Origin of the sequence: Pseudomonas kitaguniensis (assembly GCF_049199985.1) — a bacterium.
GTDB lineage: Bacteria > Pseudomonadota > Gammaproteobacteria > Pseudomonadales > Pseudomonadaceae > Aquipseudomonas > Aquipseudomonas kitaguniensis.
Genome location: NZ_JBLZPT010000016.1, coordinates 56997 through 114667 on the forward strand (window position 1 = coordinate 56997; position 57671 = coordinate 114667).

The window sequence follows — 57671 nt, forward strand, 5'->3', positions numbered from 1 at the left end:
CCATGTGGCGCTGCAAGTCGGCGATGGCTGGTTGCGCCTGCTCGATGATTACGTGCTCAAGGCCATGCTTGATCAGTTAGGCGCGCACACCGAAACCCTCGAAGCACCGTTCCAACCGGAACACGGCGCCTACGGCGGCGGCCATCACCATTCGCGCCATGGCGACGAAGACTTCAATTACCCGCCCAAGCTGCACCAGTTCGGCGTGCGCCTATGAACCCAGCGTGGGCGCTGCTGCGCCTGGCCAGCCCGCAATTGCCGATCGGCGGTTACAGCTACTCCCAAGGCCTGGAAATGGCCGTGGAAAATGGCCGTGTGACCGATGCCGCAAGCGCCCGCCGCTGGATCAGCGACCAGTTGTTGCTCAACCTGGCGCGCTTCGAAGCACCGTTGCTGCTCGCGCATTGCCAGGCCGCCGCCGAGCAGGATTGGCCGCGTCTTGCGCAGTTGTGCGAGCAACACCGCGCCAGCCGCGAGACCCGCGAGCTGTATCACGAGAGCCGGCAGACGGGTTATTCGCTGCAGCAACTGCTGAATGGTTTACCGGAGATGGACGCGGCCGCGCGTGCATTTTTGCAGCAATGCGCCGAACCGCACCTGGCCTTGGGCTGGGCGCTGGCAGCCCGCGCCTGGCACATCAGCGCCGATGACGCGCTCGCCGCCTGGCTATGGAGTTGGCTGGAAAACCAGCTCGCCGTGCTGATGAAAACCCTGCCCCTGGGCCAGCAAGCCGCCCAGCGCCTGACCAGTGAACTGTTGCCGCTGCTGCAACAAGCCCAACAGGACGCCCGTTGCATCGAACCTGATTCCTTGGGCAGTGCCGCGTTTGGCCTGGCCTTGGCGTGCATGGCCCACGAGCGCCAGTACAGCCGCTTGTTCCGTTCCTAAACGCTTTTTATTGGGGGCCTTATATCTTGGAGAAGCACATGAACACACAACCTTTGCGTGTCGGCATCGGTGGCCCGGTGGGCTCCGGCAAGACGGCGCTGACCCTGGCCCTGTGCCTGGCCCTGCGCGACCGCTACAACCTGGCCGTGGTGACCAACGACATTTATACCCGCGAAGACGCAGACTTTCTGGTGCGCAACCAGGCCCTGGCGCCTGAACGCATCATCGGCGTTGAAACCGGCGGCTGCCCGCACACGGCGATTCGCGAAGACGCCTCGATCAACCTGGAAGCGGTGGACCAACTCAACCGGCGCTTTCCCGGCCTGGACTTGATATTGGTCGAGTCCGGCGGCGACAACCTGTCGGCGACCTTCAGCCCTGAGCTGTCGGACCTGACCATCTACGTGATCGATGTGTCCGCGGGCGACAAGCTGCCGCGCAAGGGCGGGCCCGGTATTTGCAAATCCGACCTGCTGGTGATCAACAAGATCGACCTGGCGCCGCTGGTAGGTGCTTCGCTGGAACTGATGAACAGCGACACCCAGCGCATGCGCAACGGTAAACCCTTTGTATTCAGCAACCAGAAAACCGGCGTCGGCCTGGATGAAATCGTCGCCTTTATCGAACGTCAGGGCTTGCTGACCGCTGCCTGATCTCACCTTAAAAAGGAGCCTGCTCATGGGCCTGAAAAAACTCTTTGCCACCGCCGCCCTGCTGCTCGCCCCCGCCCTCGCCTTCGCTCACCCCGGGCATGGCGATAACGGGCTGATGGCCGGTATCGGCCACCCATTGGGCGGCATCGATCACTTGCTCGCCATGCTCGCCGTGGGCCTGTGGGCGGCCCAGCAAAAAGGCGCGGCGCGTTGGGCGCTGCCGTGCACGTTTGTCGGCACCATGCTGATTGGCGGCCTGCTCGGCTTTGAAGGTTTGGCGTTGCCGGCACTGGAAAGCGGTATTGCCGCGTCGGTCCTCGCGCTGGGCCTGGCGGTAGCGCTGGCGGTGCGACCACCGCTGTTCGTGGCCGTGGGGGCGACGGCATTGTTTGCGCTGTTCCACGGCGTGGCGCATGGCCTTGAGCTGCCGGCCATGTCCAGCCCTTGGGCGTATGCCGCAGGCTTCGTCGGTGCGACGGCAATGCTGCATGCTGCCGGTTATGCCGTGGTGCGCTTCCTGCCAACCGCAGCCGCACCGCTGGTGCGAGTTGCCGGTGCAGCATCAGCGGCAACCGGAGCCTGGTTGCTTGCAGGGTAAAAGCTGCAAGCCACAAGCTGCAAGCTGCAAGTGCAAGTGCAAGTGCAAGCTACAAGCTGCAAGCTGCAAGTAGAAGCCGATCTGCTTTTACTTGCGGCTTGTAGCTTGCAGCTTGTAGCTGCCCCTCTGCTACCATGCGCGCCTACGCCCCTGCCGTGACGACGCCAGCCGATGCCCATCGCTCCAGACTCCGCCTCCCAGCCTTCGTTGAATGCCGTGCTCACGCACTTCCACCAGCTGATCGTGCCACTGTGGCAAGGCCCGGGCTGGAATGCCGAACTGGCGCTGCCGTATGAGGCGCTGGACGCCGACCACCGGCCATTGCCCCCGCAACGCTACCGCGCCATGGCGTGCGCCCGGCAGTTGTACCTGTTCGCCAGCCTGATCGGCGAGCCCGGCGCGGGCTTTGCCGAAGAACGTGCCGCCGCGCTGTTCCGCTCCTTGCAACAGCACTTTCATGACGCCGAGCACGGCGGCTGGTTCTACAGCATCGACCCGGCCGGCCAGCCGTTGGACCCGCGCAAAGACCTTTACACCCACGCCTTCATCATCTTCGCCTGCGCCCACTACTGGGCCAAAGTGCGTGCGCCGCAAGTGGAGTCGGTGCTGAATGCGGCCCTGGCGGTGGTCGCCGAACGTTTCGCCAGCGGCGATGGCTTGTACGAAGCGGTATTGGAGCGACACTGGTCGTGCCTCAACTCCGGCCCGCTGCAAAACCCGTTGATGCATTTGGCCGAAGGCTTCCTCGCCACCTTGGCTGCGCGTGACGACGCCAACGTAGAAGCGGCCTTGCTGGGATTGGCGACGGCCATGCAGCAACGCTTCATCGACCCTCAACACGGCGTGATGATGGAAAAACCGCTGGGGGCTGTGGATAACTGGTTTGAACCTGGGCACCAGTTCGAGTGGTTCTTTCTGCTCGAATCTTCGGCGGTGCTGCGCGGCACACCGCTGCATGCCTCTTTGACGCGGGCATTTGCCTACGCAGAGCTTAAGGGTGTGGATAACCAGAGCGGTGCGGTCAGCGGCATGCTCGCCCTGGACGGCAGCGTGCGCGATGGCACTCAACGGATTTGGGCACAGGCCGAATACTTGCGCGCACTGACCTTGCGCCCCGGCAGTGAGGCGGTGTTGCAGCGCCAATTGCTCGCGCTGCAACAGCACTTTTTACATGCCAAAGGCTGGCATGAATGCCTGGACGCCAGCGGTGCCGTAAGCCGCCGCGACATGCCGTCGACTACGCCGTATCACTTGGCAACCTGCTACCAGGGTTTGATCCAGCATCTGAGCTGACTGCCAGGGCCTATTCGCGAGCAAGCCCGCTCCCACACTTGACCGCGTTCAACCTTTGGAATGCGAGCATGTGTGGGAGCGGGCTTGCTCGCGAAAGCTTCACGCAATCCACTTGCGATCCCCGGTAAAGCTGATCGTCAACCAGCGTGCCGCGTCCGGGGTGCCGAGCGCTGTGGATATTTCTTCGCGCAGCGCGTCGAGGGTGGCGACGTTAGCCACCGGGTAATTCGCCGGCAACACCACATGAATCTCGATAAACCGCGCCCGCCCGTGCTTTTGCACGTAGGTCATGTAGTCGTCGAAACCATGCCTGGCCTGCGCCGCCTCCATGACCTCGCGCACCGTGTCGTCCAGGTGGTCCGGGGCGATGCCCAGCACCTCGCGCAACGCCGGGCGCAGGATCTTGAACGCCGGCGCCAGCATGCTCAGGGCCAACACAATCAGGATCAGCGGGTCGACATACACCGCCCACTCGTCATAGCCCTGGGACTTGAGCAACAGCGCGGCGAGAAAACTGATCAGCAAGCCCACCGAGAGCATCGCGTCCACCAGCCAACTGATATTGTCGAACTGGATCAGCGATGATTTGAGCCTGCGGTTGCGGTAGCGCACGTAGAAAAAGTAGGCGAATTCGACAACGGTAAACACCGCCGCATAGACAATCACCAGCCCCAACTCGATCTCACGCCCGCCATTGATGATGCCGAACACGCCGTTGAGAAACGCGTAGAGAGCGATCAACAGCAAAAAGCTGCCCTCGATCAGCAGCACCATCGGCTCCAGGTGCCAATAGCCGAACTGGAAGCGCTGGTTGCTTTTTTTAGCGATCAGCTTGGCCGTGATCAGCATCAACACCTTGATGGCGGTGGCGATCAGCGAGAAAAAGCCGTCGAATAGAATCGATTGGGCGCCAGACATCACACCCGTGACAATCCCGGCGATCGCGACGGCGAACATCAGGATGGTCGATTGTTTGAGCAGTGCCTGCTCACCCCGGTTACTCACATTTCCTCCTGTTAACACCTAAAGCCATACAGTGCGCATGGGCTTCAGCCGGGAGTGTACCTTATGTCGTGTTTTGGCAGATATGCCGCCATCGGCAGCAAGCCACCTCCCACATTGACCGCACTCTCATGTTGGAACCCGGTCAAGTGTGGGAGCGGGCTTGCTCGCGATGCAGGCCACTCGGTCTAACGCCTTACTTGGCGCCACGCTCAATCGCAAACCCGGCCCAGGTCTGGCTCACCGGCATCAGCTCCAGGCGGTTGATGTTGACGTGCGCCGGGGTGTTCATCACCCAGAAGATGGTGTCGGCAATGTCTTGCGGCTGGATCGGCTCGGCGCCGGCGTAGGTTGCGTCGTAGCGCGACTGGTCACCGCCGAAACGCACCAGCGAGAACTCGCTCTCACACAGGCCTGGCTCAAGGTTGGTCACACGTACGCCGGTGCCTTGCAGGTCGCAGCGCAGGTTCAACGAGAACTGCTTAACGAATGCCTTGGAGCCGCCATACACGTGGCTGCCCGGGTACGGGTAGCTGCCGGCGATGGAACCGAGGTTGACGATACCGGCGCCACGCCCGTGGGCGATCAGGCGCGGCAGCAGCAAGCTGGTGGTGGTCAGCAGGCCTTTGATGTTGGTGTCGACCATGGTTTCCCAATCGTCGAGGCTGCACTTGGGGGCAGGGTCGGTGCCCACAGCCAGGCCGGCATTGTTGATCAGCCCGCGCAACGTGGCGAAGGCTGGCGGCAGGTTGGCGATGGCGTCTTCCATGCCCTTGCGGTCACGTACGTCGACGACCAGGCCGTGCACTTCGGTTTGCCTGGAAAGCTCTTCGACCAAGGCATTCAAGCGGTCGGCACGACGGCCGGTGAGCACCAGTTTCCAGCCGGCGTCGGCAAAACGACGGGCACAGGCTTCGCCGAAGCCTGAAGTTGCGCCAGTAATAAACAGCGTGTCGGACATGGTGTTCTCCTTGCGGGCATCGAGAAAAAATCAGCCAGCAGAATGCCCTTACGCGCTCGTTGCGGCAACCGCTAAGCGCACCACCTCGCGAATGCCTGATCAGTTTTTAACCAATACGCGAAACGCCTTATGAAACGTGGCCTGCAGCCATATACGCGCAGGTTATCCACAACTGCGCCCACAGTCTTTGGGGGCAAGTGCAAAAAGCTTCAGGCCGCTTTATACAAGGCCTGCAGGCGGTTTTAGAAAGTTTTTTGCTTGACCTGGGCCGGGGCGTATGTACGCGTGTGCACTGAAGGTCATTTAGAACGATGGCTCCAGGCCAGTCATTCCGGCCTCTGTGGAGGTCTTTCCAGAGTTTAGTCACAGACTTATCCACAGGCTGACTTTACATAAATCGGTCATATACCTGTGTCTTTAAACAGGTTGACAAACCCCTCGACAGGTCGCGAAAAAGCCGCTGATCATAAAACAACCACCGCGCTACAAGCCCCGTAATCAAAGGCTTTCAGCCAGCTACTCCCACGTTACCCACAGCCGGTTCCACAGCGAATGGGGACAAGTCAAAACTGTGACAAAACAGGCATTTGCGGCGGCTATATGTCGCGCTTTAGAGGGTGTGCGGATTTGTTTTCCACAATTTCCGGAACAGCACAAAAACAAATGTGGGAGGGGGCTTGCCCCCGATAGCTACTTGTCAGTCAGAACATCTGAAACTGACACACCGCTATCGGGGGCAAGCCCCCTCCCACAGAACTTTGCATGATCTTTTAGATCAGTGCCCGCCGAGGTAGGCGTTGCGCACTTCCTCGTTCACCAGCAGTTCCTTGCCGGTGCCGGTCAGGCGAATCTCGCCGTTGACCATCACATACGCCCGGTCCGACAAGCGCAGTGCATGGTTGGCGTTCTGCTCCACCAGAAAGATGGTCATCCCGGTGGCCGCCAACTCGCGCAGGGTGGCGAAAATCTGCTTCACCACAATCGGCGCCAGGCCCAGGCTCGGTTCGTCCAGCAGCAACAGTTTGGGGCGACTCATCAGCGCGCGCGCGATGGCGAGCATTTGCTGCTCACCGCCCGACATGGTCATCGCGCGCTGGGTGCGCCGCTCCTTGAGCCGTGGGAACAGCTCGAACATGCGCTGCATGTCCTCGGCGGCAAACTTGTCGCCAATCGGGATGGTGCCCATCAGCAGGTTTTCCTCGACGGTCATGTCGGGGAACACCCGCCGCCCTTCCGGCGACTGCGCAATGCCGTTGGAGGCGATGTAGTGCGACGACTTGTGGGTAATGTCGACGCCGTTGTAAAGAATGTGCCCCGACTCGGCCCGTGGCTGACCAAAGATCGACATCAGCAGCGTGGATTTACCCGCGCCGTTGGAGCCGATCAGGCTGACGGTTTCGCCTTCGTTGATGTGCAGCGAGACTTTTTTAAGCGCCTGGATCGGGCCGTAAAACACGTCCAGGTCTTTCAGTTCGAGGATAGGCCCGTTCATACCAGCTCCTCTTCATCGGCGCCCAGGTAGGCGGCGATCACTTTCGGGTCGTTGCGGATCGCGTCCGGGCCGCCTTCGGCGATCACGTTGCCGTGGTCAAGCACCACGATATGGTCGGAAATACTCATCACCATGCCCATGTCGTGTTCGATCAGCACCACCGTGAGGTCATGCTCATCGCGCAGCAGGCGAATCATCGCGCTGAGGGCTTCGGTTTCCTGAGGGTTGAGCCCCGCTGCCGGTTCGTCCAGGCAGATGATCTGCGGCCGCGTGCACATGGCGCGGGCGATTTCCAGGCGGCGCTGTTGGCCATAGGAAAGCTCACCGGCCAGGCGGTTGGCGCAGTCCACCAGGTCGACCACTTCCAACCAGTAAAACGCGTGGTCGAGGGCGTCGCTTTCGGCCTTGCGGTAGCCCTTGGTATTGAGGATGCCGGCCAGCATGTTGCGGTTGACCCACATGTGCTGGGCCACCAGCAGGTTTTCCAGCACCGACATTTCCTTGAACAGGCGAATGTTCTGGAATGTACGCGCCAGGCCTGCGCGGTTGACCAGGTGGGTGCCACCGAACATCTTGTAGTACACGCGGCTGAAGAAGCTTTTCGGCGACACGAAATCGACGGCCTTAAAGCGCTCGCCGAGCAACTGGATCACGTTGGTCTGCTTGCCACGTACGTTGAGTTCGATTTTGCCGCCGCTGGCTTTGTAAAAGCCGGTGAGGCAGTTGAACACGGTGGTTTTGCCGGCGCCGTTGGGGCCGATCAGGGCGAAAATCGAGTTGCGCTCGACCTTGAGGCTCACGTCGCTCAAGGCCTTGATGCCACCAAAATGCATCATCAGGTGTTCCACCGACAGCACGATTTCTTTGCTCATGGCGCCACCCCCTTGCGTGGTGTCACACCGGTGCGGCTGATGCGGATCAAGCCGCGTGGGCGCCAGATCATCATCACCACCATCAGCACGCCAAACAGCAGCACGCGGTATTCAGAGAAGCTGCGCAGCAGCTCCGGTGCGACGGTCAATACGAACGCCGCGATCACCACGCCCACCGTCGAGCCCATGCCGCCCAACACCACGATGGCGAGGATCAGCGCCGACTCGAAGAAGGTAAATGACGACGGGTTGACGAAACCCTGGTAACTGGCGAAAAACACCCCGGCCAAACCGGCCGTGGAGGCACCGATGGTGAACGCCGACAGTTTTACCAGTACGTGGTTGAGGCCCATCGAACGGCAGGCGATCTCGTCTTCACGCAAGGCTTCCCAGGCGCGGCCGACCGGCATGCGGGTCAGGCGATGCTTGATGTACAGCACAGCCAGCACCACGAGGAACAGCACGATGTAGATGAACATGAACTTGATGTTGGGGTTGTAATCGAGGCCGAAGAACTCGTGAAACGGAATGCCGCCGTCCTTCGCTTTGCGCCCGAATTCCAGGCCGAGGAAGGTCGGCGAAGGCACCGGCATGCCGTTCGGGCCGCCGGTAAACGACAGCCAGTTGTTCAGCACCAAGCGGATGATTTCACCAAAGCCCAGGGTCACGATGGCCAGGTAGTCACCGTGCATTCGCAGTACCGGGAAGCCAAGTATGCAGCCCGCCAGCGCCGCCGCGATGGCGGCCAACGGCAACACCGTCCAGAACCCAAGGCCGAGGTATTGGTAACCCAGCGCAAGGCCGTAGGCGCCAATCGCATAGAACGCCACGTAACCGAGGTCGAGCAAACCGGCCAGGCCCACCACAATGTTCAGGCCCAAGCCGAGCAACACGTAGATCAGCCCGAGGATCACCACGGTTAACAGGTACTTGTTGGCGAAGATCGGGAACACGATAGCAATCACGATCAGCGCCGGGATGATCCAGCGCAGGCGCGATTTGTAGTCCGGCGCCAGCACGTGCACGCCCGAGCCACTGCTTTCAAAGCCCTGCAGCACTTTCAGGCCCTTGGGGGTTTGCAGGAACAGGCTCATGGCGAAGCGGCCGACCATCACAATCGCAACCAGGGCAGCCACACGCGCAGGTTGCAGGTTAAAGCTGTAACCGTCGAGCACCACGCCGACAATTGGCCCGAATACGATCAGCGCTATCAGCCCGGCTAAGACCGTATCGACCACACTCTTCTTGATATCAATAGGTTTGGCAGCAGACATGTTTACACCTTAGCCACGAGCGGGCGACCCAGCAGGCCCTGAGGACGGAAAATCAGAATCACCACCAGCAGCGAGAAACTGAACACGTCTTTGTAGTCAGAGTTGATCATCCCCGCGAACAACGACTCGGAGATACCCAGGATAATCCCGCCCAACATGGCCCCAGGCAGGGAACCGATGCCGCCGAGTACCGCTGCGGTAAACGCCTTGATGCCGATGATGAAGCCTGCGTAAAAGTCGAACGTGCCGTAATTGAGGGTGATCAGCACACCGGCCAGCGCGGCCATGGCGGCGCCGATGACAAACACGTAGGAGATCACGCGGTCGGTGTTGATACCGAGGATCGACGCCATCTTGCGGTCTTGCTGGGTCGCGCGGCACATGCGGCCGAGCTTGGTGTACTTGATGATGTAGGTCAGCAGCCCCATGCCGAGAAACGCGGCCACCAGAATAAACACCTTGGTGTAGGTCAACTGCACGAAGCCGCTGCCAATATCGACACGCCAGGCGCCCGCCAGCAGGGTTGGAATACCTTGTTGCTTGGCGCCTTGGGCGATTTGCGCGTAGTTCTGCAGGATCAGCGAAATACCGATGGCGCTGATCAGCGGTGCCAATCGGGTGGAGTTGCGCAGCGGTTTGTAGGCGACACGTTCAATGACCCAGCCGTAAACGCCGGTGACAACCACCGTGAACACCAGGGTGCCGAGAATGAGCAGCGGGAAGGATTCGATGCCGAAGTAAGCCAGCAGTGCCAGACTGATCGCCGCCAGGTAAGCGGAAATCATATAAACCTCGCCGTGGGCGAAGTTGATCATGCCAATGATGCCATAGACCATTGTATAGCCGATGGCGATCAGGCCATAGACCGACCCGAGGGTCAGGCCATTGACCAGTTGCTGCAGGAAAATACCATCCATAACGCAATCTCACGCGGTGAGAGCCTGCACACCCGTGGGTGTGCGGCCCTTCTGGAGGAAAAAACAGAGATCGATCACAGCGCCACTCACACAGGGGTTATGTGGCGCTCAGGCTTACTTCTGCTTTTCCAGCTGGTGGTATTTGCCGTCTTTGTCCCACTGGTAAACCACGTAGTCGGAGATTTTCAGGTCACCCTTGGAATCCCAGGCTTTTTCACCCATCACGGTTTTCACCGGGTTAGCCTTGAGCCACTTGGCGGCGTCTTCGCCTTTGTTGTTCTTGGCGCCGTTGAAGCCGGCCGCAAGTGCCTGAACCGAGGCGTAGGCGTACAAGGTGTAGCCTTCAGGCTCGTAGCCGCTCTTCTTGAATTCTTCCACGACGGTTTTGCTGTCTGGCAGCAGGCGCGGGTCGGCGCCGAAAGTCATGTACACGCCATCCACGTACTGTTTGCCACCGGCGGTCGCGACCAGTTCGTCGGTAACCACGCCGTCATCCGACATGAACTTGACGTCTTTCAGGCCAGCTTCACGCAGTTGGCGAACCAACGGGCCGGCTTCCGGGTGCAGGCCGCCGAAGTAAACCACGTCAGCCCCTACGGAGCGGATCTTGGTGACCAGGGCGCTGAAGTCTTTCTCGCCACGGGTCAGGCCTTCTTCCAGCACCGGCTTGACGCCGCGCTTGGTCAACTGGGCTGAGGTGGCGTCAGCCAAGCCTTTGCCGTAGGTGTCTTTGTCGTTGATTACCGCAATTTTTTTGCCTTTGAGCACGTCGACGATGTAGTCACCGGCGACGATGCCTTGCTGGTCATCACGCCCGCACATGCGGAACACCGCCGACAGGCCGCGCTCGGTGACTGTCGGGTTGGTGGAGCCCGGGGTGATCATGATCACGCCCGCGTCGCTGTACACTTCAGAGGCTGGAATGGTGTTCGAGGAGCAGAAGTGGCCGACCACGCCGATCACCTTCTCCTGGTCGACCAGGCGGTTGGCCACGGCCACCGCTTGCTTGGGCTCACAGGCGTCATCGCCGGCGACCAGCTTGATCTGCTCGCCGTTGATGCCGCCTGCCTTGTTGATCACATCGGCTGCCGCTTGGGCACCTTTCATGTACTGCTCACCGAAAGCCGCGTTGGCGCCGGTCATCGGCCCCGCAACGCCAATCTTCACATCAGCTTGAACAAACGTAGAAACACCCAACGCCGCGGCAACGGCGAGGGCCAGAAAACCTTTCTTGTAAAACGTCTGGGACATGAGTGGTGCTCCGATATTTTTGATTATTGGCACAACGACTTGTGTTCAACCCTTCACTCAAAGCTCAGAGCAAGGCGCGTGCCATTACGTTTTTATTCTTCAAAAAGACACGGTGTCATTATTATTCAGGGCTCGGCACCTCCTTTTGGCTGCACGTGCAACCGCCTGGCTCGCGCAGGTGCAACCCAAGACTTAAAAAGGTATAACCCTGACAGGTCGCACCCGCGACCAGACGAATAAACGACAGCTCCTGCACGTGTAACAACGGGCGTAACGGAACTGCACATTTACAGTGCGTGATTGCTACAACTCGCACCAATACAGATGAGTAGCCTGCTAAGAAAAACCCGCCTTTCGCTGATCAGATAACGATCCGCAGGCATTGCCCGGCGTGATACAGCGAAAACCCAGCTTCATACAGGCAACTGCGCAGGCCTGGGCTGGCCAGCGGCTGCATCGGTGCAAAGGGAATCGGCAACGCCTGGGCATTCTGGTCACACACATAATCAGCGAATGCCTTGCCCACCACGCTGCCGGTGGTCACGCCACGCCCGTTATAGCCTGTAACCGCCAACAGGCCCGGTGCCGGTTCAAACAGGCGCATCAGGTGATCCGGGGTAAAGGCGATGCAGCCGGTCCAGGTGTATTCCCATTGCACCGCTTTGAGGTAGGGGAAGTAATGCTGCTGCACCCTATCGGCCCACGCCTTGAGGAACCACGCCGGTTTTTGGTTACCGTTGCCCAAACTGCCGAGCAACAGGCGGCCATCGGCATCGCGGCGGATGCTGCTGAGTACTTGGCGCGTGTCCCATGAGCCCTGCCCGCCGGGAAGCACCTGTTGGGCGGCGTCGCCGGTCAGCGGCGCCGAGGCGACCTGATAGTAATAACCGGGGAAAAAATTGCGCCGCAGTTCGGTCCATTCGCCTTCGGTGTAGGCGTTTGAGGCGATCACCACGTGCGCCGCCTGCACCGAACCTTGCGCGGTTTGCACCGACCAGAGTGAACCCTGGCGTTCAAGCTGGGTGACCGGGGAATGGTCGAACAGTTGCCCGCCAAGACCGGCGGCAGCACTCGCCAAACCACAGGTGTAGGCCATCGGGTTCAAGGTGCCGGCGCGCCGGTCGAGCAAGGCGGCGGCGATCTTTTGGGTGCCGGTGGCTTGCTCGCAGGCTTGGCCGGTGAGCAATTCAACCGGCGCGCCACGGCGCTTCCATTGTGCTTCACGGCTGCGTAAATCCGCCTCGCCACGCGCGTTGTGCGCCATGTGCAAGGTGCCCTCGCGGCGCAATTGGCAATCGATGCTGTATTTGTCGATCAGGCTGAACACCAAAGACGGTGCCGCACCCAGCATGCGGTTGAGCTGGCTGCCGACCACTTCGCCGAAACCGGCCTCGATCTCGTCCGGGGGAATCCACAGGCCCGCGTTAACCAGCCCGACGTTGCGCCCCGAACCGCCATGCCCGGTGCGATGCGCTTCAAGCACGGCGACGCTTTTGCCCTGCTCAAGCAAATGAATCGCCGCCGAGAGGCCGGTGATGCCGGCGCCGATCACGCACACATCAACCTTCACCTCGCCGTTAAGCGCAGCACGGTCCGGGCGGCCGGGGGTGAGTTGTTCCCACAAACATGCTTCGCGTAAGCGCATTGCCAGACTCCGCAGAGGACCCAACAAACAACTGTTATTGTTAATGACCAACCCGATCAACTGTGGGAGGGGGCTGGCTCCCGATGGCGGTGTGTCAGTTGTATCTCTGTTGACTGGCACACCGCAATCGGGAGCAAGCCCCCTCTCACATTGACCTCAGTAACCTCAGCAACCTCAGTCGAAGGTAATGCCCTGCGCCAAGGGTAATTCCAGCGAGTAGTTCACGGTATTGGTCTGGCGACGCATGTACCCGCGCCACGCGTCCGAACCCGACTCGCGCCCGCCACCGGTCTCTTTCTCACCGCCGAACGCACCACCGATTTCCGCGCCGCTCGGGCCGATGTTGACGTTGGCGATGCCGCAGTCACTGCCCACCGCCGACATGAACTGCTCCGCCTCGCGCACATCCGTGGTGAAGATGCACGACGACAGGCCTTGCGGCACGGCATTGTTCAGGCGCAGCGCTTCGCTGAAGTCGGTGTAGCCGATCACATACAAAATCGGCGCGAAGGTTTCCGTGCACACCACCTCGCTTTGCTCGGGCATTTCCACAATCGCTGGCGATACGTAGTAGGCGTTCGGGAATTTATCTGCCAACTGACGCTTGCCGCCGAACACCTTGCCACCTTCGCTCAACGCTTGTTCCAGGGCGTCCTGCATAGTCTCGAAGCCGTGCTTGTCGATCAGCGGGCCGACCAGATTGCCTTCCAGCGGGTGGCCAATGCGCACTTTGGCGTACGCAGCTTTCAGCCGGGTGAGGATTTCATCCTTGACCGACGCGTGCGCGATCAACCGGCGCAGGCTGGTGCAACGCTGGCCGGCGGTGCCGACGGCGCTGAACAGGATGGCGCGCACGGCCATGTCCAAATCAGCGCTGGGGCCGAGGATCATCGCGTTGTTGCCGCCCAGCTCCAGAATGCTGCGGGCAAAACGTGCGGCCACTTTGGGCGCCACTTCGCGGCCCATGCGGGTGCTGCCGGTGGCGCTGATCAGGGCCACACGCGGGTCATCTACGAGTGCTGCGCCAGCGTCACGGCCGCCGATGACCACTTGGCTGAGGTACTCGGGCGCGTCCTTGAAGTTTTTCAACACACGCTCGAACAGCGCCTGGCAGGCCAGCGCGGTGAGTGGGGTTTTTTCCGACGGTTTCCAGATGACCGCGTTGCCGCAGACCAGCGCCAGCGTGGTGTTCCACGCCCACACCGCGACCGGAAAGTTGAACGCGCTGATCACGCCGACCACGCCCAGTGGGTGCCAGGTTTCACGCATATGGTGGCCAGGGCGTTCGGAGGCGATGGTCAAGCCGTACAACTGACGGGACAGGCCGACGGCGAAGTCGCAGATGTCGATCATTTCCTGCACTTCACCCAAGCCTTCCTGAGTGATCTTGCCGGCTTCCCACGACACCAATTCGCCCAGGTCGGCCTTATATTCGCGTAGCACGTCGCCGAGCTGACGCACCAACTCGCCGCGTCGCGGAGCCGGCACCTTGCGCCAAGCGTCGAATGCATGCTCGGCGCGACTGACCTGCTGCTCCACCTCGGCGGCACCTTCCCAGTGCACGTTGCCGATCACGCTGCCATCAATCGGCGAATGCACAGGGTGTTTACCCGACTGGTACAGCGCCGGGTCAATCCCGAGACGGTCAAGCAATGCGGCAACCATGGGTCACTCCTTCAATCTATACAGAAAAAATTGCGCCGCGGCCCACACGACGATCCGTGGGTTTATTTTTAGCTGGCAGAAGACGTGCCAACAAACGACGATTAGGCGAGATATCATTCCGTTTATTCATGCAAAGAATAAAAAGAGGCATGCCGTGCTCAACCGAAGACATTTGCCCTCAATCACCGCCCTGCAGTGTTTCGAGGCCGCCAGCCGCCACCTGAGCTTCACACGCGCCGCCGAGGAACTGAACCTCACGCAAAGCGCCGTGAGCAAGCAAGTGGCGCAGTTGGAAGAATTGCTACAACACCTGCTGTTTCGCCGGGTGCGCCGCCGCTTGCAGATGACCCCGGCGGGCGATTTGTACCTGGTGGAAGTGCGCAAAATTCTTACGCAGGTCGAGATGTCCACGCATTACCTGCGCTCCTATGGCGGCGAGACCGAAGTGCTGCGCGTGTCCACGCCCTACACCTTCGGCGCACGCTGGCTGGTGCCGCGCCTCAAGGGCTGGCGCTTGCGGCACCCGCACATCCACCTCGACCTGTGCAATGAACAGGCACCCGATGAGCTGCTGCAAGGCAAGGCCGACATGGCCTTCTACTTCGGCCAGGGCTCACGGCCTGGCACCGAAAGCCTGAAACTGTTCAGCGAAGAACTGGTGCCGGTGTGTGCGCCCGAGAGCCTGCCCGCGCAGCCGTTCAGCGACCCCACGCAATTGAGCGAACTGGTGCTGCTGCAAAACGCCTCACGACCACAGGGTTGGCATGACTGGTTCGCCAGCCAGGGTTTGCACACCGAGCACAGCTACCATGGGCCGCGATTCGACACCGTCTATATGTGCATCCGTGCGGCGCAAGTGGGCTGCGGCGTGGCGTTGCTGCCAAGGTTTCTGGTGGAAGAGGAACTGGCCGAGGGTAAGCTGGTGATTCCCTGGCAGCATGCGTTGCCGAGCCAGGATGCGTATTACCTGGCCTACCCCGAGCATTCGGCGGAAGTGCCCAAGGTGCGCGATTTTGTGAGGTGGATGATGGAGCAGGTTATTGAGTGACTGAACTACCGTCATCGGGAGCAAGCCCCCTCCCACAGTTTGAATGTGTTCACAAACCAAAATGTGAGAGGGGGCTTGCTCCCACAGTTTGAATGTGTTCACAAACCAAAATGTGGGAGGGAGCTGCTCCCACAGTTTGAATGTGTTCACAAACCAAAATGTGGGAGGGGGCTTGCTCCCACAGTTTGAATGTGTTCACAAACCAAAATGTGGGAGGGGGCTTGCTCCCGATGGCTTCAGTGGCTGCAGCAAAAATCCCAAAATAAAAAATCGCTGGCAAAACCCCACAGGTCTATGCGCCACTAGCGCCATTCCTTAATTGTGCGTAAAGGTCGGCGCCCATCGCCGACCCGTCTGGAGATTCCCGTTATGAGCGAGAGTGTGTTTGCCGATCGCATCGTGCAGAACCTGCTCGACACCGACTTCTACAAGCTGACCATGATGCAGGCGGTGCTGCACAACTACCCGAACGTGGAAGTTGAATGGGAGTTTCGTTGCCGCAACAGTGAGGACCTGCGCCCGTACCTGGCGGAGATCCGCTACCAGATCGAGCGCCTTGCCGAGCTGAGCCTGAGCCCGGACCAACTGAATTTCCTCGAACGCATCAGCTTTATGAAGCCGGATTTTCTGCGCTTCCTCGGGCTGTTTCGCTTCAACCTGCGTTATGTGCAAACCGGCATCGAAAACGGCGAGCTGTTTATCCGCCTGCGCGGGCCGTGGCTGCATGTGATCCTGTTTGAAGTGCCGATGCTGGCCATCGTCAGCGAAGTGCGTAACCGCTACCGCTACCAAACCGTGATCCTTGAACAAGCTCGCGAGCAGTTGTATCGCAAGTTTGACTGGCTGACCGCAAACGCCAGTAGCGATGAGCTCTCGGAGCTGCAAGTGGCCGATTTCGGCACGCGCCGGCGCTTCTCGTACCGGGTTCAGGAAGAGGTGGTGAGCGTGCTCAAGCACGACTTCCCCGGGCGCTTTGTCGGCACCAGCAACGTGCACCTGGCCCGCGAGTTCGATATGAAGCCGCTGGGTACCATGGCGCATGAATGGATCATGGCCCACCAGCAACTTGGCCCGCGCCTGATCGACAGCCAAATCGCCGCCCTCGATTGCTGGGTGCGCGAATACCGTGGCCTGCTGGGCATCGCCCTGACCGATTGCATCACCACCGACGCCTTTTTGGGCGACTTCGATTTGTACTTCGCCAAGCTGTTCGACGGCCTGCGCCACGACTCCGGTGACCCGATACAGTGGGCCGAAAAAGCCATCGCGCACTACCACAAGCTGGGCATCGAGCCGATGAGCAAGACCTTGGTGTTCTCCGACAGCCTGTCGCTGCCCAAGGCCCTGGAGATTTTCCGCGCGCTGCGTGGTCGGATCAATGTGAGTTTCGGCATCGGCACCAACCTGACCTGTGACATTCCAGGTGTTGAACCGATGAGCATCGTGCTTAAAATGACGGCCTGCAATGGCCAGCCGGTGGCGAAAATCTCCGATGAGGCGGGCAAGACCCATTGCACCGACCCGAATTTCGTCGCCTATTTGCGCCACGTTTTTAAAGTACCTGCCCTTTCCAGCAAGGAGTGAATCATGCAAGCCGTACAGCGTGAGATTGCGCAGCAGCTCAAGGTGCAAGCACCGTTCAACGACCAGGCGGACCTTGAGGCTGAGGTTGCTCGCCGCGTGGCCTTTATTCAGGACTGCCTGCGTAATTCCGGGCTCAAGACCTTGGTGCTGGGCATCAGCGGCGGCGTCGACTCGCTGACCGCAGGCCTGCTGGCGCAACGTGCAATGCAAGAATTGCGCGCCAGTACCGGCGATGAGGCCTACCGTTTTATCGCCGTGCGTTTGCCCTATCAAACCCAGCTCGATGAAATTGATGCCCAGGCGTCGGTGGATTTTATCGAGCCGGACGAGCGCCACACCGTGAACATCGGCCCAGCGGTGAAAGCCCTGGCCAATGAAGTGTCGGCGTTTGAGGGCAAGGCGGCGGTGTCGCGTGATTTTGTGCTGGGCAATACCAAGGCGCGCATGCGCATGGTGGCGCAGTACACCATCGCAGGGGCTGCCGGTGGTTTGGTGGTTGGCACTGACCATGCGGCGGAAGCCGTGATGGGCTTTTTCACCAAGTTCGGTGATGGCGCCTGTGACCTTGCGCCCTTGAGCGGTTTGGTGAAAAACCAGGTGCGCTCGATTGCCCGACACTTTGGTGCGCCGGAATCGCTGGTAGAAAAAGTGCCGACAGCGGACCTGGAAGACCTGTCACCGGGCAAGCCCGACGAAGCCTCGCATGGCGTGACCTACGCCGAGATCGATGCCTTCTTGCACGGTCAGCCAGTGCGCGAGGAAGCGTTCAGGATTATTTGTGAGACTTACCGCAAGACCGAGCACAAGCGACTGATGCCGTTCGCCCCCTGAGCTGAGCAAGGTGACGGGTAGATTGCTATCGGGAGCAAGCCCCCTCCCACATTTGGCCCGGCTCCCCTGCAGGAATGCGGTCAAAATGTGGGAGCAAGCCCCCCCCCCAACAGGTGGCCCGGTTCCCCTGCAGGAATGCGGTCAAAATGTGGGAGCAAGCCCCTCCCACAGGTGGCCCGGTTCCCCTGCAGGAATACGGTCAAAATGTGGGAGCGGGCTTGCTCGCGATGAACGATAACGCGGTCTTACTTAACGGTCACCGTGCCTTTCATCATCGAGATGTGCCCCGGGAACGAGCAGAAGAACGCGTAATCCGTACCGGCAACCAGCTTCGACACATCAAAGGTCACGGAATCTTTCTCACCCGCGCCAATGATTTTAGTGTGCGCAATGATGCGGCTGTCGCCGTCTTTCAGGTAGCTTTTGTCGATACCCGCAGCCATACCGTCGCTGGCGATGCCAGGCATGTCGGCGGCGCTGCTCAGCACCCAGTTATGGCCCATGACGTTCTTCGGCAAGCTGCCGGAATGAGTCAACTCAACGGTGAACGTCTTGCAGCTTTTGTCGATTTCAATGGCCTTGGTGTTAAAGGACATTTGGTCGGTGGAGTCGACGGTGACCGTGCACTCTGCGGCAAGCAACTGGCCGCTCGCCAGAGTCAGCAGGGAAACAGCAACGAGTTTGGCAAACATGTGAATCTCCAAGGCAGGGTTTAAAATAACGTAGTGTGATGAGGTTGCCTCAAGCAGGCTTGAATTCTTATGATCTGTATCAACAGATTGTATACAACTTTAGGCTATCAGACTGATCAACACAATCTACCAGCCAACCTTCGGCGACCCGCTTATGATCAGCGCGTCACCCACCGGAGCGTCTGCCATGCACCTTAACCATCTGTTCAACGGCCTGCTGGCTGCCTACGCGTGCGGTAAGTGAGGCCCAAGTGCGTTGCTAAGCTGCTACCATAGCGACCCAAGGCAGCTGCGCGCCGCCCACCCTCACCTTCGACCCTAGAGGATCGCCCATGGCCAAACCTAATTACTCCTTCGCCAAACGTCAGAGAGACTTGGCCAAGGAACAGAAGAAAGAGGAAAAACTGCAACGCAAAAAAGCCGCTGTGGATGAAGAAACCGGCGCACTGAACCCGGATGCAGAAGGTAAAGGTGAAGTGGCATCTGACGACACCGAAACACCGAAAACCCCGGCCGAATAATTTGAGGGTTCCTACGCCCTGTGGGAATGCCGCCGCGCACGCGTCGCGTCACGGCGCACAGTAAGGCTCGAAGCCTGCGCATTAGTGGCGCAGAGCGTCACAGCAGGCATTCCCACGCAGCGCGTGGGAACGATCCTTGCGTTACTCCAGTGGCATCACCGTTACCCGCACTTCCGGGTCGTGGTTGCCGCCTCCCAGAATCACCCCGCGCAATGGCGAAACATCCGAGAAGTCCCGGCCCCAGGCCAGGGTGATGTGTTCGAGTGCGGGCTGCACATTGTTGGTCGGGTCAAAATCCACCCAGCCCGACACCGGGCAATACACCGAGACCCACGCGTGGGACGCATCGGCACCGATCAGCCGTGGCTGGCCGGGCGGTGGCTGGGTTAGCAAGTAACCACTGATATAGCGTGCCGCCAGGCCGCGCGAACGCACACACGCGAGCATCAGGTGGGCGAAGTCCTGGCACACGCCGCGTCGGCGCTCCAGCACTTCCACCAGGGGCGTGGCGACTTGGGTGGCTTCGGCATCGAAGGTGAATTCGCTGAAAATTTTCTGCATCAATGCCTGTACGCCCAGCAACAGCGGCGCGCCGGGTGGAAAACAACTTTCGGAGAATTCGACGAAGATTTGTTTCAGGTGCACGTAGGGCGATTCGAAGCGATAGCGGCACGCTTCGATCAGCTCTGCCGAGAGTGGCTGGCTACTGTAGGCGAGGCTGTCGCGCGTCTGGTCCCAAGGCGGTGACTGGCGAAAATCCAGGGCAGTCCGCGCCAGCACTTCGACGGTCAGCCCGGCGTTTACCAACAATTCATCATGCGGCCGCTCGAACGCCAGGCGGGTGATCGGGTTGCCGAACACATCCAGTTCATCACGCCGCGAAGACGGCTGCGGGCTGATCTCCAACTGCTGCGACGTGCACCGCTGCCAGGCGCAGGGCCTTGGCCACAGGTGCGCCAGTTGCTGCGCCAGCGACACCGGGCTGTCGTAGTGGTAATGGGTGTCGTGGAAAATCTGGTAACGCGCACTCATCACAGCGACACCGTTTGCTGGCTGACATCATCCACATGGGCAAAGTGGCGCAACGCCAGGCGATCCGAAACTTGCCCACTCTCATTGGCGACCGCTTGCAGCAGGTCAGCCAGGCCATCCAGCGCGGCACGCACGCTGGGCTCGCCAAACAGCGAGTTCTCCAGGCAGCTCAGGTCGAAGCGCGCCAAACGCTCCACCAACGGTGCCAGGCCGGTTTCCCGCGGCACAGCAAAGTCATCGTTGAGGCGACGCAGGGTGCGGCTCACCAGTTTCAACTGGAACAGCACCGCGTGCGGGTTCTGCTCATCCAGCAACAACAAGTCGAGCACTGGAATCAACTGCGGCACGGCCAGGTAACGCGAGCGATAGGTGATGCTGCTGTTGCCCAGCTCAAGCAACCACTCAAGCCCGGCCTGATCAAACACGGCCACGCCACGCAGGAACGCCGCGAGGCTGCTGCTGAGAAACTGCAGGCGCTCGATACGCCGGCCCATCATCAAAAAGCGCCAGCCTTCGTCACGGGTCATGTCGTCGAGGGCAAACCCGGACAGCGCAGCCAGGGACATCACCAAGCGGTTGAGAAAATCCAGCAGCTCGCCGAAGTCGGCGGTTTCGCGTTCCAGCTCCAGGGCTTCGCGTTGCAGCTCGACCAACGCCTGCCAGTTTTCGCGGGATAACTTGCCACGTACCTGCGACGCCGCCCATTGCAAACGTTGCAGGTTGGCGCGCAGGCTCGACGGCCAGTCATCCCCCAGCAAGGCGGCGAGCAGGCGCTCGGGTAACTCGCCTTCCTCGGGCAGCAAGCGCAGGTTTTCACCCAGTTCGACAGCGGCCTGCAACGCCAGCGGGTCGTCACCGTCGACATACCGCGCCAGCACGATGCGCAGCCAGCGCGCGCTGTCATCGCAGCGCTCGCAGTAACGGCCAAACCAAAACAGGTTCTCGACCACGCGCGACGGCAGGTACGGGTCGCGGCGCACCAGGTCATGCGCGCCAATCGGCCGCTGCGCGCGCCACTGCTCACCGGCGGCTGCGCGCTCGCCGAGCACCCACGTGTCTTTGCTGGCGCCGCCGCGTTGCATCGACACCACTTCGGCATCCGCCTCGGCCGCCACGCGGGTCAAGCCGCCGGGCAGCACGCGGTAGCCCTGGTCACTGGCCACCGCGTACACCCGCATGCCGATGGCGCGGTGTTGCAAATGGTCATCGACGGTGTGCCACACCGGCGCCTGCGACAATTGCGCCAGCTCTTGGGCAACATACGCATAAGGCCGCGCGCGCATGCGCTCGGCCAGCGCCTGACGCTGTTCATGGTTCAAGTCACGGCCGAATACCGGCGTAAAACTTTGCGACGAAAAGGCCGGTTTGATCAGCAACTCAGGCAGCTTTTCCAAGGCCTCGGCCAGCACCGGCGCCTCGCCACACCACCAGGTTGCGATCGACGGCAGAATCAAATCTTCGCCGAACAGGAACTGGTTGATCTTCGGCAAAAAGCCGAGTAACCCGGGCGACTCCAGCACGCCACTGCCTAAGGCATTCGCCACCAGCACATTGCCTTGGCGCACCGCATCGAGCAGGCCCGGCACGCCGAGGGCAGAGTCGGTGCGCAGCTCCAGCGGGTCGCAAAAATCGTCGTCCAGGCGTCGCATGATCGCGTGCACGCGGCGCAAACCACTGAGGGTTTTGAGGAACACGGTGCTGTCGCGCACGGTCAGGTCGCCGCCTTCGACCAACGGGTAACCGAGCTGGCGCGCGAGGTACAGGTGTTCAAAATAGCTTTCGTTGAAACGCCCCGGCGTGAGCAGCACGATCAGCGGCGGCTGGTCGTCGCCGGGCGCCTGACGGGCAAGGGTTTCCTGCAGCGTGCGGAAGAACCCGGTGAGGTGCTGCACCTGCAAATCGCGGTACAAATCCGGGAACGCGCGCGACACGATGGTGCGGTTTTCCAGCGCATAACCGGCGCCCGACGGCGCCTGAGTACGGTCGGCGGTGACCCACCAGCGGCCATCCGGCGTGCGCGCAAGGTCCACCGCATACAGGTGCAGAAACGCACCGTCAGGCGGCTGAATACCCTGGCATGGCCACAAAAAATTGTTATGCCCGAACACCAATTCAGCTGGCAGCAAACCCGCTTTGATCAAGCGCTGTGGGCCATACAGGTCGGCCAATACCGCGTTCAGCAGGCGCGCACGCTGGGCGATGCCCGCCGACAGGTGCTGCCACTCTTCAAAGGCCAGCACGTGCGGCAGCAAATCCAGCTCCCACGGGCGGTCGGCGCCTTTGGGGTCGGCGTAGACGTTGTAGGTCACGCCGTTTTCCTGAATCTGCCGGGTCAGCAGCGCCTGGCGTTGGGCCAACTGCGCGGGTGTGCTGCGTTGCAGGTGATCAAGCAAGCGCTGCCAATGAGCACGCACCGCGCCGCTGTCGTCCAGCAATTCGTGATAAGTGCCCGCGGTCAGCGGGTATTGGTCGAGCAAGTCGGGCATGGAACGCTCGGCGGGGGCAAAGGGGCTCAGTGTAATTCAAATTCACTGCAATCTAGTGTGGGAGAAGGCTTGCCTACTCCCACATTTTGGATTGTGTTTAGTCATTTTTATTGGGGAAACGCCGCAAATCCAGGGTCATCGGCAATTCATCGTTAATGACCACCGTGGGAACGCTGAGCTTGCCGGGTGTGTGGCCGACACGGAAAAACCGCGCCATGCGCCGACTTTCGGCTTCATTGGCGTTCACCGGCAGGCTGTCGTAATTGCGCCCGCCCGGATGGGCCACGTGGTATTGGCAGCCGCCCAGCGAGCGTTGCATCCAGGTATCAAGCACATCGAACACCAACGGCGCGTGCACCTCGATCGTCGGCTGCAGGCAATTCGCCGGTTGCCAGGCGCGGTAACGCACGCCGGCGACAAACTCGCCCACCCGGCCGGTGGCGTGCAGCGGCACCGGGATGCCGTTGCAGGTCAGCAGATAACGCTGCGGCGGCAGCCCGCTGAGTTTCACCTGCAAGCGCTCCAGCGACGAATCCACATAGCGCACCGTGCCGCCCACCGCGCCCTCCTCGCCCAGTACGTGCCAAGGCTCCAGCGCTTGGCGCAGCTCCAGTTCGATACCGCTGACCGCGTAATCGCCGACTTTGGGGAAGCGGAACTCCAAGTGCGCGGCAAACCATTCGGCGCGCAGCGGGTAGCCGGCGGCGTTGAGTTCGGCGATCACATCGGCAAAATCCTGCTCGATAAAGTGCGGCAACAAAAAGCGGTCGTGCAGCTCGGTGCCCCAGCGCGCCAGTTTCGGCGGCGCGTACGGCTCCCGCCAAAAGCGTGCGACCAAGGCGCGCAGCAGCAATTGCTGGGTCAGGCTCATGCGCGCATGCGGCGGCATTTCAAACGCGCGCAGTTCCAGCAGGCCCAAGCGACCGGTCGCACCGTCGGGCGAGTAGAGCTTGTCGACGCAGAATTCGGCGCGGTGTGTGTTGCCCGTCACGTCGATCAGCAAGTTGCGCAACAAGCGGTCCACCAACCACGGCGGGCACTCTTCGCCCGGCGCGGGCATTTGCGCGAAGGCAATCTCCAGCTCATACAGCGCGTCGTTACGCGCTTCGTCCACGCGCGGCGCCTGCGAAGTGGGGCCGATAAACAGCCCGGAAAACAGGTACGAGAGTGACGGGTGGTTATGCCAATAGCTGATCAAACTGCGCAGCAGGTCGGGCCGCCGCAAGAACGGTGAGTCCTTGGGTGTGGCGCCGCCCAGCACAAAATGGTTACCGCCGCCGGTGCCGGTGTGGCGGCCGTCAATCATGAATTTTTCAGTGGTCAGGCGGGTTTGCCGCGCTTCTTCGTAGAGGAATTCGGTGCGTTCCACCAACTCGTCCCACGTGGCGGACGGCTGCACGTTAACCTCGATCACACCGGGGTCTGGCGTCACCCGAAAATTGCTCAGGCGCGTGTCGGCTGGCGGCTCGTAGCCTTCCAGCAGCAACGGGCAGTGCAGTTCTTCGGCGGTCGCTTCGATGGCGGCGACCAGTTCGAGGTAGTCCTCGACGCGTTCCAGCGGCGGCATAAACACGTACAGCCGCCCTTCGCGAGCTTCGGCGCACAACGCGGTGCGCGTCAGCCAGTCAGCGGACTCGTCCAGCGTTGGCGTGCGCTCATCGCTCGGCGCGGGTTCGCCATGGCTTTGCAGTTGCGCGGTGCCCGGCAGTGACGGCTGGTCCTGGTTCGGGTCGGTGGGGTGCACAAACGGGTACTCCGCCGCCGTCACCCACGGCTGCGAGGCCAACGGCAGGCGATAGCCCAGCGGCGAGTCGCCCGGCACCAAGCGGCAGTGGTTATCGCGCAAGTACCAGCGGCCACTCTGCCAGCGGTCATTGGCGGCGGTGCGCGCCAGCGGCAGCACTTGGCCGATGACTTTATCCAGGCCTTGGCCGAACACTTTGCGCAGGCGTTCGCGCTCCAGCTCATCGCTCAAGCGCGGGTCTTGGGCGCTGACGTTCAGTGGCAGTGCGCCTTCGCGCCACAGGTAGTAAAAGTTGTCTTCGAAGGCCGGAAATACCAAGCGCGCCGGCAGCTTCAAGCGCTCGGCAACGCTGGCCAAAAAGCGCCCAGCCAACTCGCCGTCGGCGCCGTAATCCTGTTGTTCATCAGCGATCAGCGCGCTGTTGTGCCAGATCGGCACGCCGTCGCGGCGCCAGTAGCAGTTCAGCGACCAGCGCGGCAGTTGCTCGCCGGGGTACCACTTGCCCTGGCCGAAGTGCACCAGGCCTTGGGGCGCGTAGTGCTGGCGCATGCGCTGGAACAGCTCGGCGGACAGGCGCCGTTTGTCTGGCCCCAGCGCGGCGGTATTCCATTCGGCACCGTCGGGGTCATCAATCGAAACGAAGGTCGGCTCGCCGCCCATGGTCAGGCGCACGTCATCGTTGAGCAGGTCGCCGTCAATCTGCCGACCCAAGGCCTGAATCGCCAGCCACTGGTCTTCGGTGTAGGGCTTGGTCACCCGTGGCGCTTCCCAAATGCGCTCAACCGACATTTCGTGGGTAAATTGGCACCCGCACGGCTCCACCAGCCCACTGATCGGGGCGGCAGACGAGGGATCGGGGCTACACGCCAACGGGATATGCCCTTCACCGGCGAACAGACCGGACGTGGCGTCCAGGCCGATCCAACCCGCGCCGGGCAAATACACCTCGCACCAGGCGTGCAGGTCGGTGAAATCCACCTCGGTGCCGGACGGGCCGTCGAGGGCTTTGACGTCGGCGGTCAACTGGATCAGGTAGCCGGACACAAAACGCGCCGCCAACCCCAGGTTGCGCAGCAGTTGCACCAACAACCACGCCGAATCACGGCAGGAGCCCGAGGCGTTTTCCAGGGTGAATTCCGGGGTTTGCACGCCCGGTTCCATGCGGATCAGGTAACCAATATCAGCCGCCAAGCGCTGGTTGAGGCCCACCAGAAAGTCCACCGCCGGCAACGGCGTGCGATCAATACCGGCCAGATAGGCGGCAAACTTCGGCGTCAGCGGCAGGGTTTCGAGATACGGCGCCAGCTCGCGCTGCTCATCGGCGGCGTAGCTGAACGGGATGTTTTCGGCATAGGGCTCAAGGAAAAAATCGAACGGGTTGAACACCGCCATCTCGGCGACCAGGTCGACCTCAATGCGCAGTTGGTCGGTCTTTTCGGGGAACACCAGGCGCGCCAGGTAATTGCCCTGTGGGTCTTGCTGCCAATTGATGAAGTGCTGCTCGGGCAGCACTTTCAGCGCGTAAGACAAAATTCGCGTACGGCTGTGGGCCGCCGGGCGCAAACGCACGATCTGTGGGCCGAGTTCGACAGCGCGGTCGTAGCGGTAATGCGTAACGTGGTGCAACGCGACATGAATCGACACGGCGGCCTCCTGCGAGCCAGGGCATGAAAACAACGCGCGCAAGACTTATGCCAGAGCGGCGGTCATTGTGCTTTAAGGTAAGTCACGCTGCAGTACAGCACCAAAACGGCACCCTGGCTGCGGCAATGGTGCAAGCCTTGCACATATTTGTGGCGCACGTGTGAGGCCGGGTGGTGAATCTACTCAGTCAACCGGCTTTGTGCGCGGCGATTATGGCCTGGCGCAGGTGGCGTACTTCGAGCAGTTTGCGGCGCATTTCGCGGTGGCGTTTGCTGTTGAGCAGTAGCAGCGCCAGCAGCGGAAACAGCAAGGTCACGGCATACACCAGAGGGCTTGCGCCTTGGGTGACGGTGGGCACTACGCCCATAACACACAGGACCAATAGCGCTACCAACGGCCTCACCCAGTTCGGATACCCGCGCGCGATCATGAAATTGCACTGCACGACGACCAGCGTGAGTGCGAGCCCACCGAAAAACGAATACTTGGCGCTGTCAGCCAACGGGAGGTGTTGAAAGTAACTGTCGAAAAACAGCGGCAGCGCCGTTGCCAGGGTAAACACCGACGAAAGGATCGCCCCGATGAACACCGGGAAATACATCGATAGAAAACTGCGAATGCCGGGCAGCTCATTCATTGGGGGTGATCTTCCTTGAAATGGGGTTGATTGAACTGACGCCGCACGAGCAAGCCTCAGGTGGGCGAACCACAGTGTAAAAGGCCCCGATCTCAAGCACGATGCAGTCAACTGTGGGAGCGGGCTTGCTCGCGATTGCGGTGTGTCAGTTGAAAAATACTTATCTGACACAGTGCAATCGCGAGCAAGCCCGCTCCCACAGAAAGCAAGCCTGCTATGTACTCCAGACCCGCCGCGCGACAGCGCCTCCCACAGGTTGTGGCAAAGGCAATGCCTGGAAAGCCAAACGCCAGCACGAGGCTGGCGTTTGGCATGTTCAGGCGACGATCAACGCGGCACCACAGGCTTGCGAGCTGGCTTCTTGCCTTTGCCCTTGGCCGCGTCGGTGCGTTCCTTGGCGGCCTGCTTGTTGCGCACCATTGCGGCGGCCTTGGCTTGCTCGCGTTTGTCCCACGGGTTGCTGCCGTCGCTGCCGCGCGGTGGCAAACCGGTGTGCTGGGTGAGGATTTTGGTGGTGGTTTCCTTGGCGACCTTGTGGCTGCCGGCCGGCGTCGAATTTTTGCGACGCGCGCTCTGGTAGCTGTCGGTGGCTGGCTGGTGCAGCGGAATCAACTGCTCCTTGCCCGACCCGATCAGGTCGGCGCGGCCCATGCGGGTCAATGCTTCGCGCAGCATCGGCCAGCCTTTCGGGTCGTGGTAGCGCAGGAACGCCTTGTGCAAACGGCGCTGCTCTTCGCTCTTGACGATGGTGACCGCGTCGCTCTTGTAGGTGACCTTGCGCAGCGGGTTCTTGCCCGAGTGGTACATCGCGGTGGCGGTGGCCATCGGCGACGGATAGAACGCCTGCACCTGGTCGGCGCGGAAGCCGTTGCCCTTGAGCCACAGGGCCAGGTTCATCATGTCTTCATCGGTGGTGCCCGGGTGGGCGGCGATGAAGTACGGGATCAGGTACTGCTCTTTACCCGCTTCCTTGGTGTACTTCTCGAACATGCGCTTGAACTTGTCATAGCTGCCAATGCCCGGCTTCATCATCTGGTTGAGCGGACCTTCCTCGGTGTGTTCCGGGGCGATCTTGAGGTAACCACCAACGTGGTGGGTGACCAACTCTTTGACGTATTCCGGCGACTCAACGGCCAAGTCGTAGCGCAGGCCGGAAGCGATCAGAATTTTTTTCACGCCCGGCAATGCACGGGCACTGCGGTACAACTGAATCAACGACGAGTGGTCGGTGTTCAGGTTCGGGCAGATGCCGGGGAACACGCACGACGGCTTGCGGCACGCGGATTCGATTTCCGGGCTCTTGCACGCGATGCGGTACATGTTCGCAGTCGGGCCGCCGAGGTCGGAGATCACGCCGGTAAAGCCTGGCACCTTGTCGCGGATCTCTTCGATTTCGCGAATGATCGACTCTTCGGAACGGTTCTGGATGATGCGGCCTTCGTGCTCGGTGATCGAGCAGAAGGTGCAGCCGCCGAAGCAGCCACGCATGATGTTCACCGAGAAGCGAATCATGTCGTAGGCCGGAATCTTTTCCTTGCCGTACACCGGGTGTGGAACACGTGCGTAAGGCATGCCAAACACGTAGTCCATTTCTTCGGTGGTCATCGGGATGGGCGGCGGGTTGAACCACACGTCCACTTCACCATGCTTTTGCACCAGGGCGCGGGCGTTGCCTGGGTTGGTTTCCAGGTGCAACACGCGGTTGGCGTGGGCATACAGCACCGCATCGCCACGCACTTTTTCTACCGACGGCAGGCGAATCACGGTCTTGTCGCGGGTCATGCGCGGGCTGGCCAGGATCTGTACGACCTTGGCTTCTTCCGGGTCATCAACCGGCCCTTTTTCCTGCTCGATCGCGCAGGCCTGGGTGTCTTGCGTATTCACGTACGGGTTGATGATCTTGTCGACCTTGCCCGGGCGGTCGATACGCGTGGAGTCGACTTCGTACCAGCCGGCTGGCGTGTCACGGCGAATAAACGCGGTGCCGCGCACGTCGGTGATGTCTTCGATCTTGTGGCCCCACGACAAACGCTGGGCGACTTCGACGATGGCCCGCTCGGCGTTGCCGTACAGCAGAATATCGGCGGTGGCATCGATCAGGATCGAGTTGCGTACACGGTCCTGCCAGTAGTCGTAGTGGGCGATCCGGCGCAGCGAGGCTTCAATGCCACCGAGCACGATCGGCACGTTCTTGTAGGCTTCCTTGCAACGCTGGCTGTACACCAGGCTCGCGCGGTCCGGGCGTTTGCCGGCCATGCCGCCAGGGGTGTAGGCGTCGTCGGAACGGATTTTTTTGTCGGCGGTGTAGCGGTTGATCATCGAGTCCATGTTGCCGGCCGCGACGCCAAAGAACAGGTTCGGCTCGCCGAGCTTCATGAAGTCGTCTTTGGACTGCCAGTTCGGCTGGGCAATGATCCCGACGCGAAAGCCCTGCGACTCGAGCAGCCGGCCGATAATTGCCATGCCGAACGAGGGGTGATCCACGTACGCATCACCGGTGACGATGATGATGTCGCAGGAATCCCAGCCAAGCTGATCCATCTCCTCCCTGCTCATCGGCAGGAATGGCGCAGGACCGAAACATTCGGCCCAGTACTTGGGATAGTCAAATAACGGCTTGGCTGTTTGCATGACGGTGACCGGTGTTGAGATGAAAAATCGCGGGCGCGGAATATAGCACAAATTTTGACCAATTCCGACGGCAATGGTCGGCTTTAACGCCGAGCGCTCGACAGGGGGTTCTGCCATCCCTGTCGCTGCTGCCGCGCGGGGCTATTGCGCTAATACTTTACCGAAAACAGCCTGCGTAGGCTGGGGCGATTAACCCTGACACCGCATGGCCCGATCAATGACCACATACACACCTGAACCGACCGACTGCGCGCCGCCAGCTTCGCCGCTGGTGGCCCACCAAGCCTTTATCAACGACCAGTTGCCGGTCTGGCTGAGCCAGGCCCCCGCGCCATTGCGCGCGGATTTTCGCAGCAGCCTGATCAGCAGCAATCAATCCAGGCACGACCTCAAGGCGCTGCTCGACGAACTGCAAAGCCCCGAGACGTTTGCGCGCCCGTTGCTGCGCGCGACACTTAAAGCGTGGTTCTTTGGCTTTATCGAGGATGAAAACGCGATTTTGTCGCGCGAATGGAAAAATTCTCACTTGCTGGGCCTGATCAAGAGCCACGCCAGAACCACCCGCCAGACGCTACTGGAAGCCGCCCTGCAGAACTTCGAAGCGTCGGAAGCAGAGGTCGACGGCATGGAAACCGGCACGGCCATTATCAATGTCACCACAGCAGGCGAGGTGCCATGCACCATCCTTGCGACCTCATTCGCCCGCACCTGTCGTGCGCTGGACCTCGGCAGCCACTACCTGAAACACATCGGTAACGTACTCGAACCCGCAAAGGCTAACGCCAACGGGCGTACTGCCGCGCACGTGCTTGGAATGTTCAGGGCGCAGGCGCAGCATGCCTTTGGCGTCGCGCTGCACAGTGCCTGTATGCGTCAGCAACTGACGCCCCGGCAACATTTGCAGTTGCACAGCCTGCAGCGCTCGGGCGCCCACCTTGAAATAACCTGCAGCCACCTGACGCTGAATAACGTGGTGCTGCCCAACGTACTGGTGATTAACGCAGCCAGCATCGGCCTCCCGCTGATGCTCTACACACCCGAGGACCCAAGCAGCCCATTTCGTCAGCACGCCAGCATGGACGAGCTCCAGCAAAAGCTCGCAGAGCGCCTGCTAACGGCCGATTACCAGGCCTTCTTCAAGCACCTTGTGCCGCTGCAACATCAAGGCAACCTGCTAAGCGCGACCCCGGCTGTGGTAGGCGCGCCCGAGCTGATAACCAACCGTAAAACCTACCCCGCCAGGCTGGGCGCAGAGGTCAGCCTGACCGCGATTAAGGCAGACCTGTTCCAGGCGATTGCGTGCCAGCGAATTGCTCAAATCAAGCGTGACGCGCGCAGCGTGGCCGTGCCCACAGCGGAGGCGGACCTGATGAGCCGGCAGAAACGCCTGCAGGCGTATCTCGACCTGGGCAAGTCAGCGCTGTTTTTCGCCGCTTCATTTATTCCGATAGTCGGCGAGGTGCTATTGGTGGTCACCGCGGCTCAGGTGCTCAACACCGTGTATGAAGGTTTGGCGGCATGGAGTCGCGGCGACAGCGATGAAGCACTCAATGACTTGCTCGACGTGTTGGACACCGCCGCTCAGGCAGTGGCCACTGCCGGCGCCATCCGCACAGTCGGCTTCGGCGCCAGGCTGGTGAAAGTTCGGGTGCGCGGCAAAGGCTGGCGTTTATGGAACCCCGACCTTGCGCCTTACCGCCATCCCGCCCCATTACCCAGCCACTGGGTGGCCGACAGCCAGGGCTTGTACAAGCAGGGGCAACAGCATTACTTGAAGCTCGATGATCACCCGCATGCAGTGCAACGCGCCCCCGATGGCACGCAATGGGAGCTGTCACACCCAAGCGTGCAAGACGCTTATTGCCCGCCACTCCTGAGTAATGGCGTCGGCAGTTGGCGCCAAACACATGAAGCACCTGGGGACTGGGACGCGCTTAAACTGATCAAGCGTCTGGGGCCGGACGCGGCCACTGTCACCCAAACGAAGGTGGAACCGATCTTGCTGCTCGGTGGCGTCGACCGGGCCGGCCTGCGCGAAGTCCACCAGCATAGGCTGCGCCCTCCGCCGTTGTTGCGTGACACGCTCAAGCACTTCAACCTGGAGCAAGAAATCAATGACTTCAACCTGGAGCGCGCCGAAGGCACTTCGGTAACCGCCCACTCGCCGCTGATCCAGTTCCACCTGCTCACCTCGCTCCCCGAATGGCCCGCCAACCATGTATTGAAGATTATCGGCGAGCAACGAAACGTGGTGATGAGCTACGGTACGGGCACCGTTGAAATCAGGATCAGTGAAGCGCGATTCAGAAAGGGTGAGCTGTTGCACGCCCTCGAAGAACGGATACCTCAGGCTGAATTCAACAAACTGCTGCTCGACTGGTATCCCGACTACTTCACCAAAGTCGAAAATGTCGCCATGCGTTTGGAAAACCAGGCGCAACAACAAAAACAGCGACTGCTTTGCCTGCTCACTGCGCCCGGTGAAAAAGCCATCACGCCCACCGAAATCAGAATTCGCGCGCTTATGCCGCAGCTTTCCAAAAGCCATCTCGAGGAAATGGAAGCCTGCCTGTCCCCAGCCGAGCAGCAAAGCCTGCAGTTGGATAACCGCTTGGCGCCATTGCCGCGCTGGGAGGCCGAGCAATACGCCGCGGCGGCCCGGGAATCGCGTGCCTGGTCGGGGGTTTTCCTCGATTCGATGAGCGATCGGGAAAGCGTACCACTGGCGCTGCACACCATCGAACGACTGCCCGGCTGGCCGAGTTCGCACAAGATCGACGTGTACGATGGGAGCCGTGAAGGCGAGCTTCTCGGCAGCATCGGCCCCGCAGATGCACGTGTTCAACACACGCTGTTGCGTCAGGGCGAGCTGTACACGTGCCTGGATGCCGAAGGGCGAACCTCGGATTCACTCGACGATCTGCCTGGCACCCTGGAGCAAACGCTTTCCGACCCCGAACGCGCTGCACTGCTTGAGCAGTCAGGCGCCGACTCGCTTAAATACGCCATTCAACAAACCAGCTTGTCGCACACGACCAGCCCTCCCGCCGTTCGGGCCAAGGTCTTGACGAGCACACACTCGACCGCGGCCGGGCAACCACTGGACCCGTTGTTAGCCCAAACGAGCACCCCAACCGGACTGACACGGCTTGAAGACGCCATCTATCAAGCGCCTGCGCTGTCTGATGGCAGCTCTCGGCACTACGTAAAGGACAACGGGAAATACTACCAAATCAAACTCGGTGCCTTGGGTTGGCAGTTGATCGACGCACGCAGCCCCTTCAGGCCCTATAGGCCCTACCTGCGTAGAACGGCGGCAGGACGCTGGGAAATCGACCCAACCAAAGGCGCGCTGCCAGGCGGCATGCAATCGTCGCAGGTGCCGCTGCTGGTCCAAATGGAGTCGAGTGATGTGTTTGAGTCGGCACAGTCCTCCAGCGACTATGACTCAGCCGATGAGGGCACGGTGGCCGCGATGTTTACCGCGCAGGAAATCAGGCATATGCGCTCCCAGCGAAGCTATCAATTCAGCCAGAACTATAGACGCATTTTTGATCGCGCCAACAATGGCCGGTATCCGTTGCGCGATCAGCAGGGGCGCCCGATGCGCATCAAGAGCCTGCAGACCCGCAGCAAATCCCTCACCACCAATGAAACCTTCAGCAGTGACCTGGTGAAACCTTACATTCAGTGGGAAGGCTACGAACATGTGGCGCGACTCTATGAGGACAAACTTGAAGTCACCCCATTCAGCCCGGCCCATCAAAAATTCCCCGAGGAGTCAGCGCTGATCGGCCAAGCCACCGTGATCACCAGAAAACCGATAAAAAAAGGTGAAGCGCTCGGTGTTTATGGCGGAGAGTTGATCCCCAACTCCGTAGCAGCTTTTCGAAAGGACCCTTATCTGCTGGACATCCAGCGAATGCCCCCAAGGCCTGGCCACTATCCGCCATCTCTTTCGGGGGACAATGTGCTGTCCAGGATAAACACGATTTTCGAATACGAAGACGGGCAGCCGGTCAGACAAGCCTCAACGGGGTACAACGTTGAAGCTGCGCGGTTTGAGGTAGAAACCCAAGTCGGCGATGAGTCTCGGATACCGCTGGCGCTGTCGGCGTTTTTTGCCAGTGAGGACATTGCCGCCGGCACCGAACTGCGCTGGAACTACCAATACAACGAGGCCACGATCAGCGCGTTGTTTGGTCCACTGCACTGAAACCTATTCGTCGTCAAAGTTATAACTGCCCGGCGCAAGGTTTTCGAAACGGGTGTATTTGCCGATAAACGCCAGGCGCGTCGTACCGATCGGGCCGTTACGCTGCTTGCCGATGATGATCTCGGCGATGCCCTTGTGCTCGGTTTCCGGGTGATACACCTCGTCGCGATACACGAACATGATGACGTCGGCATCCTGCTCGATCGCTCCGGATTCACGCAAGTCGGAGTTGATCGGGCGTTTATTGGGCCGTTGCTCCAGGGAGCGGTTGAGCTGGGACAGCGCCACAACGGGGCAGTTGAATTCCTTGGCGAGCGCCTTCAACGACCGCGAGATCTCGGAAATCTCGTTGGTACGGTTGTCGCCGCCGGAGCCTGGGATCTGCATCAATTGCAGGTAGTCGATCATGATCAGGCCAACATCGCCGTGTTCACGCACCAGGCGACGGGTACGCGCGCGCATTTCCGAAGGGCTGATACCGGCGGTGTCATCGATAAACAGCTTGCGGTCGTTGAGCAGGTTGACGGCCGAGGTCAGGCGCGGCCAATCGTCGTCTTCCAGGCGACCGGCACGCACTTTGGTCTGGTCGATACGCCCGAGCGACGAGAGCATCCGCATGATCAGCGATTCACCTGGCATCTCAAGGGAGTAAACCAGTACGGCTTTTTCGCTGCGCAGTACGGCGTTTTCCACCAGGTTCATGGCGAAGGTGGTTTTACCCATCGACGGACGACCCGCCACAATGATCAAGTCGGAGGGCTGCAGGCCACTGGTCATGCCATCGAGGTCGGTGTAACCGGTCGACAAGCCGGTAATCGCGTTGTCGGTGTTGAACAGCGTATCGATGCGGTCGATGGCCTTGGTCAGCAAGTCGTTGACGCTGACCGGGCCGCCGGTTTTAGGGCGCGCTTCGGCGATTTGAAAGATCTGCCGTTCGGCTTCATCGAGGATTTCTTCGGCCGTACGCCCTTCCGGGTTGAAAGCGCTGTCGGCGATTTCAGTGGCGATGCCGATCAACTGGCGCAACGTCGCCCGCGCACGCACGATCTGCGCATAGGCCTTGATGTTGGCGACCGACGGGGTGTTTTTCGCCAGTTCGCCAAGGTAACCGAGACCACCGACTTGCGAGGTCTGACCTTCCTTGTCCAATTGCTCGGCCAGGGTCACGACGTCAATCGGCGAGTTCAAGTCGGCCAGCTTGGCGATGGCGCGGAAAATCAGGCGGTGGTCATGGCGATAGAAGTCACCGTCCGAGACTTGATCCAGCACGCGTTCCCAGGCGTTGTTGTCCAGCATCAAACCACCGAGCACGGCCTGTTCGGCCTCGATGGAATGCGGCGGCACCTTCAGGGCAGCGGTTTGCAGATCGTATTGCTCAGGAGCTGAAATATCGTTCATGGCCACTTGGAATTAGGGGAGTGTAGAAAAACAAAAGGCACGACCTGTAAACAGGATCGTGCCCGATGTTAACCGCCTGGCACACGAGGTGCCAGTCAGTTAGGTGCGACTTAAGCTGCTACCACTACAACGCGTACGGTGGCTTCAACTTCGGCGTGCAGGTGCACGGCTACGTCGAATTCGCCTACGTTGCGGATGGTGCCGTTCGGCAGACGAACTTCGCTTTTCGCAACTTCAACGCCGGAGGCGGTCAGTGCATCAGCGATGTCGTGGGTGCCGATCGAACCGAACAGCTTGCCTTCGTCACCGGCGGTGGCAGTGATAGTCACTTCCAGCTCAGCCAGTTGGGCAGCGCGAGTTTCGGCCGAAGCTTTTTTGTCTGCTGCTGCTTTTTCCAGCTCGGCACGACGCTCTTCAAACGCAGCCAGGTTGGCAGCGGTTGCAGCGGTTGCTTTGCCGTATGGCAGCAGGTAGTTACGACCGTAGCCGGCCTTAACGTTCACTTTGTCGCCCAGGTTGCCCAGGTTGGCGACTTTTTCCAGAAGGATCAGTTGCATGTGAAAATCCTCTAACTTTTAACCTTCACCGTTCGCGTTATCGGCGTCTTTCGACGCGAGACGACCGCGAAAATCAATCAGGCTGTCGACAATGGCCAAGACCACGAGTAACGGATAGATCAGCTGCATGAACAGCAACAGCGTTACGTACAACCCCACCAGCCAAAACCTGGCCAGGCGCTTTCGCGCAACCAGCCCATGAATCAGGGCCAGCCCGGCAAACACCAGCGGTACACTGCAAATCGGCGCCAGCAAGGCCATCTGTGGGCCGAAGTTCGGCCCGACAACCATGCACGCCAGCAGCAACATCGCCAGCCCCGCGGGAATTCTGATACTGCGAAACTCGCGACCAAAACCACCCGGGTTGTACAACAACGCCTGCCAATAACGCCCAAGAATCAGGCTCAGCACGCTGACGATCTGCAACAACGCCGCTATCAGGCCGGTCAGAACCGGTGCAATCAGTGACGCAAACCGCGCTCGCTCATCTACCGACAATTGCTGGTAGAGATCCCCGAGAGCCTGCGGCAGGATCTTGATGATCTCCTGCGCCAGCGCCTCGATTTGCGGGTGGAAAGCCGCGCCAAGCATCACTGAATACACCAACCCCAATGCCACGCTGACCAGCAGCGTGCGGACCCAGGACTCACTTGCGCGTAAAACCAACGCAAGGCTTGATGACCCCAGCAGTACCAGAAGTACGCGTGGATCACCAAATTGCAGCCACCAGATCAAGGCCGGCAACAATCCCAGGGCAAGAACGCCAAGGGCGTCCTTCAAACCGCGCCGCAGGAGCACAAGGCAACCTGCGGCAGCACCCAACCAATAAAGCAACGGCAATGCCGCACATCCAGCCACTACCAGAGTGGCCTGCACGCGACCGCGCATGATGAACTCAGCTAAGGCGCGCATGCATTCAATCCCTTACTACGTGTCGACTGCCCGGTCTCAGCGGCCGTGGCTGTCGGTGTAGGCCAGCAGGGCCAGGAAGCGGGCGCGCTTGATAGCGGTGGCCAGCTGACGCTGATAACGTGCTTTAGTACCGGTGATACGGCTTGGAACGATTTTGCCGGTCTCGGATACGTAGGCTTTCAGAGTGTTGAGATCTTTGTAATCGATCTCTTTCACGTCTTCAGCGGTGAAGCGGCAGAATTTACGACGACGGAAGAAACGTGCCATTTGATAGGCTCCTTAAAAGGTCCGTGGATTACTCGTCAGCGTTATCGCTGTTGTCGCTGTCATCACTATCAGCGCTTTCGGCGCCTTCGTGCTCAGGACGGTCGCGACGCTCACGGCGCTCACTGCGGTTTTCTTCAGCCTTGAGCATCTCGGATTGGCCGGTAACGGCTTCTTCGCGACGGATGACCAGGTTACGGATCACTGCATCGTTGTAGCGGAAGTTGTCTTCCAGCTCGGCCAAAGCCTTGCCAGTGCATTCAACGTTCAGCATCACGTAGTGAGCCTTGTGAACATTGTTGATTGCGTAGGCCAGTTGACGACGGCCCCAATCTTCCAGACGGTGGATTTTGCCGCCGTCTTCTTCGATCAGCTTGGTGTAACGCTCTACCATGCCGCCGACTTGCTCGCTTTGATCCGGGTGGACCAAAAAGATGATTTCGTAATGACGCATGAATGCTCCTTACGGGTTGTAGCCTGCCGCTCAAAAACGGTCAGACAAGGAGTGAATGACACTTATGGACCTTGCCACAGGGAGGCACGTAAATGCCTGCCGGGGAGGCAAGGGGCGCAATAGTAGAGGAGCAGGGGGGAAGCTGCAAGGGGAAACGCAAGCTACAAGCCGCAAGCTAAAAGCTACAAGTGGTCAACCACCATGCTCTAAACTTGCAGCTTGCTGCTTGAAGCTTGCCGCTTAAACCTTCCGCGTAGCGGCTTTCTTTTTGACGCCGCGCTGGCGCTGGGCTTCAAACAGGCACACGCCGGTGGCAACCGAGACGTTCAGGCTGCTGACGCTGCCGGCCATCGGCAGGTTCACCAGGTAGTCGCAATGCTCGCGGGTCAGGCGACGCATGCCCTTGCCTTCAGCGCCCATGATCAGAATGGTCGGGCCGGTGAGGTCCTGGTCATAGATACTGACCTCCGCCTCGCCCGCCGTACCCACTACCCACAGGCCGCGCTGCTGGAGCTTCTCCAGGGTGCGCGCCAGGTTGGTCACCGCCACCAACGGAATCACTTCCGCCGCGCCGCAGGCAACTTTACGCACGACCGGCGTCAAGGTAGCCGACTTGTCTTTGGGCACGATTACCGCTAATGCGCCGGCAGCATCTGCCGAACGCAGGCAGGCACCGAGGTTGTGCGGGTCGGTCACGCCGTCCAGCACCAGCAACAGCGGCGCGCCTTCAGTACGGTCGAGCAGCTCGTCGAGCATCGCTTCGCCCCACACCTGGCTCGGGCTCACGTCCGCCACCACGCCTTGGTGAACGCCTTCAACCCACACGTCCATTTCACGGCGCTCGGCCTGGCCGATGGCGACTTTATTTTGGTTCGCCAGCTCGACCAGCGCTTGTACGCGCGGCTCGCTGCGGCCTTCGGCCAACCACACTTGCTTGACGCGTTTAGGGTGATGACGCAGCAGGGCTTCTACGGCGTGCACGCCGTAGATTTTTTCCAGACTCATGACTTGGCCTTAGGTTTGCGCGACCCGCCGCTTTTAGCGGGGGCCGAACCCGCTTTTGGCGGGCCTTTACGGTGTTTGCTCGGCTTGCTCGACGGTTTTTCCGCGCCTTGGGACTTTCCCCCAGACGCCGCTTTACCACCACTCTTGGCTTCGCTGAGCAACTGTTGCTTCAACTCGCGGCTTTTGCGCAGCTCGGCGTTTTTCGCCGCCGCATCGCTTGGGCGGTAGGCTTCAGGAGCCTTGTCCTTGGCAGACGAACGACGGCCTGCCTTGGCTGGCGCAGGCTCGGCGGCGGCTGCTTTCGCAGGGGCGCCCTTGCCTTTGCTGGCTGGCGCGGTCGGTTCGCTGCCACGTTTTTTACGGCTACCCGGCGCTTCGGCGGGTTTGTCAGGCATACCGAAATCGATCTTGCGCTCGTCGAGATCGACGCGCATGACCTGCACTTCCACGGTGTCGCCCAAACGGAAGCTGCGACCGGTGCGCTCGCCCGCCAAGCGGTGATGCACAGGGTCGAAGTGGTAGTAGTCGCCCGGCAAGGCGGTGACGTGCACCAGGCCCTCGACGTAGATGTCCGTCAGCTCGACGAACAGGCCAAAGCCGGTCACGGCGGTGATCACACCCGGGAACGACTCGCCTACGCGGTCCTTCATGAACTCGCACTTGAGCCAGTTCACCACGTCACGCGTGGCTTCGTCGGCACGGCGCTCGCTCATCGAGCACTGCTCGCCCAACTGTTCCAGGGCCGCTTCGTCGTACGGATAGATCCGCGCCTTCGGAATGGTCATGGCACCGGCGCGCTTGACGTGCGGGGTGTTCTGTTTGGAGTGGATCACGCTGCGGATCGCCCGGTGCGTGAGCAGGTCGGGGTAACGGCGAATCGGCGACGTGAAGTGGGTGTACGCCTCGTAATTCAGGCCGAAGTGGCCCTGGTTGTCAGCGCTGTACACCGCTTGGCTGAGGGAGCGCAGCATGACGGTCTGGATCACGTGGTAATCCGGGCGGTCCTTGATGCTGGCCAGCAATGCCTGGTAATCCTTCGGCGTCGGGCCGTCCTTGCCTTTGTGCAGGGACAGGCCGAGCTCGCCGAGGAACGCGCGGAGTTTTTCCAGACGCTCCGGCGGCGGGCCGTCGTGCACCCGGTAAAGCGCAGGAATTTCGTGCTTTTTGAGGAATTCAGCGGTGGCCACGTTGGCCGCCAGCATGCATTCCTCGATCAGCTTGTGCGCATCGTTGCGGGTGGTCGGGGTGATGGCGGCGATCTTGCGCTCGGAACCGAAGACAATTCGGGTTTCCTGAGTTTCAAAATCAATCGCGCCACGCACATGACGAGCGCCCAACAACACTTTGTACAAAGCGTAAAGCTGCTTGAGGTGCGGCACGACGCCTGCGTATTCAGTGCGCAGGGCCTTGGCTTCGCTGGTCTTCGGCGTTTCCAGGATGGTGCTGACCTTGTTGTAGGTCAGGCGCGCTTGGGAGTGAATCACCGCTTCGTAGAACTGGTAATCGGTCATTTCGCCGGTTTTCGAGATGGTCATCTCGCACACCATGGCCAAACGGTCGACTTTCGGGTTCAGGGAGCACAGACCGTTGGACAGTTGCTCTGGCAACATCGGGATCACACGCTCAGGGAAGTACACGGAGTTGCCGCGCACCTGAGCTTCGTTGTCCAGCGCCGAGCCGATCTTCACATAGCTGGAAACGTCGGCAATCGCGACGTACAACTTCCAGCCACCGGAGAACAGGCGCAGCTTGCCAGGCCTGGCTTCGCAATAAACCGCATCGTCGAAGTCGCGAGCGTCTTCGCCGTCGATGGTGACGAACGGCAGGTCGCGCAGGTCGATGCGTTTTTCTTTGTCTTTGTCTTCAACTTCCGGCTTGAGCTTGGCGGCTTCTTTCAGCACCGCCTCGGGCCAGACGTGAGGAATATCGTAGGTGCGCAGCGCCACGTCGATTTCCATGCCCGGCGCCATGTAGTTGCCGACCACTTCCACAATATCGCCCTGCGGCTGGAAGCGCGCAGTGGGCCAGTGGGTGATTTTCACCTCGACGAACTGGCCGACCTTGGCGGCGCCATTACGGCCCGGGGTAATCAGCACTTCTTGCTGGACCTTCGGGTTGTCCGGCACCACAAAGCCGATACCGCCTTCTTCGAAGTAACGGCCGACGATGGACTCGTGGGCACGCGACACCACTTCAACGATCACGCCTTCACGGCGACCGCGACGGTCAAGGCCGGAAACACGTGCCAACGCACGGTCGCCATCGAACACCAGGCGCATTTGCGCGGGGCTCATGAACAGGTCGTCGCTGCCGTCGTCCGGGATCAGGAAGCCAAAGCCATCACGGTGGCCGGCAATGCGACCAAGGATCAGGTCGAGCTTGTCCACCGGCGCGTAGGTGCCGCGACGGGTATAGATCAGTTGAGCGTCGCGCTCCATGGCACGCAAACGGCGGCGCAGGGCTTCGAGCTGGTCTTCGGTGGTCAGACCGAATTCTTCAACCAACTGCTCGCGGCTAGCAGGCGAACCTCGATCAGCGAGATGCGCCAGGATCAGTTCGCGGCTAGGAATAGGGTTTTCGTATTTTTCCGCTTCACGAGCGGCCTCGGGATCGAGGGACTGCCAATCGGCCATTAGAGAGTTTTCACCTTGTCTATATGCGGGTTAGTTTGGCATACGCGTATTGAAACGGGAAATTTCAGGTAGGAACAAGCGTTTTAAAGGCTTTTACTACCCCCGGAAAACAGCATGCACGACCATTGGCGGAATTTTCCAGGCTTTTTTCATAGCAGGGGTTTACAGCGAAAACTGCGCTGCGTATAGTGCGCGCCATCGACGACGGCAACGTTGTTGATGCTGCCCAGGTGGTGAAATTGGTAGACACGCCAGCTTCAGGTGCTGGTGATCGCAAGGTCGTGGAAGTTCGAGTCTTCTCCTGGGCACCACATTCAGATCAAACCCGCGAAAGCGGGTTTTTTCGTTCAGACCTTTGATTTTTAACAATAATCTTGATTTATATTTTTGAATCAGGGGTTTACAGATCAAAAAGCCCTCCGTATAGTTCGCCCCATCAACAGCGCAAGCGTTGCTGATAATGCCCAGGTGGTGAAATTGGTAGACACGCCAGCTTCAGGTGCTGGTGATCGCAAGGTCGTGGAAGTTCGAGTCTTCTCCTGGGCACCACATTCAGATCAAACCCGCGAAAGCGGGTTTTTTCATGTATGGGGTTTGAAAATCTCCCCCAGAACACAACAACACTAGGCGCGGAACTGCCCCAGGCTCGCCTTCAACTGCGCCGCCAAGCCATCCAGCACTTTGCCGCTGGCCGTGGTTTCCACCACCGCTTGCGCTGCTCGCTCAGCCTGCGCATGAATCACCTCCACCCGACCACGCACCGCGTGCGCACCCTGCGCCTGATGCTCAGCCGCGCGCGTCGCCAAGCCAATCGCGGCGTGCACCTGCTCCACCGAAGCCTGCACCGTCTGCTGCAAGCGCACGCTGTCACGCAGCACCAGCAAACCTTCGTTGGCCTGACGGCCAGCCTTGCCGATGGTTTCCACCGCCTCACGCGCGCCTTGTTGCAACGCCACGATATGCGCCTGAATGTCACCCGTGGAGCTTTGAGTTTTGCTCGCCAGCGCACGCACCTCGTCCGCCACCACCGCAAAGCCACGCCCGGTTTCGCCGGCACGCGCAGCTTCGATGGCCGCATTGAGCGCCAACAGGTTGGTCTGCTCGGCGATGCCGTGAATCACCGTCAGCACCACTTCGATCTGCTGACTTTGCTGCGCCAGCCGCTCAATAACCTGCGAGCCGGCCTGCACCTGCCCTGCCAAGGCCTCGATCAAACTGCCGACTTCTGCCGAGGTGCGCGAGTTTTCATCGGTGGCCTGGCGAATATCCACCACTTGGCGCAACGCCGCCTGCATGGCGTGGCTTTCGGCCTGCGCCTCATCGGCCATTTGCGACAATGCGCGCAAGCTCTCGGCCACCTCGTCACGCTGCAAACCGGCCGCCGCATCGGCGCCGGCATTGCGCAAGGTCATGGCGCCGATTTCGACGCCGGTGCGCTGGGCCACATCGCCCGCCTCGCGCACAATGGGCTGTAACTTATCGACAAAACGATTGACCGCAGAGGCCATGTCGCCAATCTCATCCTTGCTGCTGATCTGCACGCGCTTGGTGAGGTCGCCCTCACCCGCCGCCAAGTCATCCATGGCCGCAATCAACAACTTCAAGCGGTTGACCACGCGGCGCCCCAATACGATGGCGATCAGCAACAGCACGCCGAAGCCCACCAGCGCGAGCCCCATGCCGATACGCCAGCGCAGCGTGCCGGCGGCGTCCTGTACGGTGCTGGTGGTGTTGGCGGTCATCTGAGTGGCGGTGGCTTGCGCCGACTGCAAGCGAGCGCCCATTGCCGCTGCGCTGTCCGCCGCCGCACCCTTGAGGCTGTCGCCCACCAGTTGGTCACTGCTGGCGATCAGTGCGGCAAACCGCTTGTCCAGCGCCGCCAGGTCGGTCTCTACCGACGCCGTTGAGACGCCCATGATGACTTTGCCGATTTCCACGCCATTAGGGCTGATCGGCGACTCGACGTAGTACACCGCAGGATCGGTCTTGGCGGCACTCAAGACTTTGTCCAACGCGCGCTCGCCCTGACCTTTTTCCAACAGTGCCAAGTTGATCGGGTTGTCGCGGTTAAGGTAACGCGTCAGGTGTTCCCCGGCGGCGTCGTCATACACCACGAACAACACGTTAGGGTTGCGCTGGGCCCGCCGGGCAAACTCCGACAAGGTTGGCACATCGTTGTCCCACATGGCGCGCGGCGCCACCGAGGCAAGCAGTAGCGCCATATCATTAGCGGAATCTTTCAGGTCTTTTTCCAGGGTGGCACGCAATTGCTTCTGCTCGTCCTGCAAGCGTGAAGACAAACCGGTGGTGAGACGCTGGCGGGTGCTGGAAGACAAGCTGTCCAGGCTTGAGGTCACTTCCTTGCCGGCTTGGGCCAACTCGCCCGAGAGTTTCTGGCTGTCGATGCCCAAGCGAGTGCCCAAATCAGCTTCCAGCGCAGTCACCGTGCTCCGCGCAAGAGCGACGGCGACCAGCACTTGCACCAAAAGAGCGATACCTAGGGTAACGAACACCGGCCGCAACAGCCGGCTTTGTAACAACGAAAGAACGGCAGACACTGGGAATCCCTCCACCACGGGTGCCATTAATTTGATAGCACCGCGAAAGAGATAACCACAGCAAGGGTCGTGCCGTTTAAACCGCGCAAACGACAAAGGGCTCCCGAAGGAGCCCTTTGCTTTTTACATCAACAGCTTGTTAGCCAAACGGGTGACGCAGAACGATGGTCTCGTTGCGGTCCGGGCCAGTCGAAATAATGTCGATCGGTGCACCAATCAGCGCCTCAACACGCTTGATGTAAGCGCGGGCGTTGGCCGGCAGCTCTTCCAGGGTTTTCGCGCCCACGGTCGACTCGGTCCAGCCCGGTACTTCTTCGTACACCGGCTGCAGACCCAGATAGCTGTCTGCATCAGTCGGCGCTACGTCGTTACCTTCTGCGTCTTTGTAGCCGACACAGATATTGATGGCTTCCAGGCCGTCGAGTACATCCAGCTTGGTCAGGCAGATGCCCGAGATGCTGTTCACATCGATAGCGCGACGCAGGATAACCGCATCGAACCAGCCGCAACGACGTGCACGGCCGGTGGTGGCGCCGAACTCGTGACCTTGTTTGGCAAGGTGCGCACCGACGTCGTCGAACAGTTCAGTCGGGAACGGACCCGAACCCACACGCGTGGTGTAAGCCTTGGTGATGCCCAGGATGTAATCCAGGAACATCGGGCCAACACCGGAGCCGGTAGCAACGCCGCCAGCGGTGGTGTTAGAGCTGGTCACGTACGGGTAGGTGCCGTGGTCGATGTCGAGCAACGAACCCTGGGCGCCTTCGAACATGATGTCTTTGCCGGCGCGACGCAGGTCGTGCAGCTCGGCAGTCACGTCCAGCATCAGCGGCTTGAGCAGCTCGGCGTATTCTTTGCACTCGGCCAAGGTCTTGTCGTAGTCGATGGCCGGCTCTTTGTAGTAACCCACCAGCATGAAGTTGTGGTAATCCACCAGTTCACGCAGCTTGTCGGCAAAGCGCGGCATGTTGAGCAGGTCGCCAACACGCAGGCCACGGCGTGCAACCTTGTCTTCATAGGCCGGGCCGATGCCGCGACCGGTCGTACCGATCTTCAGCTCGCCACGCGCTTTTTCACGGGCCTGGTCCAGCGCCACGTGATAGGACAGGATCAGCGGGCAAGACGGGCTGATACGCAGGCGCTCGCGCACCGGTACGCCTTTCTCTTCCAGCTTGGTGATCTCACGCAGCAGGGCGTCCGGCGCAACCACCACGCCGTTGCCGATCAGGCACTGCACGCCTTCGCGCAGGACGCCCGACGGGATCAGGTGCAAAACGGTTTTTTCGCCATCGATGACCAGCGTGTGGCCAGCGTTGTGGCCACCTTGGTAGCGCACTACGGCGGCAGCATGTTCGGTCAGCAGATCAACGATCTTGCCTTTGCCCTCATCACCCCATTGGGTGCCCAGGACTACGACATTCTTACCCATAACACTTGTCCTCATTCGCGCAAACTTGGTGCCGGCGATGGCCGGCAGGAAAACTCAAGAAGCCAGTGGCGATACTTGCCAAAGCCCGTTCTGCAGAATCAATTGCCGGTCGCAGTCCGCTTCACGGGCGGCGCCCAATGGCTGCCCAGGCAAGGCCTGAACAACACGCTGACCCTCACTGCGCAACTGGCAAACCTGCTGCCAGAGTGCTGCGTCCGTACTGTCGGGCATCCAGATGCCACCAGACGGCAGCTCGACCTCAGCACGCCCCAGGGTCACCAGGGTTTTCAAATCGGTAGAAAAGCCAGTCGCCGGCCGCGCACGACCAAAGTCGGCGCCGATGTCGTCGTAACGACCGCCCTGCGCAATGGCCTGGCCAACACCCGGCACAAACACGGCGAACACCACACCGGTGTGGTAGTGATAGCCGCGCAGCTCGCCCAGGTCAAAATACAGCGGCAACTGCGGGAAGCGCGCCGACAACCGCTCGGCAATCGCCAGCACGTCGTCCAGCGCCGCCAACACGGGCGCCGGTGCGTTGGCCAGGCGCTCACGCGCAGCCACCAGCACTTCACGACCGCCACACAGGTCAACCAGTGCGCGCAGCATGCCGGCGAGGTCAGCCGGCACCCCCTCGGTGAGGGCGATCACTTCATCGATAGCCTTGCGTTGCAGGGCATCGAACAAGTGTTGTTCCACTTCACCGGACAACCCGGCGGCACGCGCCAAGCCACGGTAAATACCGACGTGGCCGAGGTCCATGTGTACATCCGGCACGTCGGCCAGTTGCAGCATGGCCAGCATCAGGCTGATCACTTCAACGTCGCTGCTCGGGCTGGCATCACCGTACAGCTCGGCGCCCAACTGGATCGGGCTACGGGAAGACGACAAGGCACGCGGCTGAGCATGCAGCACACTACCGGCGTAGCACAGGCGGCTCGGGCCTTCGCGGCGCAGGGTGTGCGCATCGATGCGCGCCACTTGCGGCGTGATGTCGGCACGAAAACCCATTTGCCGGCCCGATTGCGGGTCGATGACCTTGAAGGTGCGCAGATCCAGGTCCTGGCCTGCGCCGGTCAGCAGCGATTCCAGGTACTCGATATGCGGGGTCACGACAAACTCGTAACCCCAGCTCTGGAACAGATCCAACACCTGCCGACGCGCTACTTCAATGCGCGCCGCTTCCGGTGGCAGTACTTCTTCGATGCCATCTGGCAGCAGCCAGCGGTCTACCGTTGCCATTACGCCATTCCCCTATGATCCGGGCAGCCAACCCTCGGCCGAGCCCTGAGTGAAGCAGAAAATACCCGGCCCCCGCATAAACAACGCGCAAGAACGACGTGACGAATGGCCTGCTTGCGGCCTCGTCGGGCACTTTCCTCGAAAAAACTGTGGCGTCTGCGCAGCCCACAACAATCAAACATGCAGACGCAAAAAAGCCGGGAATTTCCCGGCTGCCGCATCATACACCCGTTTTCTGAAAGGATCACCCCGCCAGACGTTTTAGCCGCCAGGCGGGAGTGAGCCTACAGAATCACTGGGCTTTTACTTGGACTTTTCCAGGTAGCGGAAGAAATCGCTGCTCGGGTCCAGCACCATGACGTCGGTTTTGTTCGCAAAGCTTTCACGGTAAGCACGCAGGCTGCGGTAGAACGCGTAGAACTCCTGGTCCTGGCCATAAGCCTTGGAGTAGATCGACGCGGCCTGAGCATCACCATCACCGCGGGCCTCTTCAGACTCGCGATAAGCTTCGGCCAGCAGTACACGGCGCTGACGATCGGCATCCGCACGGATACCTTCAGCCAGTTCGTTACCTTTGGCGCGATGCTCACGGGCTTCACGCTCACGCTCTGTGCTCATACGTTCGAACACGCTGCGGTTAACTTCCTTGGGCAGGTCGATGGCCTTGACCCGGACATCGACAACTTCGATACCCAGTTCTTTTTCGGCCATGCCGTTCAACGAACGCGTGATGTCAGCCATCAACGCATCACGTTCACCCGAGACCACCTCGTGCAGGGTGCGCTTACCAAACTGGTCACGCAGGCCCGATTCCAGACGGCGCGACAAACGCTCGTCGGCAATTTGCTTGAGGCCGGATGTCGCAGTGTAGAAACGCTCGGCATCCTTGACGCGCCACTTGGCGTAGGCATCAACCATTACCGCTTTCTTTTCCAGGGTCAGGAAGCGCTGTGTCGGTGCATCCAGGGTCATCAGGCGGCCGTCAAACTTGCGCACCTGGTTCACGTAGGGGACTTTCACATGCAAGCCAGGCTGGACATCCGCCTGCACCACACGACCGAATTGCAGCAACACCGCGCGCTCGGTTTGAGACACGATGTAGAAGCAGTTCCAGGCAGCGATGACCACGACAACCCCTACAATCAGGGCGGTCAGCGATTTATTGTTCATCAACGACTCTCCCTGGTACGTGTTTGCTGTTGCAGCAAGTCAGCGGCAGCACGGGCGCTGGCTTCATTGGCAGCAGCGGTCGAACCGTTGGACGGTGCGCTGGTGCTGCTACGACCGCCTTCGATCATCTTGTCCAGCGGCAGGTACAGCAGGTTGTTCTGCCCACCTTTGCTGCCGGTCACGAGCACCTTGCTGGTGTTGCTGAAAACTTCCTGCATGGTGTCGAGGTACAGACGCTCACGCGTGACTTCCGGGGCCTTGCGGTACTCGGCAACCAGCTTGGTGAAGCGGTCCGCTTCACCCTTGGCGCGCGAAACCACTTCGTCGCGGTAACCGTTGGCATCTTCAAGGATGCGCTGGGCCTGACCACGGGCTTCCGGCACCACGCCGTTGGCGTAGGTTTCAGCCTGGTTGCGCGAGCGCTGCTCGTCTTCACGGGCGCGAATCACGTCATCAAAGGCTTCCTGCACTTCGCGCGGTGCCGCTGCGCTCTGTACGTTCACCTGGGTGACGGTGATACCGGTGCGATAGGTGTCGAGGAACCGTTGCAGGCGCTCCTTGATCTCGCTGGCCATCAATTCACGGCCTTCGGTCAGCACCTGGTCCATGGCGGTGGAACCCACCACATGGCGCAGGGCGCTTTCGGTTGCGTGTTGCAGGCTGATTTCCGGCTGGTCAACGTTCAGCACGAAGTCCTGCAGGTTGGTGATCTTGTACTGCACGGTCAGCGGCACTTCGACGATGTTCTCGTCTTCGGTCAGCATCTGGCCCTGCTTGGTGTAGGCACGCTCACGCGTGACGTTCTCCATGTACTTTTTGTCGATCGGCGGGAAATAGATGTTCAGGCCCGGGCCGACGGTCTCGTAGTACTTGCCGAAGCGCAGCACCACGGCTTGCTCCTGCTCGTCGACCACGTAAACGGCGCTGTACAGCCACACGGCCGCGAGCACGACAAGGCCCAAGCCCAGCAGGCCATAGCCGCCGCCCTTACTGGTGCGACCACCGTCGTCACCACCGCGTTTTTTACCGCCACCGAACAACCCATTCAGGCTTTCCTGCAGCTTTCGGAAGGCCTCGTCGAGATCTGGTGGCCCCTTGCGGTCGCCATTATTGCGGCGTTTACCACCCCAAGGATCCTGATTATTCGAGTTGCCACCCGGCTCATTCCAAGCCATAGCGCTCTCCATCTGATAAAGCAAAGACGCACCCACGGCGCGCCGACCAATGCTACAGAATGCCTGCTACTGCGGCACAACCGCTTTCGGAGGCTTTTATTGCAAAGTGTGTTGTTCGATAAACTCCGTCGGCACCTCGCCTTCACGGCTAACCAGCCGATTCAGCTCTGCGCGCGGCAATCGAACGGCCAGCAAGCTGACACCTTCTTCGTCGTGTTCTTCTTTCTGTACCGCGCCCAGCTCGAAAAACTGTGCACGCAGTCGAGCAAAACACTGAGGCAAGCGCAAGGTGCCGACAAACAAATCGCCCCCGAGCAACTCGGCAATCGCTTGCTGGAGCAAATCCAGGCCAGCGCCATCGCGCGCCGACACCCAAACCCGCTGGGGCTTGCCATCTTCGTCGCGCTGAATTTGCGGCTCAACGCCCTCAAGCAAATCGAGTTTGTTATAGACCTCAAGGATCGGCAAGTCCTGGGCGCCAATCTCGCCCAGCACCACCATTACCTGTTCGATCTGCAACATGCGATCCGGCTCAGCCGCATCGATCACGTGCAGCAGCAGGTCGGAGTTGCTCGACTCTTCGAGCGTAGACCTGAATGCCTCGACCAGCTTGTGCGGCAAGTGACGAATGAAGCCCACGGTGTCGGCCAACACGATCGGCCCCAAGTCATCCAGTTCGAGACGGCGCAAGGTCGGGTCGAGGGTGGCGAAGAGTTGGTCGGCCGCGTAAACGTCGGATTGGGTCACGTTGTTGAACAGTGTCGATTTGCCGGCGTTGGTATAGCCCACCAGGGAAACCGTAGGAATATCGGCACGCATACGCCCGCGTCGCGATTGCTCGCGCTGGCTGCGCACTTTTTCGAGGCGGCCCTTGATCTGTCGCAGGCGAACCCGCAGCAAGCGCCGGTCGGTTTCCAACTGGGTTTCACCCGGGCCACGCATGCCGATACCACCACCTTGACGCTCAAGGTGAGTCCAGCCACGCACCAGCCGCGTGCTCATGTGGTCAAGCTGGGCCAGTTCAACCTGGAGCTTGCCTTCATGGGTACGGGCGCGTTGGGCGAAAATATCGAGAATCAGACCCGTGCGGTCGATCACGCGGCACTCGAACACTCGTTCGAGGTTACGTTCCTGACTGGGCGTGAGGATGTGATTGAAGATCACCAGATCGGCCTTTTCGGCATGCACCAGGTCGCGCAGTTCCTCGACCTTGCCGCTGCCAATCAGGAATTTGGCGGTTGGCCGATGACGCGGTACGTTAAAAAACGCAACGGTCTCGGCGCCGGCCGAATTTGCCAACTCCTGAAACTCCTGCGGATCTTCGCGCGCCTCAGGGTCCTGTCCATCCAAGTGAACGAGGATTACTCGCTCACCACCACCGTGGCGCTCAAAGAACAAAGGAGACTCCTATCAGGCGTTACTTGGCTCAGCGTCAGCTTGCTCGCCATCCGCTGCGCTAGGCAGACGAATTGGACGAACAGGAACGACTGTCGAGATAGCGTGCTTGTAAACCATCTGGCTGACGGTGTTTTTCAGCAAAATCACGAATTGGTCGAACGACTCGATCGTGCCTTGCAGCTTGATACCGTTGACCAGATAGATGGAAACCCCAACTTTCTCTTTACGTAAAGTATTCAAGTAAGGGTCTTGTAGCGAATGCCCTTTTGACATGTGCCGCACTCCTTTAAGGATCAATAATAAAATTCGGAAAATAGATAGCTTATGGCCGCCACACCCCCAAGGATAGACGGCAATTGCAAGGACTCAGCTCAATATGGAGACCGTGCCCAAGTATTTCAAGGCGCGTGACAGATTGTCGCTGTCCAGGCTGTCCAACCAGTGCAAATCGCTCCAGCTGCGCAACCAGGTGAACTGGCGTTTCGCCAATTGGCGCGTGGCAATGATGCCGCGCTCCTGCATGTCGGTTGACGTCAGCTTGCCATCCAGATGATCCCAGACTTGGCGGTAGCCTACAGCACGTATCGAAGGCAACCCTGAATGCAGGTCACCTCTGGAACGCAGTGCTACGACCTCGTCCACGAACCCCTGTTCCAACATAATTGTGAATCTTTGTGCAATTCGTTCATGCAGCACCTGGCGATTTGCCGGAGCGATGGCCAGATTCGCCACAGTATAGGGTAATTGTGACTGACCAGAAGCGCCTGCTTCAGCACTTTGCGCAGTTTGTTTCAGCCGATGTTCAGTCATGGTCTGCCCGCTGACCCGCCAGACTTCCAGCGCACGCGTAAGGCGCTGGGGGTCATTGGGGTGAATGCGCGCCGCGGAAACCGGATCTACCACCGCCAACTGGTCGTGCAGGGCTTGCCAGCCAAGGCGTGCAGCCTCGTCCTCAAGCTCGGCACGCACGCACGCATCGGCGGGTGGCATATCGGCCAGCCCCTCCTGCAAAGCCTTGTAATAGAGCATTGTGCCGCCGACCAGCAGCGGAATATTACCGCGCGCGGTGATCTCGGCCATCGCGGCCAACGCGTCGCTACGAAAATCGGCAGCCGAGTAGCTTTGCGACGGGTCGATGATGTCGATCAACCTGTGCGGGTACTCGGCCAGCAGCGCTTTTGACGGCTTGGCCGTGCCAATGTCCATGTCCCGGTAAACCAGGGCAGAGTCGACGCTGATCAGTTCACACGGCAGCACCTTGCTCAGCTCGATGGCGAGGTCGGTCTTGCCGGCAGCCGTGGGGCCCATCAGGAAAATTGCGGGGGGCAAGGCGCTCATCAACGGCCGCGCAAGAACAGTTTGTCCAGATCGTCCAGGCCCATTTGGGTCCACGTCGGCCGGCCATGGTTGCATTGCCCGCTGCGCTCGGTGTTTTCCATGTCGCGCAGCAGGCCGTTCATTTCCGGCAAGGCCAGGCGGCGGTTGGCGCGAATGGCGCCGTGGCAGGCCATGGTGCCGAGCAGTTCGTTGATGTGTGCCTGAATGCGGTCACTGGTGCCGTACTCCATCAGGTCTGCCAGGACGTCGGCGACCAGCCGGTTGGCTTCGGCCTGCTTGAGCAGCGCGGGAATCTGGCGGATCGCCAGGGTTTCCGGGCCGAGTCGTTGTAATTCAAAGCCGAGCTTCTGGAACACGCTGTGGTGTTCTTCGGCGCAATCGGCCTCACGCTGGCTAACAGCCAGGGACTCCGGCACCAGCAGCGGCTGGCCGCTGAGGCCTTCGCTGGCCATGGCGATCTTCAGGCGCTCGTACATGATCCGCTCGTGGGCGGCGTGCATGTCCACCAACACCAGGCCATGGGCGTTTTCCGCGAGGATATAGATCCCCTTGAGCTGCGCCAGCGCATAACCCAGCGGCGGAATATCCCCGCCGCCTTCAGGCAAAGCAACAGCGCCAGCGCCTGACTCGGCGCCCGGCAACGGTGCAAAAAATTCGCGATAGGCCGCTTGGGCCTCAGCCACCGGCACCGCCGACTGCGGGCGCGGTGTGTATTGGTACTGATAGCCCGCACCGGAACCCGAGCCAGGCGCCGTGTACGCAGGCTGAGGCTGCTGCGATTGCAGCAAGTTGGCCGCCAGGCTCATTTCGCCTTGAGGCCCGAACTCGCCGGCCTCCGGCCCCGTCGGGCGTACCACTGCGGTCACGATAGGCGCAGACAACTGGTCATCCGGGCGCACATCGCCCAAGGCGCGGTGCAGGGTGCCATAGAGGAAGTCGTGCACCATGCGCCCGTCACGGAAACGCACTTCGTGCTTGGTCGGGTGCACGTTGACGTCGACCACCGACGGGTCAACCTCAAAGAACAGCACAAACGTCGGGTGCCGCCCGTTGAACAGCACATCCCGATACGCTTGGCGCACCGCGTGGGCGACCAGCTTGTCGCGTACCGCGCGGCCATTCACAAAGAAATATTGCAGGTCCGCCTGGCTACGCGAGAAGGTCGGCAAGCCCACCCAACCCCACAGGTGCAGGCCATTGCGCTCGATTTCAATCGGCAGCGCCTGCTCCAGAAACCCCGCGCCGCAGATCGCCGACACACGCCGCGCGCGGGCCGCATCGTCATGGGCCTCGTGCAGGCTGAGGATGGTTTTACCGTTGTGGCGCAAGTGGAACGCCACGTCAAAACGCGCCAGGGCCAGACGTTTGATGACTTCTTGCAGATGATCGAATTCGGTTTTTTCGGCCTTGAGGAATTTGCGCCGCGCCGGGGTGTTGAAGAACAGGTCGCGCACCTCAACCGAGGTGCCCACCGGGTGCGCCGCCGGCTGGACGCGTGGCGCCATATCGCGGCCTTCGGTTTCAACCTGCCAGGCCTGCTCGGCGTCACGCGTACGTGAGGTCAATGTCAGGCGGGCCACGGAGCTGATCGAGGCCAGCGCCTCACCCCGAAAGCCCAGGCTCATGACCCGTTCCAAGTCTTCGAGGTCGCGAATTTTGCTGGTAGCGTGACGCGCGAGGGCCAGCGGAAGGTCATCGGAAGAGATGCCACTGCCGTCATCGCGTACCCGCAGCAGCTTGACGCCGCCCTGCTCCACGTCGACATCGATGCGCTTGGCGCCGGAGTCGATACTGTTTTCCAGCAGTTCCTTGATCACCGATGCAGGGCGCTCAACCACCTCACCCGCAGCAATCTGGTTCGCCAGGCGCGGGCTGAGCAGTTCGATGCGCGAGCCGCTGTTGAGGACTGATTCACTCATTACTGCGCCGCCAGTTCTGTGCCGGGGATGGTCAGCACCTGACCCACTTTCAACTCGTCGGTTTTCAGGTTATTGGCATTGCGCAAGGTGGCCGGCGACACCTGGAAACGCACGGCCAGCATGGCCAAGGTATCGCCGGGCTGCACGCGATGATCACGCGGCCCCTGAACAATTTTCCCGGAGTCGCGCAGCCAGGCGATATAGCTGCCCGGCGGCGGGTTTTGCTGGAAGAACTGCCGAATACCCGCGCTGATCGAGCGCGCCAGGGCCTGTTGATGGCTGGCGCTGGCAAGCTTCGAGGCTTCGTTGGAATTGGAGATAAACCCGGTTTCCACCAGGATCGACGGGATGTCCGGCGACTTCAGCACCATGAACCCGGCCTGCTCCACACGTTGTTTGTGCAAGGACGTGACCCGACCGATGTTGCTCAGCACCTTCTGGCCGACGTTCAGGCTGGAAGTCAACGAAGCGGTCATCGACAGATCGAGCAGTACGCCTGCGAGCATTTTGTCTTTGTCATCAAGGGACACGTTGCCGGTGCCGCCGATCAAGTCGGAACGGTTTTCACTGTCGGCCAGCCAACGTGCCGTCTCCGAGGTGGCGCCACGGTCTGACAGGGCGAACACCGAGGCGCCAAAGGCGGCGGCCGAAGGTGCTGCGTCAGCGTGAATCGACACAAACAGGTCGGCGCCCTTTTTGCGTGCGATTTCGGTACGGCCGCGCAGCGGAATAAAGTAGTCGCCGGTACGCGTCAGCTCCGCGCGGTAACCCTTCATGCCATTGACCTGACGCTGCAGTTCACGGGCGATGGCCAATACCACGTCTTTTTCATGCTGACCGCGCGAACCGGATGCGCCAGGGTCTTCACCGCCGTGGCCGGCGTCGATCACCACAATAACGTCGCGCTTGCCCGCAGGCGCAGGCGGCGGCGGTGGCAACTTGACTTGCGGCTGCGACGGGTTGACCGGCACCGCCGGTACGGTCGCAACGGCTGGCGTTGGCGCAGGCGGCGGCGCGGCATCGGCGGCGTTGTCGAACAAGTCGACCACCAGCCGGTTACCGTATTGGGCGTTCGGCGCCAACACAAAACTTTTCGGGGTTACGGCCTTTTTCAGGTCGATAACCACGCGCAGGTCGGTCGGCGTACGCTGGGCCGAGCGCATCGAGGTAATCGGCGTATTCGCGGTGGACACTTTCAGCGGCGCGCCCAAGGTCGCGCCATTGATGTCGATCACCAGGCGATCCGGCGCCGTGAGGGTAAAGACGCTGTGCTGGACCGGGCCAGACAGGTCAAACACCAGTCGCGTGTTATCCGGCGCTCGCCACAGGCGAACACTTTTCACCTGTGAAGCAGCCAGAGCATTGAAAGTCATTGCCGCAAGCAATACCCCTACGACAGCAACCATCGCGCGAAAGCGCATACCTAACCCCACCAATTATTTAAATTCCAATGCCAAAGCGGCGCACCACGACTGCCCGCGCGCGCTTTGGGGCAACAACTTCAGCTGACGTCCGTGAGCATGCGGCGTAATGGTAATGGTCAGGTCCGGCTTTGGCAAAAAGCCTGTGCCTTTATCTGGCCATTCGATCAGGCACAACGCATCTTCGTCGAAGTAATCACGAATGCCCATGTACTCCAACTCTTCCGGGTCTACCAGGCGATAAAGGTCAAAGTGGAAGGCGCGCACTGCACCTATCTCGTAGGGTTCGACCAGGGTGAACGTCGGGCTTTTTACCGCGCCCGTGTGACCCAACCCGCGAATAATGCCGCGCGACAGCGTGGTTTTGCCCGCGCCCAAGTCACCTTCAAGAAAGATCAGGCCCGCGCCGCCCGTCACTTGGGCGATACGATGACCGAACGCGACCATGGCGTCTTCATCGGGCAAAAAAAGGCTTACTTCAGACACGGCGACTGTTCCTCGAGCAATTGACGAATGGCAGGTATCAGGTCGCTGGCGGCCAGGCCGCGACCGAAGGTGCCCTGGCGATCCCCCGCCGTCGCGTGCAACCACACCGCCAGGCAGCTGGCTTCATAAGCCGGCATGCCCTGCGCCAACAGCGCGCCGACCAAACCGGCCAACACATCACCCAGCCCAGCAGTGGCCATCGCCGGATGGCCTTGGTCACACCGCGAAACAGACCCGAGTGGGCTGGCAATCAAACTGCCAGCACCCTTGAGAATAGCCACTGCGTTGAATTTGTGGCTCAACGCGCGCGCAGCCTTCAGGCGATCGGCCTGAACCTCGGCCGTAGTGATGCCGAGCAAGCGCGCCGCCTCGCCAGGGTGCGGCGTGATCACCGAGTTGGCTGGCAGGGTGAAACTGCCCGTCGCCAACTGGTTCAAGGCGTCTGCGTCCCACACTTGCGGCAGTTTGGCGTTCGCGGCGACGGACAACAGGCTTTTGCCCCACGCAGCAGCCCCGAGGCCGGGGCCGATCACGATGACCGAGATTTTTTCGAGCAGGCCCATCACCTGGTTGGCTGAGCTGATACCCACACTCATGACTTCCGGCAAGCGCGTCAGCGCGGCCGGCACATGCTCCGGGCGGGTCGCCAGCGAGACCATGCCCGCGCCACTGCGCAGGGCGCTTTCTGCACTGAGCAGCGCAGCGCCGCCCACGCCACGGTCGCCGCCAATGACCAGCAAGTGGCCGAACTGGCCTTTATGGGCGTCTGGGGAACGTGCAGCCAGTTGCGGCAAATGGCCGTGCAACAGCGGCTGAACGTCGGATATTGCGTGTTTTGTCTGCGGCATGCGTCTTCAAGCTCCGATGTCTGGCAGAATTATACCTATCTAACCTGCGGTTTCCCTTGTCTCATGCCTGCCATTACCCACGATCTGCCCGCCCTCGCCCAATCGATCAAAGACTGGGGCCGCGAGCTGGGCTTTCAACAAGTCGGCATCAGCGGCCTGGACCTGGCTGAGCATGAACAACACCTGCAACGCTGGCTCGACGCGGGCTACCACGGCGAGATGGAATACATGGGCGCGCATGGCAGCAAACGCTCGCACCCCGATGAACTGGTGCCCGGCACGTTGCGCGTGGTTTCGCTGCGCATGGATTATCTGCCAGGCGACACCCAAATGGCGCAACTGCTGGCAAAGCCAGAAAAAGCCTACGTGTCGCGCTACGCCTTGGGCCGCGATTACCACAAGCTGATCCGCAAACGCGTGCAACAACTGGCCGAGCGCATTCAGGCGCAGATCGGGCCGTTTGGCTTTCGCGCGTTTGTCGACAGCGCGCCGGTGCTGGAAAAAGCCATCGCCGAACAAGCAGGCCTTGGCTGGATCGGTAAAAACACCCTGGTGCTCAATCGCAAAGCTGGCAGTTATTTTTTCCTCAGCGAGCTGTTTGTTGATTTGCCGCTGCCGGTAGACCCACCTCACACCACCGAACATTGCGGCCGCTGCACCGCGTGCCTGGACATCTGCCCCACCAATGCCTTCGTCGGCCCTTACGTGCTGGACGCCCGACGCTGCATTTCCTACCTGACCATCGAACTCAAGACGGCAATACCTGAGGACTTGCGCCCACTGATCGGCAACCGCGTGTTCGGCTGCGATGACTGTCAGATCGTTTGCCCGTGGAATCGTTTCGCGCGCGCAACCACAGAGAGTGATTTCAAGCCACGGCATAACCTGGACAACGCCGAACTGGCCGAATTATTTATGTGGGACGAAGAAAAGTTTCTCGGCAATACCGAAGGCTCGCCGCTGCGCCGCGCCGGTTATGAACGCTGGCTGCGCAATTTGGCAGTGGGCCTGGGCAATGCGCCGTCGAGCATTCCGGTACTGGAAGCCCTGAAAGCGCGCCGCGAATACCCATCGGAGCTGGTGCGCGAACACGTGGAGTGGGCGCTGCGCCAACACGCTGCGCGCTAGTGCACGTCGTCGTTGTAGACGAACTTGGGCATTTCCCAGTGAAACCGGATCGCCAGCAGGCGCAGTAGAAAACCGCTGAACAGCGTCAGCAGAATCGATTGCTCGCTCGGCAGCTCCAGGTAAAGGCAGAGCATGTAGAACCACGCGGCGAGGAACGAGACGCTGGCGTACAGCTCGCGGCGGAAGATCAGCGGAATGTCGTTACAGAATATATCGCGCAAAATGCCGCCAAATACGCCAGTGATCACCCCGCTGACCACCGCCACCAGCATGCCGTGGCCCATTTCCAGGGCAGTCATGCAGCCGATCAGGGTGAAGGCGACCAAACCCACAGCATCCAACGCCAGAAACAGCGAACGCAGATGGCGCATCAGCGGCGCGATAAAAATCGTCACGAGTGCGGCGATAGAGGTCAGCACCAGGTATTCCGGATGTTTCACCCACGTCAGCGGGTAGTGCCCGAGCAGTACATCGCGCACCGAGCCGCCACCCAACGCCGTCACGCAGGCGATCAACACCACACCAAACCAATCCATGCCGCGCCGCCCGGCAGACAGCGCACCGGTCATGGCTTCGGCGGTGATGGCGATGAGGTAGAGCATCAGCAGCATGATGGCGATCCTTGCGATTAGGCCGGCAGTCTAATCATTTGCTGATGGCACCAAAAGGGCGCATTTGGCGAAAGACCGCGTCGCCCGCATCGCGAGCAAGCCCGCTCCCACACTTTAGATGTGTGAACACGTTGAGCTTGCTCGCGAT

The 57671-nt window shown here is 60.5% G+C and carries 46 protein-coding genes and 2 tRNA genes (1 of these 48 only partly in view); 13 read left to right on the forward strand and 35 right to left on the reverse strand.

Features of this window, described 5'->3' with window-relative positions:
- The 5 genes from ureE to ACOZK9_RS19145 form a co-directional block, all read left to right on the forward strand.
- On the forward strand, positions 1-217 hold the final stretch of the coding sequence (ureE, locus tag ACOZK9_RS19125; RefSeq protein ID WP_058411306.1) for an urease accessory protein UreE. It extends 284 nt beyond the left edge of the window; 217 of the gene's 501 nt are visible here — the last part of the coding sequence; its start codon lies off the left edge, out of view; its stop codon occupies positions 215-217.
- Positions 214-888 carry an urease accessory protein UreF gene (locus ACOZK9_RS19130; RefSeq protein ID WP_421556348.1) on the forward strand — a complete coding sequence of 225 codons (675 nt, stop codon included), beginning with the start codon at positions 214-216 and terminating at the stop codon, positions 886-888. Before ureE ends, ACOZK9_RS19130 begins: the two co-directional genes overlap by 4 nt.
- A 38-nt stretch (positions 889-926) precedes the next feature.
- Entirely contained in the window at positions 927-1541 is a 615-nt protein-coding gene (gene ureG / locus ACOZK9_RS19135; protein WP_017849719.1) for an urease accessory protein UreG, read from the forward strand.
- A gap of 25 nt (positions 1542-1566) precedes the next feature.
- Positions 1567-2139, forward strand: a complete 573-nt coding sequence (locus ACOZK9_RS19140; protein ID WP_058411308.1) for a HupE/UreJ family protein — start codon at positions 1567-1569, stop codon at positions 2137-2139.
- Positions 2140-2310: 171 nt separating this feature from the next.
- Positions 2311-3432, forward strand: a complete 1122-nt coding sequence (locus ACOZK9_RS19145; protein WP_421556349.1) for an AGE family epimerase/isomerase — start codon at positions 2311-2313, stop codon at positions 3430-3432.
- A gap of 99 nt (positions 3433-3531) precedes the next feature.
- Here the strand turns inward: ACOZK9_RS19145 and ACOZK9_RS19150 are convergent, their stop codons facing one another.
- The 9 genes from ACOZK9_RS19150 to amaB all read right to left on the reverse strand — a co-directional run bounded on the left by ACOZK9_RS19150 (position 3532) and on the right by amaB (position 14511).
- Positions 3532-4437: a cation diffusion facilitator family transporter gene (locus ACOZK9_RS19150; protein ID WP_421556350.1), complete on the reverse strand. Its 906-nt coding sequence runs from the start codon at positions 4435-4437 to the stop codon at positions 3532-3534.
- Positions 4438-4630: 193 nt separating this feature from the next.
- Positions 4631-5395 carry an SDR family oxidoreductase gene (locus ACOZK9_RS19155; RefSeq protein WP_058411311.1) on the reverse strand — a complete coding sequence of 255 codons (765 nt, stop codon included), beginning with the start codon at positions 5393-5395 and terminating at the stop codon, positions 4631-4633.
- A gap of 775 nt (positions 5396-6170) precedes the next feature.
- Positions 6171-6887, reverse strand: a complete 717-nt coding sequence (locus ACOZK9_RS19160) for an ABC transporter ATP-binding protein (RefSeq protein WP_152745908.1) — start codon at positions 6885-6887, stop codon at positions 6171-6173.
- On the reverse strand, positions 6884-7759 hold the full coding sequence (locus ACOZK9_RS19165) for an ABC transporter ATP-binding protein (RefSeq protein WP_058411313.1): 876 nt from the start codon (positions 7757-7759) through the stop codon (positions 6884-6886). The genes ACOZK9_RS19160 and ACOZK9_RS19165 overlap by 4 nt, the downstream gene beginning before the upstream one ends.
- Positions 7756-9033, reverse strand: a complete 1278-nt coding sequence (gene livM / locus ACOZK9_RS19170; RefSeq protein WP_058411314.1) for a high-affinity branched-chain amino acid ABC transporter permease LivM — start codon at positions 9031-9033, stop codon at positions 7756-7758. The genes ACOZK9_RS19165 and livM overlap by 4 nt, the downstream gene beginning before the upstream one ends.
- Before the next feature lie 2 nt (positions 9034-9035).
- A complete protein-coding gene (locus ACOZK9_RS19175) occupies positions 9036-9950 on the reverse strand; it encodes an ABC transporter permease subunit (RefSeq protein ID WP_058411315.1) in 915 nt (304 codons plus the stop codon).
- A gap of 114 nt (positions 9951-10064) precedes the next feature.
- Positions 10065-11201, reverse strand: coding sequence for a branched-chain amino acid ABC transporter substrate-binding protein (locus tag ACOZK9_RS19180; RefSeq protein ID WP_058411316.1), 1137 nt, complete (start codon positions 11199-11201; stop codon positions 10065-10067).
- Positions 11202-11562: 361 nt separating this feature from the next.
- Complete coding sequence (gene amaA / locus ACOZK9_RS19185) at positions 11563-12846, reverse strand: L-pipecolate oxidase (protein ID WP_421556351.1); 1284 nt, start codon at positions 12844-12846, stop codon at positions 11563-11565.
- Between the two features lie 174 nt (positions 12847-13020).
- Entirely contained in the window at positions 13021-14511 is a 1491-nt protein-coding gene (gene amaB, locus ACOZK9_RS19190; RefSeq protein WP_122249798.1) for an L-piperidine-6-carboxylate dehydrogenase, read from the reverse strand.
- Between the two features lie 154 nt (positions 14512-14665).
- Between amaB and ACOZK9_RS19195 the strand changes: the two genes are divergently transcribed.
- The 3 genes from ACOZK9_RS19195 (at position 14666) to nadE (ending at position 17974) form a co-directional block, all read left to right on the forward strand.
- Positions 14666-15559 carry a LysR family transcriptional regulator gene (locus tag ACOZK9_RS19195; protein ID WP_058411319.1) on the forward strand — a complete coding sequence of 298 codons (894 nt, stop codon included), beginning with the start codon at positions 14666-14668 and terminating at the stop codon, positions 15557-15559.
- A gap of 369 nt (positions 15560-15928) precedes the next feature.
- Positions 15929-17143, forward strand: a complete 1215-nt coding sequence (gene pncB / locus ACOZK9_RS19200; protein ID WP_058411320.1) for a nicotinate phosphoribosyltransferase — start codon at positions 15929-15931, stop codon at positions 17141-17143.
- A gap of 3 nt (positions 17144-17146) precedes the next feature.
- On the forward strand, positions 17147-17974 hold the full coding sequence (gene nadE, locus ACOZK9_RS19205) for an ammonia-dependent NAD(+) synthetase (protein WP_058411321.1): 828 nt from the start codon (positions 17147-17149) through the stop codon (positions 17972-17974).
- A gap of 245 nt (positions 17975-18219) precedes the next feature.
- Here the strand turns inward: nadE and azu are convergent, their stop codons facing one another.
- Positions 18220-18666 carry an azurin gene (gene azu / locus ACOZK9_RS19210; RefSeq protein ID WP_058411322.1) on the reverse strand — a complete coding sequence of 149 codons (447 nt, stop codon included), beginning with the start codon at positions 18664-18666 and terminating at the stop codon, positions 18220-18222.
- A 332-nt stretch (positions 18667-18998) separates the two neighbouring features.
- Between azu and ACOZK9_RS19215 the strand changes: the two genes are divergently transcribed.
- Positions 18999-19187: a hypothetical protein gene (locus ACOZK9_RS19215; RefSeq protein WP_421556352.1), complete on the forward strand. Its 189-nt coding sequence runs from the start codon at positions 18999-19001 to the stop codon at positions 19185-19187.
- A gap of 141 nt (positions 19188-19328) precedes the next feature.
- Here the strand turns inward: ACOZK9_RS19215 and ACOZK9_RS19220 are convergent, their stop codons facing one another.
- From ACOZK9_RS19220 to ACOZK9_RS19240, 5 genes are all read right to left on the reverse strand, one after another.
- On the reverse strand, positions 19329-20219 hold the full coding sequence (locus tag ACOZK9_RS19220; protein WP_421556353.1) for a transglutaminase family protein: 891 nt from the start codon (positions 20217-20219) through the stop codon (positions 19329-19331).
- Positions 20219-22705 carry a circularly permuted type 2 ATP-grasp protein gene (locus ACOZK9_RS19225; protein ID WP_421556354.1) on the reverse strand — a complete coding sequence of 829 codons (2487 nt, stop codon included), beginning with the start codon at positions 22703-22705 and terminating at the stop codon, positions 20219-20221. Before ACOZK9_RS19225 ends, ACOZK9_RS19220 begins: the two co-directional genes overlap by 1 nt.
- Before the next feature lie 97 nt (positions 22706-22802).
- Entirely contained in the window at positions 22803-26093 is a 3291-nt protein-coding gene (locus ACOZK9_RS19230; protein WP_421556355.1) for a transglutaminase family protein, read from the reverse strand.
- A gap of 187 nt (positions 26094-26280) precedes the next feature.
- Entirely contained in the window at positions 26281-26730 is a 450-nt protein-coding gene (locus tag ACOZK9_RS19235; RefSeq protein WP_421556356.1) for a hypothetical protein, read from the reverse strand.
- A 327-nt stretch (positions 26731-27057) separates the two neighbouring features.
- Positions 27058-29361: a YgiQ family radical SAM protein gene (locus ACOZK9_RS19240; protein ID WP_421556357.1), complete on the reverse strand. Its 2304-nt coding sequence runs from the start codon at positions 29359-29361 to the stop codon at positions 27058-27060.
- A gap of 217 nt (positions 29362-29578) precedes the next feature.
- On the opposite strand from ACOZK9_RS19240, the gene ACOZK9_RS19245 reads away from it, so the two are divergent.
- The gene (locus ACOZK9_RS19245; RefSeq protein WP_421556358.1) at positions 29579-33577 is read left to right on the forward strand and encodes a dermonecrotic toxin domain-containing protein; all 3999 of its coding nucleotides are present in this window, start codon (positions 29579-29581) and stop codon (positions 33575-33577) included.
- A 3-nt stretch (positions 33578-33580) separates the two neighbouring features.
- Here ACOZK9_RS19245 and dnaB read toward each other — a convergent pair whose 3' ends face one another.
- From dnaB to rnr, 7 genes are all read right to left on the reverse strand, one after another.
- On the reverse strand, positions 33581-34975 hold the full coding sequence (dnaB, locus tag ACOZK9_RS19250) for a replicative DNA helicase (protein ID WP_058411329.1): 1395 nt from the start codon (positions 34973-34975) through the stop codon (positions 33581-33583).
- 110 nt (positions 34976-35085) lie between these two features.
- Positions 35086-35532 (reverse strand): 50S ribosomal protein L9, encoded by a 447-nt coding sequence (gene rplI / locus ACOZK9_RS19255; RefSeq protein WP_010563337.1) that lies wholly within the window; start codon positions 35530-35532, stop codon positions 35086-35088.
- Positions 35533-35550: 18 nt separating this feature from the next.
- A complete protein-coding gene (locus ACOZK9_RS19260) occupies positions 35551-36444 on the reverse strand; it encodes a YybS family protein (RefSeq protein ID WP_058411330.1) in 894 nt (297 codons plus the stop codon).
- 36 nt (positions 36445-36480) lie between these two features.
- Entirely contained in the window at positions 36481-36711 is a 231-nt protein-coding gene (gene rpsR / locus ACOZK9_RS19265; RefSeq protein WP_002551829.1) for a 30S ribosomal protein S18, read from the reverse strand.
- A gap of 28 nt (positions 36712-36739) precedes the next feature.
- On the reverse strand, positions 36740-37162 hold the full coding sequence (gene rpsF / locus ACOZK9_RS19270) for a 30S ribosomal protein S6 (protein ID WP_003217491.1): 423 nt from the start codon (positions 37160-37162) through the stop codon (positions 36740-36742).
- A gap of 240 nt (positions 37163-37402) precedes the next feature.
- Complete coding sequence (rlmB, locus tag ACOZK9_RS19275; protein WP_058411331.1) at positions 37403-38167, reverse strand: 23S rRNA (guanosine(2251)-2'-O)-methyltransferase RlmB; 765 nt, start codon at positions 38165-38167, stop codon at positions 37403-37405.
- Entirely contained in the window at positions 38164-40800 is a 2637-nt protein-coding gene (gene rnr, locus ACOZK9_RS19280; protein WP_058411332.1) for a ribonuclease R, read from the reverse strand. The genes rlmB and rnr overlap by 4 nt, the downstream gene beginning before the upstream one ends.
- A gap of 224 nt (positions 40801-41024) precedes the next feature.
- Here rnr and ACOZK9_RS19285 point away from each other — a divergent pair.
- Both ACOZK9_RS19285 and ACOZK9_RS19290 read left to right on the forward strand, forming a co-directional pair.
- A tRNA-Leu gene (locus ACOZK9_RS19285) sits at positions 41025-41111 on the forward strand.
- A gap of 151 nt (positions 41112-41262) precedes the next feature.
- Positions 41263-41349, forward strand: a tRNA-Leu gene (locus ACOZK9_RS19290).
- A 74-nt stretch (positions 41350-41423) separates the two neighbouring features.
- Here the strand turns inward: ACOZK9_RS19290 and ACOZK9_RS19295 are convergent.
- From ACOZK9_RS19295 to ACOZK9_RS19350, 12 genes are all read right to left on the reverse strand, one after another.
- The gene (locus tag ACOZK9_RS19295; protein ID WP_172979924.1) at positions 41424-43358 is read right to left on the reverse strand and encodes a methyl-accepting chemotaxis protein; all 1935 of its coding nucleotides are present in this window, start codon (positions 43356-43358) and stop codon (positions 41424-41426) included.
- 139 nt (positions 43359-43497) lie between these two features.
- Complete coding sequence (locus ACOZK9_RS19300) at positions 43498-44787, reverse strand: adenylosuccinate synthase (RefSeq protein WP_058411334.1); 1290 nt, start codon at positions 44785-44787, stop codon at positions 43498-43500.
- A 54-nt stretch (positions 44788-44841) separates the two neighbouring features.
- Positions 44842-46029: an ATP phosphoribosyltransferase regulatory subunit gene (locus tag ACOZK9_RS19305; RefSeq protein ID WP_058411335.1), complete on the reverse strand. Its 1188-nt coding sequence runs from the start codon at positions 46027-46029 to the stop codon at positions 44842-44844.
- Between the two features lie 303 nt (positions 46030-46332).
- Positions 46333-47199 carry a protease modulator HflC gene (gene hflC / locus ACOZK9_RS19310; RefSeq protein WP_058411336.1) on the reverse strand — a complete coding sequence of 289 codons (867 nt, stop codon included), beginning with the start codon at positions 47197-47199 and terminating at the stop codon, positions 46333-46335.
- The gene (gene hflK / locus ACOZK9_RS19315) at positions 47199-48374 is read right to left on the reverse strand and encodes an FtsH protease activity modulator HflK (RefSeq protein WP_099236902.1); all 1176 of its coding nucleotides are present in this window, start codon (positions 48372-48374) and stop codon (positions 47199-47201) included. The genes hflC and hflK overlap by 1 nt, the downstream gene beginning before the upstream one ends.
- A 96-nt stretch (positions 48375-48470) precedes the next feature.
- Positions 48471-49772, reverse strand: coding sequence for a ribosome rescue GTPase HflX (gene hflX / locus ACOZK9_RS19320; RefSeq protein ID WP_421556359.1), 1302 nt, complete (start codon positions 49770-49772; stop codon positions 48471-48473).
- A 12-nt stretch (positions 49773-49784) separates the two neighbouring features.
- A complete protein-coding gene (gene hfq / locus ACOZK9_RS19325; protein ID WP_058411339.1) occupies positions 49785-50045 on the reverse strand; it encodes an RNA chaperone Hfq in 261 nt (86 codons plus the stop codon).
- A gap of 93 nt (positions 50046-50138) precedes the next feature.
- The gene (gene miaA, locus ACOZK9_RS19330) at positions 50139-51110 is read right to left on the reverse strand and encodes a tRNA (adenosine(37)-N6)-dimethylallyltransferase MiaA (protein WP_058411340.1); all 972 of its coding nucleotides are present in this window, start codon (positions 51108-51110) and stop codon (positions 50139-50141) included.
- Positions 51110-53029: a DNA mismatch repair endonuclease MutL gene (mutL, locus tag ACOZK9_RS19335; protein WP_152747465.1), complete on the reverse strand. Its 1920-nt coding sequence runs from the start codon at positions 53027-53029 to the stop codon at positions 51110-51112. Before mutL ends, miaA begins: the two co-directional genes overlap by 1 nt.
- Positions 53029-54450, reverse strand: coding sequence for an N-acetylmuramoyl-L-alanine amidase (locus ACOZK9_RS19340; protein ID WP_058411342.1), 1422 nt, complete (start codon positions 54448-54450; stop codon positions 53029-53031). The genes mutL and ACOZK9_RS19340 overlap by 1 nt, the downstream gene beginning before the upstream one ends.
- Positions 54451-54465: 15 nt before the next feature.
- The gene (gene tsaE, locus ACOZK9_RS19345) at positions 54466-54936 is read right to left on the reverse strand and encodes a tRNA (adenosine(37)-N6)-threonylcarbamoyltransferase complex ATPase subunit type 1 TsaE (RefSeq protein ID WP_058411343.1); all 471 of its coding nucleotides are present in this window, start codon (positions 54934-54936) and stop codon (positions 54466-54468) included.
- Entirely contained in the window at positions 54924-55784 is an 861-nt protein-coding gene (locus tag ACOZK9_RS19350; RefSeq protein ID WP_421556360.1) for an NAD(P)H-hydrate dehydratase, read from the reverse strand. Before ACOZK9_RS19350 ends, tsaE begins: the two co-directional genes overlap by 13 nt.
- A 63-nt stretch (positions 55785-55847) precedes the next feature.
- Here ACOZK9_RS19350 and queG point away from each other — a divergent pair, with 63 nt between their 5' ends.
- On the forward strand, positions 55848-56912 hold the full coding sequence (queG, locus tag ACOZK9_RS19355; RefSeq protein WP_058411345.1) for a tRNA epoxyqueuosine(34) reductase QueG: 1065 nt from the start codon (positions 55848-55850) through the stop codon (positions 56910-56912).
- On the opposite strand, the gene ACOZK9_RS19360 is transcribed toward queG, so the two are convergent.
- Positions 56909-57526: a TRIC cation channel family protein gene (locus tag ACOZK9_RS19360; RefSeq protein WP_172979926.1), complete on the reverse strand. Its 618-nt coding sequence runs from the start codon at positions 57524-57526 to the stop codon at positions 56909-56911. The two genes, queG and ACOZK9_RS19360, sit on opposite strands and share 4 nt — an antisense overlap.
- Between the last annotated feature and the right edge of the window lie 145 nt (positions 57527-57671).

Coding starts and splice junctions, on each gene's coding strand:
- ACOZK9_RS19130 (WP_421556348.1), top strand. CDS start 214: ATGAACCCAGCGTGGGCGCTGCTGCGCCTGGCCAGCCCGCAATTGCCG.
- ureG (WP_017849719.1), top strand. CDS start 927: ATGAACACACAACCTTTGCGTGTCGGCATCGGTGGCCCGGTGGGCTCC.
- ACOZK9_RS19140 (WP_058411308.1), top strand. CDS start 1,567: ATGGGCCTGAAAAAACTCTTTGCCACCGCCGCCCTGCTGCTCGCCCCC.
- ACOZK9_RS19145 (WP_421556349.1), top strand. CDS start 2,311: ATGCCCATCGCTCCAGACTCCGCCTCCCAGCCTTCGTTGAATGCCGTG.
- ACOZK9_RS19155 (WP_058411311.1), bottom strand. CDS start 5,395: ATGTCCGACACGCTGTTTATTACTGGCGCAACTTCAGGCTTCGGCGAA.
- ACOZK9_RS19160 (WP_152745908.1), bottom strand. CDS start 6,887: ATGAACGGGCCTATCCTCGAACTGAAAGACCTGGACGTGTTTTACGGC.
- ACOZK9_RS19165 (WP_058411313.1), bottom strand. CDS start 7,759: ATGAGCAAAGAAATCGTGCTGTCGGTGGAACACCTGATGATGCATTTT.
- livM (WP_058411314.1), bottom strand. CDS start 9,033: ATGTCTGCTGCCAAACCTATTGATATCAAGAAGAGTGTGGTCGATACG.
- ACOZK9_RS19175 (WP_058411315.1), bottom strand. CDS start 9,950: ATGGATGGTATTTTCCTGCAGCAACTGGTCAATGGCCTGACCCTCGGG.
- ACOZK9_RS19180 (WP_058411316.1), bottom strand. CDS start 11,201: ATGTCCCAGACGTTTTACAAGAAAGGTTTTCTGGCCCTCGCCGTTGCC.
- amaA (WP_421556351.1), bottom strand. CDS start 12,846: ATGCGCTTACGCGAAGCATGTTTGTGGGAACAACTCACCCCCGGCCGC.
- amaB (WP_122249798.1), bottom strand. CDS start 14,511: ATGGTTGCCGCATTGCTTGACCGTCTCGGGATTGACCCGGCGCTGTAC.
- pncB (WP_058411320.1), top strand. CDS start 15,929: ATGAGCGAGAGTGTGTTTGCCGATCGCATCGTGCAGAACCTGCTCGAC.
- nadE (WP_058411321.1), top strand. CDS start 17,147: ATGCAAGCCGTACAGCGTGAGATTGCGCAGCAGCTCAAGGTGCAAGCA.
- azu (WP_058411322.1), bottom strand. CDS start 18,666: ATGTTTGCCAAACTCGTTGCTGTTTCCCTGCTGACTCTGGCGAGCGGC.
- ACOZK9_RS19215 (WP_421556352.1), top strand. CDS start 18,999: ATGGCCAAACCTAATTACTCCTTCGCCAAACGTCAGAGAGACTTGGCC.
- ACOZK9_RS19220 (WP_421556353.1), bottom strand. CDS start 20,219: ATGAGTGCGCGTTACCAGATTTTCCACGACACCCATTACCACTACGAC.
- ACOZK9_RS19225 (WP_421556354.1), bottom strand. CDS start 22,705: ATGCCCGACTTGCTCGACCAATACCCGCTGACCGCGGGCACTTATCAC.
- ACOZK9_RS19235 (WP_421556356.1), bottom strand. CDS start 26,730: ATGAATGAGCTGCCCGGCATTCGCAGTTTTCTATCGATGTATTTCCCG.
- ACOZK9_RS19240 (WP_421556357.1), bottom strand. CDS start 29,361: ATGCAAACAGCCAAGCCGTTATTTGACTATCCCAAGTACTGGGCCGAA.
- ACOZK9_RS19245 (WP_421556358.1), top strand. CDS start 29,579: ATGACCACATACACACCTGAACCGACCGACTGCGCGCCGCCAGCTTCG.
- dnaB (WP_058411329.1), bottom strand. CDS start 34,975: ATGAACGATATTTCAGCTCCTGAGCAATACGATCTGCAAACCGCTGCC.
- rplI (WP_010563337.1), bottom strand. CDS start 35,532: ATGCAACTGATCCTTCTGGAAAAAGTCGCCAACCTGGGCAACCTGGGC.
- ACOZK9_RS19260 (WP_058411330.1), bottom strand. CDS start 36,444: ATGCGCGCCTTAGCTGAGTTCATCATGCGCGGTCGCGTGCAGGCCACT.
- rpsR (WP_002551829.1), bottom strand. CDS start 36,711: ATGGCACGTTTCTTCCGTCGTCGTAAATTCTGCCGCTTCACCGCTGAA.
- rpsF (WP_003217491.1), bottom strand. CDS start 37,162: ATGCGTCATTACGAAATCATCTTTTTGGTCCACCCGGATCAAAGCGAG.
- rlmB (WP_058411331.1), bottom strand. CDS start 38,167: ATGAGTCTGGAAAAAATCTACGGCGTGCACGCCGTAGAAGCCCTGCTG.
- rnr (WP_058411332.1), bottom strand. CDS start 40,800: ATGGCCGATTGGCAGTCCCTCGATCCCGAGGCCGCTCGTGAAGCGGAA.
- ACOZK9_RS19300 (WP_058411334.1), bottom strand. CDS start 44,787: ATGGGTAAGAATGTCGTAGTCCTGGGCACCCAATGGGGTGATGAGGGC.
- ACOZK9_RS19305 (WP_058411335.1), bottom strand. CDS start 46,029: ATGGCAACGGTAGACCGCTGGCTGCTGCCAGATGGCATCGAAGAAGTA.
- hflC (WP_058411336.1), bottom strand. CDS start 47,199: ATGAACAATAAATCGCTGACCGCCCTGATTGTAGGGGTTGTCGTGGTC.
- hflK (WP_099236902.1), bottom strand. CDS start 48,374: ATGGCTTGGAATGAGCCGGGTGGCAACTCGAATAATCAGGATCCTTGG.
- hfq (WP_058411339.1), bottom strand. CDS start 50,045: ATGTCAAAAGGGCATTCGCTACAAGACCCTTACTTGAATACTTTACGT.
- miaA (WP_058411340.1), bottom strand. CDS start 51,110: ATGAGCGCCTTGCCCCCCGCAATTTTCCTGATGGGCCCCACGGCTGCC.
- mutL (WP_152747465.1), bottom strand. CDS start 53,029: ATGAGTGAATCAGTCCTCAACAGCGGCTCGCGCATCGAACTGCTCAGC.
- ACOZK9_RS19340 (WP_058411342.1), bottom strand. CDS start 54,450: ATGCGCTTTCGCGCGATGGTTGCTGTCGTAGGGGTATTGCTTGCGGCA.
- ACOZK9_RS19350 (WP_421556360.1), bottom strand. CDS start 55,784: ATGCCGCAGACAAAACACGCAATATCCGACGTTCAGCCGCTGTTGCAC.
- queG (WP_058411345.1), top strand. CDS start 55,848: ATGCCTGCCATTACCCACGATCTGCCCGCCCTCGCCCAATCGATCAAA.